Origin of the sequence: Paenibacillus timonensis, assembly GCF_022427145.1 — a bacterium.
In the GTDB taxonomy this organism is placed as follows: domain Bacteria; phylum Bacillota; class Bacilli; order Paenibacillales; family Paenibacillaceae; genus Fontibacillus; species Fontibacillus timonensis.
The window spans coordinates 1-41750 of record NZ_JAKSXN010000050.1 but is presented as its reverse complement, the minus strand read 5'-3'; the positions used below and the strand labels follow the sequence as shown (position 1 = coordinate 41750).

The following is a 41750-nucleotide window of genomic DNA, read 5'->3' as shown; positions in this document are numbered from 1 at the left end:
TAGCCGGCCGGAATGAAAATTCCTGGCCGACTATTTCTATCGGTTAATCCTGCAGGAAAGCGCGCGGCGATACGTAGAGGAATCGCTCGCTTCTGGCCATCACATGGACTTTTTGCTCGGGAAATTGCTCGTACAAATAATCCACGAAGTAACCCGGTTTCTCCGCATTTACCGCAAACAGGTCATAATGCAACGGGATCACCGTGTCCACCGCGATTTCCCGGGCGAAATGCGCTGCCTCGCGGTAATCCATGTTGCCGACGATCCCGCGCTGCTGCCGGAAATAGTCCCGCCCGTTGATCGGCAACAGGGCGATGTCCGGCTTCAGGGCGCCGACCCGCTCGATTAATTCCGGAAAAACAATCGTATCTCCGGCGTTGTAGAGCGTCACGCCGTTTAACTCCAAGACGTAGCCGACAAACCGGGGGCAGCCTTCCGCATCCCGTTCCAGCTGTTCATGGGCCGCCGCGATCGGCGTCAATCGCAGCTTGGAGAATAGCTCCAGCGCCTGGCGATCATCAGCGGTTATCAGCCCGGAGGCCGGTATGCCCATCTCCAGCAATGCCGGCTTGCAGCTTGCCGGCGCTACGATCGGCGCCTTCGGGTTGTTGCGATGCAGCCAAGGCAGCGTCCTCGCGTCCATGTGGTCATCGTGTTCATGCGTTATAAGACAGAGATGGACGCCTTGAATCTCTTCCGGCGTTATGGGCGCAGGAAATGTGCGCCGCCAGTCGCCGCCGTCCAGATCGCCCGATACATAAGGGTCCACGTAAATGGTGATCCCGTCCCCTTTTACAATCACGCTTTCCTGGCCGAGATACCAGATGGCCAAGGTTCCGTATGGGGCTTCCGTCCGGGCAATCTCATGGATCAATGCGGCGCCTTTTCGTTGGTGTTCTGTCATTTGGTTGGAATACTCCTTGATCTTTAGGATCCCGCTACAATCGAACGTATGGTTTCCAGAGGCAGCTTCGGCTTGCGGTCATAGGTCAGCAGGCCGTTGATCTCCTGCTCCACGTCCGTAAACTGGGTATAGCAAAAGCCTTGAACCACCGGGGATTGCAGCATCGGTACGATAACATTCTGCAGGCGCAGCGCAAAATCCTCCTCATTTGCCGCTCCCGAGTACCCCCAGCCTTCCCATTCATTTACCTTATAGGAAATCCCGCCGAACTCCGTGACCAGAATCGGCTGCCCCTCGTAAGGAAAGCCGGGAACCAAGATCATCCGGTTGCCGGGCTGCGCGGTCAAGGCCGTTTCGACACCGGCGTACCGCTCGGCAAGCACCTCTTTGCGCCACTCGTAATCGTGGATGGTAACGAGATCGGTAGCGACCAGCTCCCATCCGTCATTGGAAATGACCGGCCGCGTCGGATCCAGCGATTTGGTCAGGTGGTACAGCGATAACGCATGGTGTTGCTGCTGCTTGTCGATCATAATGTTGGTCACGCCCCAGCTTTCGTTCAGCGGAACCCAAGCCACGATGCAGGGATGGTTGAAGTCCCGCTCTACGGCCTGCATCCACTCGCGCGTCATCCGGGCGACGTAAGGCTCGGTGAACCGGTAGGCATTGGCCATCTCTCCCCATACGAGCAGCCCCAGCTTATCTGCCCAGTACAAATAGCGGGGATCTTCGATTTTTTGATGCTTCCGTACTCCGTTCAGCCCCATTTCTTTCACCAGTTCCACATCTCGGCGTAAATCGTCGTCGCTAGGCGCGGTCAGCAGGCCGTCCGGAAAATAACCTTGATCGAGTACCAGCTTCATATAATAGGAACGATTATTTAAGTGCAGTTTGCCGGCTTCCACCGAAATCTTGCGCATTCCGAAATAACTCTGGACCGTATCCACGGCCGTACCGTCGACCAACAGCGTGAGCTCCAGGTCGTACAAGTTGGGTCTCTCCGGCGTCCACCAGCGCCCCAGGCCATGATCGTTAAAATCGTCCAAGTGAATGACCCGGCGTCCCGATTCATGACTCAAGGAGAAGCAATCCTCGGCGACGAATTCGCCGTTAAAAGTGATGACGGCTTTCATGCTGGCTTTAACTGAAGCGTTATGCCCCGACAAGAACACCTCGAGACCGATATCGTTTTTGTCGATGTCCGGAATGAGCCGAATCCGATCGATCCGCGTCTTTGGCACCGGCTCAAGCCAAACGCTTTGCCAGATCCCGGTCGTTCGCGTGTAAAAAATTCCCGCCGATTGATCTTCCCAGTATTGCTTGCCCCGCGGCAGGGAGACGTCGCGGCTGTAGTCCGTGGCCTTCACGACAAGAGTATTCTCGCCTTCGGCAAGCACATCCGTGATGTCGGCCGTAAACGGCGTATTCCCGCCTTCATGCAGCGCCACCAGTTGGCCGTTCACCCAAACTTTGGCCTCGTAATCGACGGCGCCGAAATGCAGCAGCAGGCGTCCGGCCTTGTAGGCCTCCGAGACGGCAAACGTTCTGCGATACCAGACCTGGTCATGCACGGCCGGATCGCCGATGCCGCTGAGCTGGCTCTGATAACAGAACGGAACGTTGATTTTCCGGCTGAAATCATGCCTTTCGTACCAAGCTTCTCTTTCGCCGATTCCTTGATCATCAAACTCAAACTCCCATTGTCCGTTCAGGCTCATCCACGCGTCGCGGACAAACTGCGGACGGGGGTATTCGTTGCGCAAATGTGGGTTTGTCATTTTTCCGCTCCTTTTAGTCTGCGTTAGATACTTTTGTTTTAATACATAATTTTTGTATCATTTAAGCTAAATATATCTGCGATCCTCCATTTTGTCAACGCTTTCAGCTGATTATATCAGTTGTATTGAGGGATTTTTATTTTACGAACTTTTTGTAATTAAATAGCCGCAAAACAAAAAAACCACCGTTTCGTAGAGAACCGATGGTTTTAGAGAAGGCTTATGAGGTTGATTACGTTTCGTCATCAAGCGTGTAGGCGACCTGGAGGACCAGATCCTGGTCGTAATCGCCAAACTGCTTCCCAAACAGGTTTACGCCGCCTTTGTGGACCGCATCCGGTTTGACACCGATCCGCACTCGCAAGCTCGGCCGTTGATCGAGCTGCAAATCGTTTATGGTGACGTCGGAGACCTTCTGCATGTCCAGTGTCGTTCGCTCGTGGTCGATCCGCCACGTTTTCAATAAACCGTATTGCGTCATCCAGTCTTCCCACCAGGTCGGATTTAAGGCACCGAGCCGATCCCCAAAATCACCGGGACTCGTCCACATGCCGATCTCGACGCCATTGACCCAAACGGAGATGTCCGAGGGCCAATCATTGTCGTAATTCGGCGCTTCCGAGCACATTTCCATCGACAGCTCCAGCGACTGGATTTTCGCATTCTGCGGAACTTCCAACGGGAACTGGTACTCCACGTACCCTTTACGAAACCACAGAATCTGCGCCGCTACGTGCTTAGGATGGTAGAAACTGGCCGGTTCGTCTTCCCGAACCAGCATGCCTTCGCTGGATGCCATGCCGCACGTAGGATGAACCTCGCAATCGCTGTAATGCCCGATCGGCATTTCAACCTCGTAGAACTTCATCCCGTCCTTCGACGTCCGAATGCTCGTGTTCAGCGAGATGAGTATATCATCGTAATTGCGGCTGCACACCTTCATCGCCCCGCGGACGGCCGGAAGCAATTCCGTATTGATCAGCTTGGCCGCTTCCAACACCTTGACGTTGTTCGCTACCGTCGACACCGGCAACTCCAGGGTTTCGGCAAGTTCAATGATATTCATGCTCCGCGTGTTAAGCAGGCGAAGAATGTCCACGCGGGAGCGCGTGGAGAGAGCGTGAGCCACCTGAACCAGTTTATCCGGTTCGTGTATACCGACTTCCAGCATAGGAACCTCCGTATCCGTATTCCCAAAAAATGATCTTACTTTCTTGACTTTACTACAAAAAGCTGTAATAAATCAATATTCATAAATTTTATCATTTTTCCAGGTTACCCAACGGCAGGATGTCGAAGACATCCAGTTCAAACTCCCCGCGATCCTTGGCGAACCGCAGCTTGTTCACCCCGTCCTTCAGCCGGATTCTCGCGGTGGACGCCCCCCAATTTTCCCACCCCTTCGGCAGGACGACGAGCGTCACGGGCGATTCCGAATTGACGCTTAATTCAACATAAGCCACTTCTCCGTCAGCGCTCCCGTTGGCCGTTCTTGCCAACAGGATATATTCTCCCGCCGTGGCTTGAACGGAGTACTCGGCATAGCTATCCTCCGATTCGAACCGCCCCACGGTTTTCCCTCCGGAGCCCGTGGCGCTCGTCCGCGTGGACACGCCAGATCCAAGCGTACCCTTTTCTGCTTCATAACGGGTACGCGCTGCCTCTCCGGAAGGCAAAGCCAACGGGATGTTCGGGTCCGCAGGAACGCCGAGATTCGGGGTGTTATCCTCGTTCCAGGTAAAAGGCTGCGCCCGCACTTCCCGGTTCCAGCCGGCGTCCTTATATTTCGCCACGTGATAAACGATCCAATCCTCCGTACCGTCGGGAGACGTGGTAAAGGAATGGTGACCTGGACCGTACAGCCCGTTGCCGGAGACGAAAATCGGCTCCTCCCTCTTGTGCCATGAGTCAGGATTCAGTAAATCGCTGCTTACCTCGGCCGTGATCAGTCCCAGGCAATAATCATTCGTCCAACTTCCGCTCGCCGAATAAACAAGATTAAGGGTCCCGTTTCGAACCGCCACTTGCGGACCTTCATTCACATGCGGCGAATGGTTGGTTTCCCATGCAAAGGTTGGCCGGGCGATTTCCACGCGTTCCGAATCGATCGTCCAGGGGTTGCTCATATGGGCGATGTATAGATTTTGACTGACATTGACGTCCCCTTCCCAACCGGACCAAATAAAATACAGCTGTCCGTCCAACTGCACCACCGTGCCGTCTATCGCCCAGCGGTTGGTCGAGTCGGTGATTTGCCCTTTTTGCTCCCACACTCCTTGGGTTGGATCGGCCGAGGTATTCTCCATCACGTACATGCGATGATTTACGTTGTCCCCGTCATCCATCGCGTAGTAGATATACCAGGCTCCATCGATATAATGAAGCTCCGGAGCCCAGATGCCGTGGCCGCCCGTCTGGATGACCCTCCGCGGTGCCGCATCCACGCCGGTCAGGCTGGCGGACCTCCAGACCGTGACGTCGCCGCCGGTCGTCTTCGTGAAGTAGTAATACCCATCCGTATGTCTGTATGCCCACGGATCAGCCCCTTCCTGCATCAAGACATTATAGAAATCCTCCCGCTCCGCGCCCCCGGCACCGGAACCGGCACACCCGACCTGGGAAACGAGAAGCAGGCAGATGGCGGGCAGCAGCGCCTTTCCGATTCTTTTCTTTTCCATCCTTATGCTCATCCTTTTATCGACCCGACGTAGACGCCTTTGACGAAATACTTCTGCAGGAACGGATACACGACCAAGATCGGCACCGTGGATACGACGATCGCGCAATATTTCACCAGTTCCCGGAACGCGGTCGAGCTCTGGGCGCTGTCGATGACGACGCCCCCCGCGCTGCCGATCGTCGTTGCCGTGGAGTCGTTGGCGACCAAAATTTCCTTCATTAACAGTTGCAGCGGGAACAACTCCCGATCCTTCAGCAGCACCATCGCGTTAAACCAGGAGTTCCAGTTCCCCACCAAGTAATACAGGAAGATAACGGCCAACGTCGCTTTGGAAAGCGGCAGGATCACGCGGATCAGAATGCTGGCCTGGCTTGCGCCATCGATGGTCGCCGCTTCCTCCAGCTCGGCCGGGAGCGACTGGAAGCTCGTTCTTAAAATGATAATGTTCCAAGTGCTCAGAGCCGTAGGCAAGATCATCGCCCACAGGTTGTTGTATAAATGAATATCCTTCATCAGCAAAAACCACGGAATCAACCCGCCGCCAAAGAACATCGTAATCGTAATCAGAATCATAATGAAATTCTTGAAATAGAGATCTTTTCTCGATAAAACGAAGGCGCCCATGATCGTCATGACCATATTAACCAGCGTGCCTAGTCCCACGTAGAGGATCGTATTTTTGTAACCGACCAGCAGGCTGTTGTCTTTAAAGACCAGCTTATACCCGTCCAGCGTGAATCCGAGCGGTTTCAGCAAGATTCCGCTATGCGCCATAAGAGCCGTCGGGTTACTGACCGAGGCTAGCAATATATGCAGCAACGGATAGAAGCAAATCAGCGTGATGGCGGTCAGCAAAATGTAGTTCATGGCGTCAAACACGCGATCCCCGGTCGTCTTCGGCTTCCAGTGTCGGTGCTTCAGTTTTTTGCGACTGGACATGGCCATCCCCCTTTCTACCATAAGCTCACTTCCGAAGTGCGCCGGGCAATTCGGTTCGTCGCCCACAGCAGCGCAAAGTTGATCACGGCGCTAAATAAACCGACCGCGGTAGAGAAGCTGAGACTGGCTTCCCTCAACCCTCTGCGGTAGACGTAGGAAGCGATAACGTCTGCCGTATCGTACGTGAGCGGGTTGTAGAGCAAAATAATTTTCTCGTATCCGGACGCCATCAGTCCGCCAATCGCAAAAATAAACAGGATGACGATGATGGGGGTGATTTGCGGCAGCGTAATATACCACATTTTTTTGATTCTGCCGATGCCGTCCATCTCTGCCGCCTCATATAACGCGGGATCGATCGAACTCATCGCGGCCAGATAGATAATGCTGTCCCAGCCGATGTTCTGCCAGATGCCGGAGAACGTATAAATCGGCCTGAAAAAGGAAGAGTACCCGAGAAGCGAGGTGTAGTCCTTGCCTGTGACCCACTCCGCGACCTGCGTCACGACCCCTTCATCCGCCGTGAAAATATGAATAATCCCGCAGACGACCACCAAGGAAATAAAGTGGGGCATATAGGTGATCGTTTGTACGGATTTCTTAAATTTTCCGTCGCGAATTTCATTCAGCATCAACGCCAAAATAATCGGCGCGGTAAACCCGAATACGATGCCCCATACATTAAGGAGAAGCGTATTTTTGATCACCCTCCAAAAGTACGGCCCTTGAAAGAAATCAATAAAGTGCTTAAACCCGACCCAGTCGCTTTCGGCAAATCCGAGCAGAGGCTTATAATCCTTAAAGGCGATGAGGACCCCCCACATCGGACCGTAGCAAAAAACGAGAAACCACGCGACCACCGGAATGGCCAGCAAGTAGACAAACCAGTTTTTCTTCAGATCTTTTTTGATCGTCTTTCTCGTATTTTTAAGTTTCGGGACTTCCGCGGCTGGATCGATTTGTCTTGATTTCCGGACGATCTCCATGAACGAATCACCTACTCTTCTTCCGAATTCTCTGAAACAATAACGAGGGGCCCAAGCTTTTACCCAGCCCGGTCACCCTCGTTATATTTCATGCTCTCTCTCAGGCCTTACTGCGATTATCTGCCGTTATAACGATCCAATGCCGCCTGATGAATGCTCAGGAATTCGTCCAGCCCCATCTTTTTGGCTTCCTCCAGGAACTTGTCGTACGCGTCCACCGGCAGCTCGCCTTTGATGATTTTGGCGAAATATTCGCCTCGAAGGGTGGACAACTGGTTGCCCAGCTCCGCTTCCCGGGAGGCTTCCTCTTTCGTAAACGAAATCGGAGGTATGGCCGCGCTCGTATCCATGTTCTCGGTCCAATTTTTCCGGATCTCCCCGGAGTAGCTCCCTTTAGCTACGATCAGCGGGTTGGAATTATGCTCGTCGCGAATGTCCGGCCAGCTGTGTCTGCGGTATTTATCCAGCGCAACGGCCACCGGTTGGCCGTCGGGATCGTTGTACATGTAGCTATTTTCCGGATAATAAGGTTTGCCGTTCTCATCGATCAGATGTACCGTGCCGTATTCGCCGTAGTTGTAGATTTCCCAACCCTTCTTGGTGTAGGCAAAGTCCAGCCAAGCCATCGCCGCTTCAACATTCTCGGCCTGGGTCGTAATCGCCGCTTCGGTCCCCGTTCGCTTGAAGTTCTTGTACGTCGTCGCTGCTTTATCCCCTTTGTTCAGCACCGGGTTCAGCGCTCCGACGAAGTCGATATTGTTCTGTTCCTTCCAATAGCTCCACATCGTATCGGGCGAATCCATCATGACGGCGGTCTTGCCCGAAATGGCGCTGGACATTCTTTGGTTGAAGTCGGCCGTCGCCCAATCTTTGTTCAGCAGCCCTTCTTTGTTCCATTGCTGCATCATCGTCAAATATTCTTTCGCCTTAGGTTGAGCCGGACCCCAGGCAACCTTGCCGTTGCTGTCCAAGAAGGTCCAATCCCACACGCCGTAAGCGCCGTTCAGGATCCCGGTAAAGATCTGACCATAGTTTGACCCGTAGTTAAGCGGCTCGCTGTAACCAACCTCTTTGGCTTTGGTCAGGAAGGTATGCCACTCGTCAATCGTTTCAGGTACCGGAAGCCCCGTTTTATCCAGCGCCTCCTGCTTGATCAGCATGCCGAACCACATCCATTCCGAATATGGAGCTATGCCATAGAAACCAAGCAGTTTGCCGCTATCGGTGACCGTCGTTTTTCGTCTCGTCTCATCGGAGTTCCGCCAAGCGGTATAGTTCGGGGCGTTTTTCTCCATCAAGTCGGTCAGATCCAAATACGCTCCATCGTTGACGCCCGCCTCGAAGCCCCCGGGATACCGGCCGGGCTCGATGATGATGTCCGGCAAATCGCCGGAAGAGATCATCAAGGTAAACGCATCCGCCTCTTGCCCCACGGGCGGAGTGATGAAGTTGACTTTAATCCCCGTCAGCTTCTCCACTTGCTTCTGGATCGCGTGGTTGTTCATATCCGGGATGTTGCGGTTCGCAGGCATCCAGACATCCAGCGTCACATCCCCTTTGAAAGGATAGGCGGAGTAGTCGTTCGGAATTTTCTCATCAAAAATATCGCCCAGATAGGTATCGTTTAATGTCGCATTCACTTCGCTGATTTGCTCCGGGGTCGGCGCCGTATTGCCGCGAATGTCCTTACTGATGTCCGTAAACGAGGTTTCGTTGTTCGGTTGCTCTTCGGAAACATTCTCCTGCTTATTGGCATTGTTCTGGGTAGCATTGTTCGAACCACCCCCGCTACATGCCGTAATCATCGAGACCGCAAGAATAAAAACGAAAAGAAATCCAAAAATACGTTTCGATTTGTTGTTCATATGATCCTCCCGTAGATTAATCTCAAAACTCAGCAACCCCCGATATTACCGCTTGACCTCATCGCCCCTTTCGGATCGGCCCAACCCCCTCCACCATCAAGGCAGTTACCACGAAGTGATATTATTGTTTTATTACAAATATTTTGTATATTTGCGTTGATTATAATCCCCGTGCGTCCCGATGTCAACGCTTTCATTCGAGTGTTTATCGATTTTTTTAAAGAAATCACATGATGTTTCAAATCAAACCTTTAGTTTCAAAAAAGTTGTAATTAAATTCACGCGTTTCGTTCTCCGGAAGGCCGCGGAATCGGTACGCCAACGCCGGTGGGTATCCCGAAATCCGGCATCCCGTTCGCTTTCCAGCCGAAGCTTTGGATTCTGGTACTGCGGGGAGAACCCGCCGAGCGTTGTTGGTGCGCCTCGGAATAATCGTAAGCGTGGTAGACGATCCAATCCTCGGAGCCGTCCGGGGAAACGGTAAAGCTGTTGTGGCCCGGCGCGTAGACCCCGGATGACGGATGCTTGGCAAAAACGGGCCCATCCTGCTTGATCCAGGACTTCGCGTCAAGCAGGTCCGCGGATTCCGGAATCCTCGTCATCCCAAGGCAGTAATCATCCGACCACGTCGCACTCGCCGAGAAGACCAGGTTAATCCACCCGTTACGCCGCAAGAAGACCGGTCCTTCGTTAATCGCCATCCCGCCTTGCTTCTCCCAAGGTTCCGTCGGGGCCGAAATCAGCACATTCGGACCTGTCAGCGTCCACGGATTGGTCATGCGGGCAGCATAAATCGCCGAACCGTAATCGGGAAAGTGGCCGTAACCGGAATAAAAGAAATACAGCTCCCCCTGATGCTGGATCACGGTTCCGTCGAGGCCCGGAACTTCCGTGTTCACCGCGCTTTTAAAACACCACTCGCCGTTCATCGGATCATCACCCGTAAGTTCAAGTACGCAGATGCGTCTTGTGTCGTCCCCGCCGCCGTCGTTGGCGGTATAATAGATGTACCAGCGCCCATCGATGCGGTGCAGCTCCGGCGCCCATAGGTTGCGGGAAAAAGGTCCGTTCGGCTCAGGAACCCAGACCGTCTTCGGTTGAACCTGACCGAGTCCGGTCAGCGTTTGGCTATGCCAAAGAGCGATGCGATCTCCTAAAGTGACCGACATATAGTAGCTTCCATCGGGATGCCGAATAACCCAAGGATCGGCACCTTTTGACAAAATCGGGTTTAAAAATGTACCTTGCTCCATGTTCTTCCTCCTAAATTCGACCTGCGTCTGAAAGACTAATAAAATATTTGTTTTATTACAAACATTTTATTTGGTTTTCATCAACATAATCCCTTCTCCGGTGATTGTCAACGTTTTCATTCTGAAATGTCGCATGAGAAAATAAAAAGCCATCCGCTCCCCCTCGGGGACAGATGGCTTTGTTTTACTTTTGGGACCGCTGGATTATTGCCTTCAACAGCAGCGCCTGTTGCTCCAGGACATCGTTTAACATTTCGTACAGGGTGTCCAAGGTGATTTCGGTTGATTTGGGTTTTTGCTGCTTGCGTTCCTCATGCCTTTTCACGATCTCCTCCGCTTTTACGCGGACCGGATCAGCGGGAATATGAAGATGCACCGCTTGGGGGGCCGGTTTTTTATTTGCCATCCACGACCACCACCTTTAACTGTGCATTTCGATCCAATCCCACGGTCTGAAGCAGAAACTCCCCGGGCTCGTCGCTGCTCACGACAAGAGAGCCCTTGCCCTTGGAAACTTGGACGGTCCGCTGGAGACCGTTTAAATCGACGATAAGTGACTCGCTCGCGTCCTCTAGATCTTTACCTTGCCAATCGGTCAGATGGACCTCAACGGCCATCTTATCCGATCCGCCGGCTACGATGCTTTCTTTGTCTGCCTTGAAGGTCGCGGACGTTCCTGCAAAGAGGTCGCTAGTCTGCAGTGCATTCAGAAGTTCATCCCCATGGCCGGAGGCTTGCAAACTGATAGGCACTCCGTTCTTGTCTTGGAGTTTCGCCTTTATGATGGGGTTGAGATAGATTTTTCCGCCAAACCGATACAAAATGAGGAAGTTGTCTGCCCCTCCATACATTTGAGGGCGAGTGTTGTATTGTGCGGTTCCTACTGAAGGGTACACGCCGAAATGATTCTCATTTCTGTATTCAAACTTAGCGTAAAGAAATTGATTGTCGAGTAATTGATAGGTGCCGGCAACGATTGAGAAAGAAGCACTCGCAAGGGGATTCAACACATAGATATGCCCACCGAGAGTTACGGAATTGCCGTTATCGATAATTGGGTTTGGCGATATGACCATCAATCCCTGCAATCTCGCAATCAATCCCCAGGTTCGGATGTCATCCAGAAACTCTTCCTCAATCCCTTTGCTATGAAAAGAGTAAACCGCAAACCTGCTAAAAAATAAATCCATATTGCTCGGAAGGCCATTGAAAGTGATTACGACCGTGTTCGTTAATTGGGGTTCGGCAAATCGGATATAAGGAGCGCGATCCTTCCCATCAAGGATCCCATTATACACTTCCTTATATTGATTATCGTCATAACCGATTTCCACGATACAGTTAAAAGGTTTGTCCTCATTAGGTTCGGGAATAAACTCAAATGAAACCCCTTGGACAACGGATTCTTCAACATAAATTGTTATGGACTGAGGATACCCCGTCCCTCTTGGAATCCGCCACCAATTGTATCCTCCCGAACTAGAATAATAATAGGGTGCGGTAGGCAAGCCTTGCAATTCACCGCCGGTAATGTCGACTCCGCTGTATTTTGCTATGTTTTTGCTTAAGTTACCGGAAATCAAATGGTGACGCTCTATAGCTCCACTCTCGATCCCGTCCTTGCCAATCTGCGGCGCATCCCCCTCTAGACCGGTATGCCGGTGGACTTTGCCTTTATTGATAAACTGATCCAGCACCTCAATGTTCGCATTCTGCGCTTCTCTCCTTACGGTATCGGAAGGTTCAAATGCATTGAGTCCACTTGGTAGTCGCTTAGGCATCAAGTTCTCTCCTTTCTAATCGCTTGGGGTTTCCATACCTCCAACTGATCCCAGGTCATGTGCATCGCCTCAAGTTCATCCCAGGTTAAGTCCGCCGCATCCAGTTCATCCCAGATCAGATAGGTGTAACGGAACTCCAATTCCAGATGAGCCGGGATGATTTCGCGCAGCACCTGTCGCATGTCCGCTTCGTTCGGCGGCTTGCCCCGCGTTCCGATAAACGTGATCACGACTTTGTACTGGGAGAAAATCTCCTCGACCTTGATCTCTCCGTTCTCATACGAATCCGCAACGTTTTTGATCACCTCAAGCGTAACCGTCCCGGCTCCCCGGAGCTTCGACTTGATGACCGAACGCCTTTGGTCATAAGGCTTACTCTCGTCCACGGGGATCCCGCAGACGTTTTCCCAAAGACCAAGCCCCCAAGTGGCATGCTCAACGAAAAACTGCTTAAGGACATCCAGGATCCCCCAGTTGAGATCAATCAGCTCCTTCGTCTCTTGAGTGATCAAATTGCCGGTGATTCCAGGCCCGCCTTCATTCCCTTGCAGCGCGTAGTATTTCGGGAGATAGTCGGTCATATCCAGCGCGATATCGCGTTTCAATTCAAACAAATCACTAGCCAACGAAATCCACCGCCCCGGCTACCGCCACCTGGTCTTCTTCGATTTTCAGGTTGCCTTCCACCCCATTGAGCTTCAGTTCCTTAAAATCGTCCACGTTCTCAATATCCAGCAGCAACCCAAAAATCCGGTTGTAGGGGACAGACTTCGTTTTAAAAGCAATGCTGGCCAAAAACTGTTCCAATTTATTGGCGAACTCGTTTTTGATTTCCGCCAGATCCGCTCCAGAGGCTGGAGTCAAGCGTGCGGAGACGTTGACTTTAACCTCGCCGGCACCAAAAACCTTCACATCTGCCCCTACGGGACGTCGTTCGTCCACTGCCGATTGAACCTTGCCGATGATCTCATCATTAGGCTGCCGCTTATCCTCGGACAAGATCGATAATTTCACGGTCCCCCCGCCCTTCCAGGTTGGGAATACCTTCACATCGCCAACGCCGGGAACCTCCATGGCCCATTGCCGATAGTGCCAGGCATTTCCGCTCGTCGCCGGCCGGCGGACCCGGTCGAAATACCGGCCGAGCAGCGATTCATCGGATTCCGTTTCCGCGCCGTTTTTAAATTCCTCGGGATTCGTGACGGATACGACCCCGGTCAAATTACCAAGCATCAGCTTGATTCGTCCGGCATCGACATTCCCCCGGACGCCGCCAAGGGCGGCTTCCGCTTTCACTTTTGCGGCCCCTTGCTTAATCACGCCCTTCTCGGTGGTTACAAAAACAATGGCTTCCTCCTCGTCGGTGGAAACCAACGTCCCTTTGGGAATGACGGTGTCCTCGTCCCCTATAAATACGACTTCCCCCGCTGCCTTCTCGCTGGGGCGCCGGGTCACTCCCATCTCGGCCGTTCGTAAATCCAGGAATTCGGACGGCTGGTCCGGACCGGCAAAACCGAATTTCAACACGTTTTGCAAGGCAATATAAGCATGGGCCAGTTCAATGGCTGCGGGCGAGAGCAGGTCGAAGGTAACCGATCCTTGGCGGGTATCGATCCCTGCCGGCGAAGCTTCCCTCATCCGATTCAAAATGGCTTCTTTGGTTTGATCTTCAAACACGTTAAAGGCTCACCTCCTGCTCGATGGCTACATCGGCGGTTATTACCGTAAACGTAACAAACAGCTTATCGCTATCCCTCACGATCTGAAACTGCTCGACGGCCTGAATCCGGTCATCTTCTTTGAGTGCTTCCGTAATCACTCGGGTAATCTCGCTTTGCAGCAATTGCGGAGAAATATCCTGTCCCAGCAAAGCTTCGATTTCGCACCCATATTGGCTGTTATAAATCAAATATCGATACCGGGCCGTCAAAATGGCTTTCTGAATACTCTGTTTGATCGCTTCGATTCCATCCATGGATTTTTCTGCGACTTGACCTGACGTGAAATCAAGCACGTAAGTCCTGGATGGAAGCGGGAGGGACTTGACCTCTTCATACCGCTCTTCCCTGTTTTGCAGCGGAGATAATGGCATTAATACATCACCGCCCGATCCAAAATGAGATAGGTTTGCCCCTGGTTGATGCCAACTACGATGACGCGATCGTCCTTTTTGAGTTCGTCGAGGAATTCGAGTTCGGCTTCTTTAATCGTTTGGTCGGCGGAAGCAAGCCCTATGGACGAAAATGAAATTTCGTTGATTTGACCATTTCCGTCAGGAAGCATTTCAAATCCTACACTAGGCGAGGTCGAACTCACTTCTGTTTTCCCCTTGCTCGTCAAATTGATCTTCCTCTTGAAGCTCGTCAGCGACTGGGCCACGATCAGATCATCCTTCTCCAGCTCGACGTTCATGTGATCCACCTTGATCTTGAGCTGCGGCGGCGCCGAGGTCACCGTGGCCAGTTCGAAGGTAATCTCGGAATTGTACCCGATCGTTCGGATCAACTGGACCAGTTGGCTTGCACCTGATCCCTCAATGCGTTCCACTATTTGGCCCCCTTCTCTTCCTTGTACTCCATCTTCGGAATGTCGTCCGTCGCCGATAGCGTCAGCGACATCGTATGGCTCCCGCTTTCAAACTTGTGCTCGTCGGCGGATACATAGTAGCCGCCGAGAATGCCCGTCACCGACTCCTTCACGTAGACGCAAGCGCCGGAAACGACATCCGGGATGCCAAGACACTCGATCTGGGCCTGGTCTTCGATGGTGGACAGATCCTTCAACAATTGTTTGGCCCGCTGTTCCATTTGGGATTTGGTCATATCCTTCTCGGGCTTCTCCAAGTGCTGCATCACGCCAAACCGTTTGATCAATTCTCCGTCCTTCGCGCTGGCCGATAGTTCCTTCTTCTTCCCGTCGCCGCCGACCACCTTGATCTGGGTGCGCGTCTCTTCAATGGATTGCGAATAACTGGCATCCAGCAGATTCACTCCGTTCTCCAGGACCCATTTCCCTTTCTGCTCTTTCCTGGCGAGCACTTGCAGCTTGCCTTCCTTGGAGCTGATCCAAAAGTGCTGCCCGTTTTGCTTCTGGGTTTCGGTCAACGCCATGACCATCATTTCAAACAGCGTTTTGTCCCGGAAAACGAGCTTGGGGATCACGTATCCGGTATCGTGAATCTCGCCCGTCGGAATCGAAAATTCATTGCAAAGTCGCTTGATGATGGCGGAAGCGGATTGATTGCGGTAGATTTTCGTATCCTTGTTTTTGGTCAAATAAATATTTTCATCGTAGGCCGTTAACGTCATTTGTCCTTTGGCGTTCATCTGATCCGCAAACAACACGCCGCGGAACAGCTCCTGCTTCTCGTCCAGCAATAGGCGCAACTCCGCGCCTTTCTCGAACTTCATGTGCAGATCGCGAAGATCGCCGGTATTGGTCATTTCCACGACGAGCTTCCGTGCCGCCTGTTTGATATCCCCGGACCAGCTGATCGATTTGACGATCGGATCCAAATACACGTTTTGCTTGTCATCCTTATACGTGATGCTCCAGCTCATGACGGAATCACCAGCTTCTGGCCGGGAATGAGCCGATCCGGGTTTTTGCCGATGACCTTTTCGTTGGCCGCGTAAATTTCCTTCCAACGATCCCCGTTGCCGAGCGTGCGTTGCGCGATTTTCCACAGCGTATCCCGGGGAACGACGATATAAAATGCCGGAGTTGCCTTGGTATCCGGCCGATGTTCGCCGGTGATCACCATGGCCTTGCCCGAACCGGAGGTTTCCACCTGGCGGAACTCCACCTTTTTGTATTCCTTCAACTCCAGTTCGTAAAACACGTCACCCGGATTCCCGGCGCGTTCGCTATACTGGAAGGAACGGATCGTCACCAGCAGTTCTTCGATTTTCGTTCCCGTCACGTTAAACCGGATCGGCTTTCTGCTGTTCATCCACTTCTCGATGCGTTGGACCGTATCCCAAGGTTTCGGCACGTCCACGTATTCGCAATAACCGGGGTGGTAATCCCGCGGGAAAAACGACCCGAACGAAAACTCCCGCAAAACCGCTTCCCCGATCACCGTATACTCGCCAAGCTGGGTGACCTGTACGTCATCGTAACCGTACGAGCTCTTGACCGCGATCTGCTCCGGATTGACGGGCAAACGCAGCTTCTCCTGTTCATCCAACGTCTTTAACCAAAATTCCAGTGACGCCATCAGGCCATCAGTCCTCCCGCTGCTTTGATTTCGCGGGCCAACGCTCGGGCAATCGCATCGATATCCGACTCTTGGCGAACGTTAAACGTATTTCCCGAGATCGAGATGGCGGCTCCCGCGCCGGCACCGCCTGAAAATTCGCGGTTTTCCGCGGCCGTCATGACGCGTTCGCCCTTATGCAGCCGGGCCATCATGCCATCATAAGGAACGTAATCCAGGCCGTGGTAATGGCTAGAGGCAGGACCGCCGGAAGAACCTGAGGTTACCGTGACTGAGGCGTTTGCGTCATCCCCAAAAAAGGTGTTCCAAAGCGCTTTGGCTTGGTTGATCTTCTCCATGACCGGTTCCAGCAAGGCGTTGAATTTATCGGCTATAAAACCCGCTGCCTTCTGCAGAAGCGCCTGGATGCCTTCAATTATCCAAACCAGGATGTTCCGCATGTCTTCCATGTGATACTTCACGAGGTAGGCAATCGCCGCGAACGCGGCGCCAACGGCCAAGCAGGCTATAATCAGCGGAGCAAACGGCGCGGCAAGGGCAATGGCGGCCGTCGCCGTAGCATACAACGCAGGCGCAAAGACCGTAAGCAATACCGCACTGACCCCAATCAAAAAGGCCGTCAATACTTCGGCGTACTTCATGAAAAACTCAATCACCGCAACCAGCGCTTCCCCGAACGGCAGAAGAAGATCGCCAAGGGGCGCGAGCGCGATCGTTAGTCGATTCTGCATTGCTCCGTACCGGTCGCTATAGCTGTCCAGCGTCTGCCCCTGACTGATCATCCCTTCCTTGCATTGGTTCATGGAGGCTAGGATGCCGTTAAACTCCACCTTTCCTCCTTTGAGGGCCGTGACCAGATCACCGCTGACCTTTTTGCCGAAAATCCCCGTGGCGTATTGCATCGCTTCGCTTGCGGTTTTCGCTTCCCTGATTTTGGCGGCGACTTCCGCGAAACCTCCGGCAGGAAGCTTCTTGGGATCCTTGAGCGCATCGCCGAGCGGATTCAAACCGTCTTTTTGCCATTTGGCCATAAGAGCCATCGATTGCTCGAAACGTAGGCCCATGTCTTGAAGCGGTTCGCCCATTTGACCCATTTGATTCATCAGCCCGAGCATATCTACTTTCCCTGCGCGGCTTGCGGCAAAGAACTGTTCCAGCATCACTTCGCCTTCCTTGGCCTTGTAGCCCCAGGCCGACATGGCGGCTGCCGCGGACTCTGCGGCCTGGGCGCTATCCGTTCCGGTTAATCGGGAGGCATCCAGCAGCATCTTGGTTAGGCCTTCCAGATCCTTCCCGGTTAGCGAGGTTTCACGGCTCAAGACCCCCATCGCTTTGCCGACTTCACTTAGGCTTTGGGGAACCTGGCCTCCCACCGTCCGGAAAGACTGGGCAAGCCGGGCCAATTCTTGCCGCGAAGCCCCCGAAGCGGCCCGCAGCTCGCCATAGGCGTCGCCATAAGATTTGGCGGCTTCGAGGATTTTGTCCTTGGCCGAAGACAACTGGCCTACGGCACCGCTTATGACGCCGGCAATGCCTCCGCCACCTTCCTCGTTCGACGCATTTTGCGCACCCGGGTCAGGTTGCTGTTTCTTCTTGAAATAAATCGGATCCGTGACCAGCCCGCCTAAGGACTGCCTTATTCTCGCGATCTGGCCAACCAGTTTGGATTTCCACGGCGCAATCTTGTTGCCGACGGCTTGCAGCGCTTTACCTGCGCCCTGCTTTACCGAATTCCAAGTCTCTAGAAATCCGGTGCCGATTCGGGAAGCCGCTGATTTGACTACAGCCTCCAGTTTATTGATTTCCGCCATCATGCTGCCGACGCTGCCGGCGTTCCACATTTGTTCGCTCATCCTGGACATGCTGCTGAGGTCATGAATGGCTTTCGTGCGGGTATGAAGCTCGCTCATCGCTTTGTTGTATCGTTTCATGTTGTTTATGCTTTTGTTGGTGACATACTCGTTTGCATTCTTTTGATTGTAGTAGTTACTCAATTCCCTAACCTCCTGACTAGAGCGACCCTACGATTTCATCCTGCGGGCGGCCCGCTCCTGTTCTTTGCGCACCTTCTCCTCTTCTTCCAGCTGGAGCATCATCGACGCATACATAAACCGTTTCACTTTCTCGTCCTTGTTGTACACTTCGTCCGGAGGGATATGATGGCGTTGGAAAATGAGATGCAGCAAGAAGGCTTCCCCGCCCGCCTGAATCAGTTTTTTATTTCTTCTTCATCGCTGTCGAAGCCGCTGATCTCCAAAATTTCTGCCGACAGCTTGGCGATTTCTCCGGCCAGCAGCAGTCCGAGGATCGCTTCCGTCGGCGTGCCGTATTTCTCGATCAGCTCCTTGGCGGACCAATCCGGGACGAGGCAGGCTTTCTGAATGACCAACGCCCCGAACTGCTCTTCGTCCAGCACCTTTTCGCGTTTGTTGCCTTTCCCGACATAATGCGTGCACTGCTCCTGAATCTTGTTAATCGTTTTGCCGTCGAGCGCCTGGATTTGAAAATCGACGCCAAGCCGTTTGATCGGAACATCCTTCTTCGGTTTGCTCTCCGCGCTTAGCAGAGCTTGAAGCACGTTTACTTGTCTGTTCTCCGTAATTGCCATGTATTCTTCATCCCTTCATCGAATTATGATTATGAACTACATGCCTGCCGGAAAAAGACATAGAACCCGGAAATGCTCATTCCTAGGCCCGGGTTCGATGCCTTCCAGCTAAACGCTTATTCCGCCACGAGTTTATCCATCAATTCGTAGCCGGTAAAGTTAAACGGAAGCTCTTCTTCGACGATCGACCCGACTTCAAAGTGCATCAGCGGGATTTTATCGAAGGTAACTCCCTTCAAGCGCACCCGATACGCCCCGTAGGACTCGGGGTCTTCCAGCTTCAGAATCAGCTCCGTAGTAAAGACGCCTTTCTTATCGTCAGCGATTTGCCCGATCAATTCGACGAATTCCGATGTTACCTTGTAGCCCGTAATGGTGCCGGAACCGCTTAAACCCGTGACCTTATGAGCCGTCCAGCGCGTTCCCGAACGCTTGATTTCCTCTTTCGAAATCTCCACGTTCGCTTCGGCCGATTTGACATTGGTCAGCCATCTACCGTCGTAATACACATATCCATAAGTCCCGTTAATAACGCGGGTTGAATCCAACATTTGAGTCCCTCCTATTTAGATCGTTTTTCGTAAGAAATTACACCCGAATGGTCAGGAAAATCCGTTCCATGCTATCGATTTCCGTAAAGGCGATCAACAGGTATACCGTATCCCCTTCCGATTTGCGATCCGGGTCAAGCGTGACCTCAATGTCCGTCAATACGTTGCTAAGCTCCAAGCGCTCCACGTAAGCCTTCACCGCCGAAATCAGCGCCGCCTGGCCGTCCGCGTTATTATCGAGCTTGCCGATATACGAATCGGCTGCCGCTTTCGTCACGTCCGTGGAAATGGCCTGCCGCGCGCGCATCGCGCGGATTTTATTTTTACTGGTCACCAGCCCTTGTTCGACCTTCACCTTTTCCCCATCGTGCACCAGTACCAGCGATCCTTTTTGCAGAGCCGCATTGATTTCGGTATTCCGCAAGCGTTTGGATACGTCGTTGGCATAAACCGGAGCATACGTAATCGACTTATTGATGCCCGTTCCGGCAATCAGACCGGCGATATAAGGAGCATACCGGGCGGAGCTGTACACCGTTCCGTCAAGGGTAACGCCGGAAATGAGGTTAACGGCGTAATCGTCCTTCAGATCGACGCTGCGCTGGTTGCCTTTCGCCGGGTCCTGGTCGTCTTCCGCCGTACCGCCGAAGACGGTCAGGAAATGCTTGCCTTCGTCTTCACGACTGTCCACGCACCAGGCCAAAGTCGCCTTCTGCTCGCTAGCCGGAACTTCGTCCGGATACACGAATACGTTAAAATGCCGCGTGCTGAATACATCACGAATCGTTAAGTAATCGGCCGCAGTCAACTCCGCGCCTTCGGACGGCTTCGGCACCGTGTAGACCAACACTTCTTTGGCGCCGCCGCGCAAGGCGAAGCGGATCGGTTCCACGAATTCGGCGCCAAACCATTCGGCTGCCTCAGCTTCTTTCTCGACGGTGAAGAATTGACCCGCCGTCGCTTTCTTATACTGGATCAGCGGCAACGCCACCGTTCCTCTTGCGCCGCCCTGGATTTGCGCCGCAGCGGCTTCGGTGAAATTAATGTACAGCCCCGGCCGAACCGGCAAGCTGGTTGGATCCCATGTTCCTCCCATAATCTCAAAACCACCTTTCAATTGTTTGTCATGCGTACTTCCATCCGGTTGATCTTATCGTGCGGTTTGAACGCGACCGGCTCCCGCGCCGTGGTCTGCAAGGTGCCGCTGCATTTGTGCAGGCCGTTCTCCAGTTTCTCGGCAGCCGCGATGGTGATCGAATCGATGCGAAGCCATCCGGCTTCCGCTGAAGCCGCCTCCTTTTCGTTCATGAGGTAACGGCTTAACGTCTCCATCGCCACAACTGCGGCTTCGGCCTGATTTGCGTAATAAACCAAGGCGTACTGCCGCTCGATGGAAGTCTGGCTTAACGAATCGCTTTTGCGGATTTCTTGCTTCAGGGTGACCGAAAACTCCCCGGATACCGGCGCAACCGGCTCCTCAAACCGGTGAACCGTCGCCTCGGAAAACCGGGTCCTAATGCATTCGGCCAGGCCGCTGACCTCTTCGGCCATTAACATCTGGAACAACACTCCTTTCGGCCGACTCTACCGTGGTGCCAACTATTGGTTCAATGGATATCAAATCCCCCGCTTCCTTGTTCGATTTCCGGCTTTCTCCGAATTGGCCGCAGTTCGGATTATAGACGGGGCGAGATCACGCGAATAGGATGAAATTTTTTCACCTGGGGTGAAAGGAATTCATCCTACCTCTAAGCCGAAAACGTTGATATACTAGGATTATCTGTAAACATATGTAAGCGTGGGGGAGTCATGGATATGGAGCCGATTCGGGTGATGTTAGTGGAGGACGATCCGTTCTGGAGGGATCATATCAGCGCGGATTTGGCCGAGGAGTCGGATATTGAAGTCGCCGCACTCGCGACAACGAAGGAAGAAGCGATAGAAGCCGCTACCCGCCAAACCTTGGATGTCGTTCTCATGGACATCAACTTGACGGGAAACAATTTGGACGGACTTGAAGCCGCCGAACACATCTTGCGGATCCCCGCCCAAGAGACGGTCAAAGTGATCATGTTAACTTCCATCTCGGAGGCGGATGTCATCATGAAGTCGTTCCGCCTCGGGGCTTTGAACTACATCAATAAGTCCAGCTGTAAGGATATTTTGCAGGCCATCCGCGATGCCCATCGCGGACGCGCCTCCATTCATTGCGATGCCGCACGGGTCATGCGCAATGAAGTACAACTGATGGAGCTGACGCCGATGGAACGCGAAGTCTTTGATTTACGGCGCAATGGGCTCAGCAAACGGGAAATTTCGGAGAAGCTTCAGAAATCGGCCAACACGATCAAATCGCAGCTGCGCAGCATCAAAAACAAACTAACCAACTTCAAGATAGATTAAGGTGATCCACACCGTGGCGTTCCCGGGCCATTTTTTCCTGCGTACGGTTGCGCGCCTTGAATCGGTACCTGGGAAAATGCAACACCAGCACCGTACCTTTCCCCGGTTCGCTGACGACGGTCAGACTACCGCCATGCTTGTTCATCACGCTGGTGCAGTAGGATAAGCCAAGCCCGTAATTTTGCGCATTTTTTTTCGTCGTAAAAAACGGCTCGAAAATTTTCGTCAGATGCTCCTGCGGGATCCCAGCTCCGTTATCCTTCACCTCGATCCGAAACTCCCGTCGGGTTGACGAGGTTCGCAAGGCAATCGCTCCGCCACGGTTCGGCAGCGCATCCAAGGCGTTGCGGATCATATTCGACAACATCTCCCTGACATGCACGGGGTCGCAGAGCAGCAGTCCGTCCGTCTCATGGCTGGCCGACAGAACCACCGGCTTGTTCTCCACGAGCGTACGCGCCGAATCAAGGATGGAATCAACCAGATCGTGAACGTCCTGTTCGCTTTCGTCAAGCTCCACATCCTCGGCTTTCTCCTTAATCCGGTTTACCATGTGCAGTAAATGATGCGTGAGTCCATGTACCTGCTCGATCGTTTGAGCCGCCTTGCCGTTTTGTCCCGCACGAAGGAGAGAACTGCATTTTTCCGCTAAATAGTCGATTTTCTGAATTTCGTTTTTGATGGAATGATTGAGGATGGAGACGCCCATCGTCAACGTTCGAAGCGAATGGTCAAGCCGTTCCCGTTCGATCTTCAGCTTAATGCCCAGAAACCCGTACCGCGCCGTATAGAATAGAATCATTACCACCGCCCCCAAAATCACGACGAAGTTGGCCTGCCACATGCCGTTGCTCTTCAGATCGAAGCTCCACCATCCCATTTTCAAGGCATCAAACCCCAAATAATCGCTCGTGTAGGCCCATAACAGGACGACCGGAATCAGGAGCGCCCGCCTTCTGCCGCTGCGAACCGCCGGATCCCGTTCGCGAACGTAGGCTAAATAGTAGAAGACGCAACCGAGAACAATATAAATGCCGTCCCACCAGCGAAAACGATCCAGGTCAAAGGAGTTCCACGGCTCGTTCATCAGATGATCCGCAAGCAAGGCGAAAACGCCGAGGGCCAGAAGGATCGACAACCCTCTTTTGGTCCGGAGCGCCATATCCCCCCCGAGCCAAAGTCCGCCCATGCAAAACACAAAGGGTAAAGTGTAAAAATAGATGTGCATGGCGACGACGGTGGATAGGTACAGCAACCGGCTGACGATTTGGGGCAGCCATGGTTCTTCGCTCCATACCGGCATGATCGACAAATGCATCGCAAAGGCATAGCTGGCCGAGCTGCCAAGCAATATCGTCAGCGTAATCCAAATGTTAGCGACCTTCTTCCGGTTGAAGAGGAAAAAACCGCCTAGCAACCATAATGATACGAACATGAGGATATAAAACATCTTCATCCGACTCAGACTCCTTCAGATCTAACGAATTCCACTCTTTTCTGTCATAGTACTTATTTTCTGTAAACTAACTTAATTCCTGCTATACTTTAGTTTATATTTCCATTCGCGATCACGAAAAAAAAGACCCCTGCCAACGGAGAAATCCCGTTAACAGGGGTCTATTCCACTTGTCCTCTGTCGGACGATAGGGTTAGCTTACTTTAACACATCCAGCGCCGGCAGCCTACGCCCCTCATAATCAAACAAGGTCAGGTTGGCCCAGTTATTGTCGTGTCCGACGGACCACTCCGATTTGGCTGGAATCCAGGCCGGTTCCAACCAGTAAAATCCGGTCCCCCATCCACCTGGCGTATCCTAGCGCCTTGATTCGCTTCGCCATCAGCAGCGTCCGTTCCAGATTGCAGAACCCGCCGGGCGGTTCGTTCCAGATCCGCAGCCGGATCGAGTTGACTCCGCTGCGCTTTAGGAGGACGAGCAAATCCTCCTTCGCTCCGTCCTCTGCGAACGTCCCCCCGGCAACTTCGATTTCGTCCAGAAACGACACATCCATGCCGTTGATAACCGGCCTCGTCATCACCTTAAACCTCGCGCTTCAAAATCGCGATCCCGTTGACCGGCAGCTCGATCGCACCGCCTGCCGTCAGGCCGCTTTCGGCATCGGTATAGCTCCGTCCATCCAGCTCGACGCGGGCGGCGCGGCCGGAGAAGTTCTGCACGAAGACGTACTCGTGCGTACCGTCCGTCCGCAGCTGTGCGGTCACGCCCGCCGGCAGGTCGACATCCAGCGCCCGGCGAACGCCGGCATCCTGGACAAGCCTGCCGTAAAGCGCTTCGTAGAAGGCCGGATCGCTGACGCGGGCGGCCAAATAATACGCTTTGCCTTGGCCTAGCTCGTTTACCGTCAAGGCCGGCATCCCGGCGTAGAAATCGTCACGGTAGACGCCCAACACCTTGGAGCCTTCCGCATGGATATGCTCGCACAGCTCATGGATCTCGTACGTACCGCTCAGGCCCAGCGGATTCCCTTCTCCCAGAATCAGCGCGTTGCGGTCGTGATCATGCAGGCCGTCGATTTCCTCCGCCCACACGCCCAGCGTCTTGCGCAGCGGTCCCGGGAAGCCGGTCAGATGGCACAGGTCGTTCTCATCGACGATGCCCGACCAATACGTCACGAACAGGGTGCCGCCGTCCTTCACGAACTGCTGCATCTTGGCTCCGGTTTCTTCCCGCAACAAGTAAGCCATAGGTACAACGAGCAGCTTGTAGCTGCTGAAATCGTCAAACGAGCCGATGATGTCGGTTGGCACGCCCAACTCCCACAAGGCGCGATACTGCTGCATGACGGTCTCCTCATAATGGATGCCTTTGTTGCGCGGCCCCTGTGCATCGTTGACCGCCCAGCGGTTATCCCAATCGAACAGGATGGCCGCTTCCGCCGGAACGGTGGTACCCAGCACCTCCGTTAGTCCGGCAAGCGTTTGGCCCAGCGATGCGACGTCCTCAAACACGCGCGTATGCTCATGCCCGACATGGTCGATGACCGCGCCGTGGAATTTCTCGCTGGAGCCGCGGCTTTTCCGCCATTGGAAATATTGCACCGTGTCGGAACCGTGGGCCACCGCTTGCAGCGAGGAGAGCTTGTGCATCCCCGGGCGCTTCAGCTTGCTGACCGGCTGCCAGTTGGTCAGGGACGGCGTGCTCTCCATCAGCATAAACGGCTTGTGCTTCAAGGATCGGAACAAGTCATGGTTAAATGCAAACCAGGAACCTACGCCGGCGTCAGAATCGGCCTCATGCCACATCGGGTAGGCGTCCCAGGAAATGACGTCCACGACTTTCGCAAACTCGCGGTAATCCAGCCCGTAGAACAGGTCCATCATATTCACCGTGCAAGGCAGGTCGGGGCTGATCCGCTTCAGCGGTTTTATTTCATGCTGGTAAAAGTCGATCGTTTGGTCGGATACGAACCGGCGCCAGTCAAGGTTTTGCCCGTGCACCATCATTTCGCCGTGCGGGGCCGGGGACTCCACTTGCGACCAGGACGTATACGTATGGCTCCAGAACTTCGTCCACCAGGCGCGGTTCAAGGCGTCCAGCGAACCGTATTTCTTCTTAAGCCAGGTGCGGAAAGCATCCTGGCAATAGTCGCAGTGGCATTCCCCGCCGTATTCGTTGGACACGTGCCAGCCGACCACCGCCGGGTGACTGGCGTAGCGTTCCGCCAGTTGGGTATTCATCTGCGTCACTTTTTCCCGGTAAACAGGGGACGTAAAGCAGTGGTTATGACGCATGCCGTGGAGGTTGCGAACGCGGTTCTTCTCGACGCGCAGCACCTCCGGATACTTCTCCGACATCCAGGCCGGGCGAGCACCGCTAGGCGTGGCTAACCAGGCGTAAATGCCGTTCTCGGCGAAGGTATCGAGCACGCGGTCCAGCCATTCGAACCGGTAAACGCCCTCCTCCGGCTCCAGCGAAGCCCAGGAGAAAATGCCGATCGCCATCACGTTGCAATGGGCCAGCTTCATCAGCCGGATATCTTCGGCCAGCACCTGCGGATCGTGCAGCCATTGGTCGGGGTTATAGTCGGCACCGTGCATGAAGACCGGCAATTTGCCGCTGATCGGCGGAAATTTCATCGGTTTTGTGCTTCTACTCATGAATAAATCCTCTCCGTTCCTTCTAGTCTGTATCGAGGTTAGGTGTTGTTCCATGTTCCATATTGCTATGAAAGAAAAGGAGGGGACGGGCGTCCCCTCCTTTCACCCAGGCCTGCTTATTTGGTTTGAGCGGCAAGAAATGCGTCGATTTGGCTTTGCAGCTCTTGTTGAATTTTATCCAGACCGGCCGCTTGCAGCTGTTTGTTCAGGTCGGCTTGACCTTTCTCCAGATCTTTGATCAGGCCGTATTCCAGCGGAATGGCGTAACGCAGCATCACGTTGCCTACGTTCGCGACTTCGTTCTTCACTTTGGAATCGTCAAACACGAAGGTTTCCAGCGGGAAGTGGTACACTTTGGACTGCCAATCCGCCAACATTTTAGTGCCTTCTTCCGGGTAGGAAGAGTCCGTGCGGTTCAGCAGCGAGTTCCAGCCCCATACGGAGTAGCCCGACAGGTTGTAGTTGTTGAAGCTTGGTCCCGGGCTATACTTGTCATCGCCGATCGGCTCGTAGTGCTTACCGGCGATGCCGTACATCGTCAAATCGTGAATTTCCTTATCGTTTTGCAGCAGGTCGATCAGCATCAGCGAACGCTCCACGTTTTTCGAAGTCGCGTGAATCGCCATCCCGTTTTGCGTGGAAATCGCCCCGATTTTCTTCTTATCCGGTGTGAGATCCGCAACCGTTACTTCCATTTCCGGCTTGTCGCGGCGGACTTCGCCGACGTTGCTCGAAATCGTCCCCAGGTTTTGCGCGTAAGAGGAGGTCTTGCCGGCTTTGATGTCTTGGAAGACGTCGTTTTTGTTGCTCACGATATTCTTGGACCAGCCGTTGTTATCGGCCAAATCCTTATAATACTTAACCAGCTCGGTGAATTCCGGCGTATCGTATACGTTGAACACTTTTCCCGTTGCATCGTCCAATTTGTAAGCGAGCGGGAAGTTGTAGTCGACCAGGTTCCATTCGTTTTGCTGCTCCAGCAAAATTTGATCCAGCTCATGCCATTTCCATCCATCAGCCGGTTTGGCGCCAAAAGGACTGATGCCTTTCTCGCCCGCCCCGATCGCTTTCAAATAAGCGGCGTAGGTTTCCGGGCTGTTGACCGGTTCCAGATTATATTTCTTGCGCAGGTCTTCCCGAACCAATACGACCTTGTCGGTCACTTCCTGGTTGTTGTTCGGCACCATGTATTGCTTGCCGTTCACCTTGGATTGATCCCAAGAGGCTTGCGGCATCGCTTCCCAAGTCTTCGGAGCGTACTTCTGCAGCATCTCGTCCGTCAGCTCTAAGAAACCGCCTTTCAACACCTGGTCGTTATAGAAAGCCCAGTTCGCGGTGTAAGCGATGTCAAAATCTTCATTGGCTGCGAATTTCAGCGGATATTTCTGGGTCCAATCGGCCCAATCCAGAAACTCGGTTTCGACGGTTGCGTTGATTTTCTCTTTCAGCAGCTTGTTAAGCTCGCCGTAAACCTCGTCATAATCCGCCGGCTTGCTGCCGACCATCAACAGCTTCAGCGTCACTTCCTGGGACGTATCCACCGCCCCATCGGTTGTTGCGGTATTGGTCGCCGCGTTGTTCGGAGCCGCCGTATCCGGGGCGTTGCCGCTCCCCGCGTTATTGTTCCCGCCGCCGCAAGCGGACAGCAAGGTCGTCAACGCCAGTACCATAGCCACAAGAAACGTTGCTTTCTTTTTCAGCTTCATGACCGATGTTCCCCCTAAAATTATGATAGGAAAAGATTTGAGTTGCTTCCTCTATCTGATAACCGGGTTGCCCCGAGGTCATCCTTTCACAGCGCCAATCGTTAAACCTTGCACGAAGTAACGTTGGATGAACGGATACGCGATCATGATCGGGCCGGTGGCCACGATCGTCATGGCCATCTTCAGGCTCTCCGTCGGGATATCCGAGGAGACGACGGCTCCCGCCGCCATCATCGCCTTCCGCATGCCATCCATGTTGCCGAGCAGGCGGTACAGGTAATACTGCAGCGGCATCAGGTCGGAGTTGGAGATGAACAAGAGCGCATTATACCAGTCGTTCCAGTAGCCTAGGGCGATAAACAACCCGATGGTGGCGAGCGCCGGCTTCGACAGCGGAATCACGAACCGCATGAAAATCTGGAAATCGCCCGCTCCGTCGATTTTGGCTGACTCGATGATTGCCTCCGGGATGCTGCTCATAAACGATTTCATCACGATGATGTAGAAGACGTTCATCAGCATCGGCAGAATCAGCACGATCAGCGTATCCTTCAGATCGAGATAATTCACGATCAGCAGGTACCAAGGCACAAGCCCGCCGCTGAACAATGTGGTGAAGAAGAAGAAGAACGAGAAGTGGCTGCGCCATTTGAAATCCTTGCGCGCCAACACATAAGCCGTCATCGAGGTCAGGAACAACCCGAACAGCGTCCCCAGCAGGGTGACGGAAATCGTCACGCCGTACGCCTTCAGCATTTCCTGCGGATACTTGAACAGGATCCCGTAGGCTTCCAGCGAGAACGCGGTCGGGATGAGCTGGAACCCGTCCTCGATGATTTTGCTCTCCTCCGTCAAGGAGGAGGAAATCACCAATATAAAAGGAAAGAGACAAAAGACCGCCAGCAAAGTCAAAGCCACATATCCGATCATCTGCAGAAGCAGACGGTCGACCGATTTGCGTTTCTGGGCTTCCGGCTTAGCGGCCGGTTGCAAGTTTGGTGCCATCGTACTCATCAGCGTTAACCTCCACTCGTTTCAATCGTGTTGATTCATCCGGTTGCCGTAGCATTCCATCTAGAACAAGGCGCGGTCCTTGTCATATTTGCGTACGGCATAGTTGGCCAGCATAATGGTCGCGAAGCCCAGAATGGACTGGTAGAATCCCGCCGCGGCGGACATCCCGATCTCGTTCGAGGTCGTGAGCATCCGGAACACGAAGGTGTCGATGACATCGGTCGAGGAGAACAATAATCCGTTGTTGCCAACCATGTTATAGAACATTCCGAAATCCCCGCGGAAAATATTTCCGATCGCAAGCAGCACCAGAATGATGACCGTCGGATAGAGGTTCGGAATCGTGATTTTGCGAATCCGTTGGAAGACGTTAGCGCCGTCGATCTCGGCCGCTTCGTACATTTCCGTATCGATGCTCGTGATGGCGGCCAGGTACATGATCGTTCCATAGCCGAGCGTTTTCCACGCGGAAACCACGATGAGAATCACCGGCCAATACGCGGCCGTGTTGTAAATATCGAGCGATTCCAGCCCGATCGCGTTCAAGAGCACGTTGATCGTACCGTAATCATAGTTGAACAGGTTATAGGCGATCGCGCCGACGACAACCCATGAAATGAAGTATGGCAGGAACATTACGGTTTGCGTGATTTTGCGGAACCATTTGCCGGCCACCTCGAACAGCAGGATCGCCGCAAAAATTTGAACCACGTTGTTCACCACGATAAACGCGATGTTATACAAAGCCGTATTGCGGGTGACCCGCCAGGCGTCCCCGGAGTCGAAGAAAAACCGGAAGTTATCCAGCCCGTTCCAGGGGCTTCCGAACACCCCGCCCGTGTAGTTGTATTGTTTGAAAGCCAGGACGATCCCTGCCATCGGCACGTAGGCGAACAGCAGGAAGAACAGGACGGCCGGCGTCAGCATGAGCAGCAGAACTTTATACTTCTTCACGTCGCTCCAAAATCCGCTTCGCTTCATGTTTCGAACTCCCCTCTTGGTTGTCTCTATATTCCTCAGTATAGAGGAGAGCGCTTACTTGCGGGATTCAGCGAAACAACAAAAACTAATACAAATTCCACGATGACGAAAAATGCCGAAATAGAAAGGCCCCGCCTTCGCTAAAATACTAGCGAGACGAGGTCGGGGCAAGCTTCTTTCACGCGATTTAGATATGGATAGGGCCCGGCTTGGCGTCGCAAACACGCGAAGGCACAAACGGTAACGGACCGTCAAATTTTGTTCGCTTTCCGGTATTCCCCGGGCGTCATCCCGGTCGACTGCTTGAATTGCCGGTTGAAGTAAATGATGTTCTTGTAGCCCATCCGCTCGGCGATTTCGTAGATTTTCAGCGTCGGGTCGGTCAGCAGCTCGCAGACGCGTTTTGTTTTGAGCTCGTTCAGGTAATCGCTGAAATGCCGGCCCGTTTCTTCCTTGAACAAGTAGCCGAGGTAGTTCGGCGTAAAATCAAAGTGGGCCGCGACGTCCTTCAGCGTCATTTTTTGCTCGAGATTCGATTCGACATACGACATGATTTCCTGGATCAGCTTACGTTTTTGCTTTTGCTTCTTGACGTACAACAGCTCGGACAACTCAAAAAACCGCTTCCGCAGCCAAGACGTGATATCGTGGATCGTCTCGAATTGGAACAGCAGCACCGGCTGGTGCGTATCCCATTTCAACAGCTCGTACAAATTCTCGTTGATTTCTCGCAGATCGGCATGCAGCTGGGTGGTGATGCGGATGATCAAATCGTATACGTCGTTCTTCTGAGCCAGCGGGAAACCTTGGTAAAACAGCTCCAGCAAGCAGTCGTCGATCGTTACGAGGTCATAGTGCAGTATCGCCTTCAGCATCCGTCCAAGGATCTCATCCGTCCGGACACCGGCAAACCGGCTTTCGCCCGGGTTCACCCGGCTTTCGCGGATCAGGCGGTCCTTGCCGACCAGCCACTTGGCGCTGAGCGCGGCCTGTGCTTGACGGTAGGACGCCCGCAGCCCCTCTTCATCCAGCGCGAAACCTCCGACCCCAACCGTCACGGAGAACGGGGATATCCCCCGAACCGCCCGGATCAGCTCCTCCAGCAGCTCCAGGAAAGCCGTTTCCGGTACAGACGCAAGCAGGATAAACCGCGTCGGCTGGCTAACGATAAACGTGCCCAGCTTCATTTCCATGGCAAAATGCCGGATGAACGCCATGACCTTCTGAATTTGCTTGCGCCGCTCCTCCTCCGGCATATCGCCGGTCTTCCATTCCAGGTCGTCGATTTCGACGAGGGCTGCCGCCGTTCCCGTTTTGAAGAGCGTCTGCAGAAACCCGCGGATATGCCCCTCCACTTGCTCCGGGGAAATCTCGTTCAGCCAGCGCAGCAGCAATTCCTCGTTCACGAGTGTAAGCGCCTCCGTAAACGTGCGGTCCTGATCCCGTTCCCGTTCGATCGCGGCGCAGAGCTCGCCCAGCATCTTATAGAGCTCCTGATCTTCCACGGGCTTCAGCAAATAACCCGAGGCGCTGATCTTGATTGCCTCTTTCGCGTATTCAAAGTCTTCGTGCCCGCTGATGAACACGATTTTGACGCCGGGATGAATCTCTTTGGCTTTGCGGGCGAATTCGATTCCTGACATGATCGGCATGCGGATATCGGAGAGAATCAGGTCGATCCGCTCCTGTTCCATCGCTTTGAGCGCATTAAAGCCGTTATTGGCCGTCGCCGTTACCTGCAGGTTCAGCCCGCTGCCCATCACTCTGCGCCGCAGCCACTCGAGATCGACCGCCTCGTCGTCGACAAGCAATACGTTGATATTCATGGCCGTCATTCCTTCTGGTATTTTTGCTCCTTACCTCGAGCATACTTGTCGTTCTTTGCCCTGAACATAGCGGTTTGCAATGAAAACCTATACAAATTCACCGATTTATTGTCTCAAGTGCGCCGAATACCGAGGTTATTCCAAGGATGGAAGCGCCCCCGGGTTCGCCGGAAGGATGATTTGGACCGTCGTTCCGCCCCCGTAAACGCTGGCGATGCGAATCCCGTACTTGTCGCCGTAGCGGAGCTTAATCCGCTCGTTGACGTTCTTTACCCCGTAACCCCCGGATTGGGTGGGACCGACGAGCAGCCGCTGTACCGTCTCCGGTTTCATGCCGATGCCGTTGTCGATCACTTTCAGTTCAAGGTTATCGCCCTGCCGTTTCCCCGTTATCACGATCGCAATCGACTCGCCAAACCAGGCATGCTTAAACGTATTCTCCACGAACGGCTGCAGAATCAGCTTCATCACCTGCACCTGCAGGATCTCCGGATCCACGTCCATATGGACGGAAAAGGCGCCGGCATATTTCACCCGCTGAATGTCCAGATAGGTCTCCACCTGCATCAATTCGTTCTCCAGCGGCGTAAATACGTTTCCTTGATTCAAGGTCAACCGGTAAAATCGCGACAAGCCCTGGACCATATCGGTCACCTTGGCCGTTTCGCCGAGATTGGCGAGGCTGCTGATCGTCGACAACGTATTGTAGAGGAAATGCGGATTAATCTGCGCCTGCAAAGCCTCCAGCTCCGCTTGTTTCTTCTGGATCCCCTGCACGTACACGCTGTTGATCAGCCCTTGGATATTGGCGGCCATGACGTTAAACGCATCGGCGATATGCACGAATTCGTCGTTGCCCGAGAAGCGGATCCGCTTCTGGAAGTTCCCTTCCTGAAACGAGCGGACAAGCCAAACGATCCGTTTCATCTTCCGGCCGGACAACCGGGCCACGATGTAGCCGATGAACGCCATGCCGAGGAAGCTGATCCCGCATACGGTAAAAATCACGCGCTGCAGCCTGCCGGCATCCTTGGTCAGATACGCCTTCGGAACCAGCGCTTCTATCACGAAATCGGAGCCTGGAATCGGCTCATGCAGACTCAAATAGTCGTCATGCCGGGCTCCCATTTCGGCGTTGCCCCGTTGATAGAGCAAGGTGCCGTCCGACGCCTCGTTAATCAGGCGCACCGTGATCCCCTGTTCAACGGGAAACGTGGAGAAGTCGCCGAATAAATCATCCAGGGAAGCGGTGATGCGGACATACCCGATCACGGTCATGTTTCCGCTGTACGAAACCAGACGACGGATGTGGGAGATGTTTCCGAGCCGCTGATCGGTGTCGATCTGCAGCCAGATGTTGTCCCGTTCGGAATCCTTGAATTCCTGATACCAGGCGCTGTCCTGGATGTCCTCGAACGGCAGGATGTAATAATCGCTGTCCTGGATCGGCTCTTCCAAATTGTCGCCCGAAACGATGTTCAGCTCGCTGTTCAGCGTATACAGCATCAGCCGGATATCGTTGCCGAACAGTTTGAGCGGCGCGGTGATTTCCGGAACGATTTCATCGAGCATCACCAAATAGATGTCATAGGGCTCGCCTTTGGCCTGAAGCGCCCGCTGAAACGCCAGGTCGCCGAACAGGGTGTCCGACATCCGCTGGATTTCGTCCATCTGATAGCGGATGTTGTTCCGGGCTTGTTCCATGCCGGTACGGATGTTCGTCTCGGCCATCTCCGTTCGGGATTGGATCAGCATCGTGTACGATGCGTAACCGATGATCGCGTCCGTCAATAAGACGAGCAGCAGGTAGGGAATCAGCATTTTATAGGTGAAGGGAATGTATTTTTTCATCGGCCCCAGGCTTTCTCATCAATTTAATCGCTTACACGAATCCTCATCTCCATCATATCGGCCCTTGTCCGGAAAATAAACAACCAAAAAAAAACCAATCCGGTCATGGCATCCTCAATGCCAGCCCGAATTGGTTATGGGGTGTTTCCTTACAAAACTTCCGCGTTCTTTACGGCATGTTCCCAGCTGGGAAAATAAAACAAAGCGTTGCGCATCAACTCCGGATCGTTTTGCTTGACCTGCTTTTTGCTCAGCGAAACGCCTTCGCTCTGCAACCGTTTGATTCGGCGGACAACTTCATCCGCTCCAAGAGTAGCATCCATACAGCTTTGCTCCTTCCGTATAAGTTGCTACTAGGCTTTCTATATTTTCCCTCAGATATACCTTGGTTGCTAGTTTTTCTTCATATGGTTGCGTGCTCGCTTCGATCGCCGCCAACAACCTGCCGGTCACAGCGTAACGCCATCGCCGGAGCGGGGGAGCTTGCCGCCCTTCCCGGTCAGGAAGACCCGAATCGCCTGGCGATTGGCGTACGCCAATACCAGCAGGTTCACCAGCCATACGCCCCATAAAGCGGGAGGAGAACCGGAAGCCAGGAGATAAACCGATAATAGCGCCATGCCGGCCACGACCTGGAAGCCGTCGGCTTCCCGTGACGCGTATTTCCCTTTTTTATAGAATGAAAATCCCGCAAGCAGCACGGCCAGAATCACCGCATAGGCCAAAGCAGCCTCAAATCGGGTTAACGCGCACCAAACGCCGAAGGTTACCGCAATCGCCTTGCCTCCCTTAAATTTCAGAAAGGGCGAAAAAGCGTGGCCAAGAATCGGCGCGGCGGCGACGATCGTCATTCCGTAATCCCGTCCCAGCGTTCCCGATTCGATCAGAAATACCAGCGGCACATATCCTTTCAGGAAATCCAGCGCGATGCCCGCCAGCCCCCAGCGGTAACCGGCGGCCCGCCATAAGTTGAATGCCCCAGGGTTGCCGTCCCCAACGTGCTTCAAGTCTTTCCGCGCCGCCTTGCCCAGCCAATAGGAAAACATCAACGCCCCGCATAGGAACTCAGCGACAGCCAGCCATAGAATCATCGATCTCCCCTGCTTCCTACCTGCACATCCCGGCCTTTCCAGGTGACCGATCCGCGAAACGCCACCTGATAGGCCGAGTAGAGCAGCACCACCAGAAAGAAGAGCGTAGACAACACGTGAAGCAGAGGCATGAACACGCCGAACTTCCCTACATAACGCACCAGAAAATAAAGCTGCGCCGCATACAGCAAATACCCGAACAGCAGCGGATAGGCCCATGACGTATTCCAAAGGAACAACGCGCCTTCGGAAGCGATCAGCCCGATCAGCCACGCGGCCACCAGCAGCGTGGTGGCCGGCCGAAGCTTGGCGGTGCTCAGCACCGCGCCTTTGCCGAACCCCTCCAGCTCGCTGCGAATCCCGTTCGGATACATGCGGAAGGAGACGAGGCCGCCGCCGAGAAAATTGGTTACGCGGAGCCCCGCCGCCCGGAATTTGGCGCCGAGGTTCAAATCGTCCAGCAGTTCCGAACGGATGCTGTCATGCCCCTGGATCGCCTCGTAATCGCGGCGCGTCGTCACGATGCAGGAGCCGTATAGCCCTTTATGCGGGCTGTTTTGCTCAAACGGCGACGTAAAGGCAAATACGCCCAGGACGTTGGTAATCAACGCCAGGCGTTCGTAAAACTTCTCCGTGACATGAAACGGCACTGCGGAAATGACGCCTCCGGCTTCGGCCCGCGCCTGCAGCAGCGATTCGAGCGCCCGGGGGGCCAAGCGGATGTCGGCATCGAGGAAGGCGATCACCTCGCCGGTCGATTGCCGGTATCCGTTCCATACCGCCCAAGTTTTCCCCGTCCAGCCGGGGGGCAATGCCTCGTTGCGGAACACCTTTGCCCCGTAATCCGCGGCAATGTCATAAGTTCCATCTTCGGAAAAATCGTCCACCACGATGATTTCATATGGCGGATAGGTTTGCTTTTGCAGCGAACCCAGCAGCTGCGGCAAATTCCCCGCTTCGTTCCGCGCCGGGATGATGACCGATACCTTTTCCGTGCCGCGATACGATTCCTCCCGTTCGCGAAGCACGATTTTTCGAAACAGAATAACTCCCGCAATCCATCCGATTGCCAATACGATCCAAAATCCCATCGCTGCCCCACCTCTCCGCTTGCCGGAAATAAAGTGAAATCACGTATATGAGTATTCTATGTCCGTAATAGCGTTGATGTCCGAAAAAGTATGAGAGACTATCGATAGTGTAGTCGACATTCCCAGATTTTTCAACGAATCCGGGCAATAAAATCCACACGGGTTCTCCATACTTTCCACACAATTGCTCTGTAGAATGGGTTGTGAAATAAATAACCTACTTGGAGGAAATGAAACATGAGCATGACGCACTACATGTCTTTGCTGGCGGATAACCAGCCGTGGAACTTGATTTTATTCATGGCGATCCCCGTTATCTTTGCAGAGACGATCACCGTCACCGAATTTATCATCTTGTTTAACCGGGGGCGGCAGGGCGGCCTCAACACCTTCAATAAAATCTGCAGTATCTTGGCAGGGCTTTATTTTACCGGCATTTTCCTCTATTTGTTCCCTACGGCGTTCATTCCTTTGACCATTAACGGCGAATGGCACACCTGGGTGGACGTCGTGGCTGTCGGGTTCTACCTGAGCGGGGCTTTCTTCCTGCTGCCGCTGGCGCTGCTAGAACTTGGCGTCATTGGCCGCAAACGCTCGGAGGACGAGAAGCTGAAGCTGCACTTTATCCTCGTCAGCGGATTCCTCATCGTCGCCCACATCGCCATGATCTTCGGGATGGTCAATCCAGAAATCGTCGGCGGCATGGCCGGGATGTCCCATTAAGCGAGCAAAAGCCCCTTTCGGATGGAAAGGGGCTTTTTATTGCATCTGCTGAAATTTCTAACCCTTTGATTTTATGATATCGTGCCAAAGATGTCGTTCAGCGGAATATCCGCCACCGCCATCACTTCGTCGGCCGCTCCGTAATACATGCGGACGGTATCGCCGACCAACAGCGCACCACAGGAGAATACGACCCCGCCGAAAAAACCGTTCACCTCATAATCCGTTTCTGGCTCTAGAAACGGCCGCTTCGATCGCCCGATGACTTTTCCCGGATCTTCCAGATCAAGCAGCACCGCCCCCATACAGTATCGATGGCTGGCATCCCGTTATACCCTGCCGCTGCGCTCCGATTCGGGCGGTATGCCTTCCCGACCGAAGCTAAAAAAAGCGCCAGGCATAAACAGCTGCGACGTACGGCTCCCTTCCCTGACGGAAAGAGGGCCTTCCGCTTTTACGTGGGAAATTATCGTTCAGTACGCTGTAATATAAACATGACGCTGTCGAAATCGCCCTTTAGCTCGACCGGCAATCCGTAATTCATCAGCGTACTGCCGTGATACTGCTTGCCGTCCCCCGCCAGCTCATACCGGGCGTTCTCCAAAAGGCCTTGCAGCTTGAGCCTTGGACAGGAATCCCCGTACTGCTGCGTGTGAAGGAAGGCCAACACGACGATCTCGTCCCCGGACGGGCCGACGTACTCTACCGCCGTCAAACCGGACTCGCCCGGTGGCCGAAGGCGGAAGAGATCCCGCGTAATATCATTTCACGGATTTCCTTGTACTGAAGGATATGCCGCTTATACTCTGCCGCTTCCTCCGAAGAGAGACGGTTGATGTCGGCGCCGATGCCCAGCCCTCCGCACATGGCGCTGTGAAACTTGTAGGCGATGCTTCGATTCGCCTTGCCCGCGCCGGACAGCGTGTCCGTTACCCAGCACATCATGATCTGCGGAGCGTAAAACTGCGTGAAACCGTGCTGGATGAACAAACGGTCGAAGGGATCCGTGTTATCGCTGGGCCAACATTGCGCCGCATAGCGGAGAACGCAGTTCCCTCAGTTGAGGGTTGATTTCTCCCTCGGGCAGATAAGCCGCCAGGCTTAAGCCCTGGTATTCCGAATCCTGGTTCACGATCCAGGCGGTCCGTCCGCCGGCGTTTACTTTGAGCGGATCGGCGTTCGCCTTTTGCAGCACCAAGCTTTTCAAATCGATAGGACGATCCGCCGGATCGGACTCCCTTGCGTAAGCCGCATAAGTATGATGGGTCCTGCAAATTTTCCATGCGGCGGATATAACGGTTCATCGATACGGTCTTCTGATAGTTGTCCATAATCATCCCGGAATTCGCCAGCGCCAGCAAATCCTCGTCCGCCAAAACTGCATATGAAAGCGTCTTCACTTTATCCAATTCGTTTTCCACTTTATCGAAGCCGTGTTTGGCGGCCGTTCCGAAGGCTTCTACCGTCGTGTTGTCCAACAAGCGGATTTGCCAATTGTAGAGCGTCACCCCGATCGCGCAAATCGGCATGATCGCTAGTAAAAAAGCAGCCACGAACCGCGTAAACACCGAGCCTTGAAGTCTTATTAAGCGTCTCATAACCCATCCCTTTCCCGGTTTGCTATTACTTTATCACAGATCGAAGTTGGCAGGGTTCATGAAAATCGGAAGGTAGCTTGATCGATGGATCAATATGAAAACGCTCCTTTCGGGCAGATATACCCGAAAGGAGCGTTCTTTCAATAACCCAATAACCCCTTCAACAAAAACCAGATCACCGGCACTAACAACGCCGGCAGCATGTTCAAGGTTTTCGCCTCGATGATTTTCAAAATCGATAACCCCGAGCTTGCAATCAGCACGCCGCCGACGATGGAGATTTCGGTCAGCAACGGGGCCGTCAGAAAAGGCGCCAGATAGTCGGCGCTCATATAAATCGCTCCCTGCCAAAGAAAGAGCACGACGGCGGTTAGTGCAATCCCGATGCCATACGAGGAGGCCAACACCATGGAGGTCACGAGATCCAGGGTTGCGTTCATGTACAGATAGGTGTGATTTCCGTGAATTGCGCTTTCGATCGGTCCCAGGATCGACAGGGTCCCGATGCAAAACAGCAGAATTCCCGTGGACAACCCCTGACCTAGATTCGAGGTGGAGAAACGCCCGACCAGCCTCTGGAAACTACCGTCGATATCCAGCGCCGTCCCGATCAGACTCCCCGCCGCCAAGCTGATAATGAACAGCACGGGAAACGAGCTGTCCTTCATATGCGTCACCGCGGCGTTAATCCCCAGCAGCGTAGCGGCCAAGCCGATCGCGGTAAACAGCGCGGTCTGATACTTTTCCTTCAGCCCTTTCTTGAAAATGCTTCCCAGCACGCTGCCCGCCAAAATCGCCGCAGTGTTCACCAATGTCCCGATCATATGCCTGCTCCCATCCGTACAAGATCTTTAGTCTAGTAAATGATAGCGCAATGCGGATTTGCCGTCTAGCTAAGCGAGTCCTTCCGACCCAACAACAGATCCACGTCCACGGTGATTTCCGCGCCATCCCGATCCGTAAACGCCGCGATTTTCGCCTGCTCCGCGGACCAGGCGAGCGGGCTCATGCGCACTAAATCACGCAAGGCCTCGGTATCTAACCACTGCCGGTACTTTAAATGCACCACTTCCATCTTAGAGAAATGTTGGCGGAACAACGTCACGATGTTGGCATTGGAGTATTCCCTTTTGTTGCTGTCGCCGTGCAACGTCTCCCGCAGCTCCCGCAAGTAGTCCGCACCCGGAACGACTTTGACGAGAACGCCCTCCGGAGCAAGGATTCGCTTAAACTCCCGATAATTGGCCGGGGACAGCAGGTTGAGTACCACCTGAGCCGATTGGTCCTGCAGCGGCGCATGGGCCAAATCCGAAACGACCCAAAGTCCATCCGCATACTGTCGGGCAGCCAAACGGATGCCTTCTTTGGACAAATCGACTCCCAGGCCAATCCAGCCCGACGGACCCAGCCCATGCAAAATTTTCTGCAAATGCGAGCCTTCCCCGCAGCCCATATCGACGACCAGTCCGCCAGAAGCAGGGTTGCCGGCTCGGTTCGCGATCATCCTTGCGATCGTTTCGTGCAGAGGGGCGTATAAGCGGCTTTCCGTAATGATACTCCGCCTGGCGGCGAAGAGCTCCTTGTCGTAATGGCTATGAGCCGGACGAATCGTCAGGTTGAAGTAACCTTGCTTCGCCATATCAAACGCATGCCCTTGGGGGCAGGTCAAGCTTTGCGGGCCGTTCGCGTCAAATCGCCCTCCGCATACCGGGCATTTTAAGATGGATATATCGTTACTCGCGCGTCCTGCGCCGTTGATGGGTTGATTCATGCTTTCCCTTCCTTTCCTTTGCCTTACAGAGTAAAGGGGGAGAAAGCCCATGAACATAGAAGCCCGGACAAGCATGCCTAAATAAGGCCTAATGGGCGCAAAAAAAGAAAGACAGCACGGCCGCCTTCCTTCATTCACCTATTGAATATATCCGATGAAGAGTTATGAAAATGGGCAGACTGATCCCGTTTACCCTGTTCAGGCGAACAGAGCCTTTGAACATATGAAATTACTTGTTCAAAGCGGAATGACGCAGTCTGATGTAATGCACCATTTTCCCTAACCCTCCCTATCTTCGTTTGATCATGCCTTTTGATTATAACGAAACCTCAAACAAAAACAAAGAACTTTGCCATCTCCTCTCTTTATGAATCGGCGAAAGTTTTGTTATACTGGGAACAAACCAACCAAGAACGGGGGTCTGGAGATGAAAGACCAAGACATGCTGGCCGTGCTGAAGGCCCTCTCGAATGAGACTCGGCTTAACATCCTATGTTGGCTGCGGGAACCGGAGAAATTGAAATACGAACTGCCGGATGTCATCAAAGAGGAATTTCCGGGAAGCGTATGCGTCGGCTCCATTCAAGAAAAATTCGGATTGGCGCAATCCGTGATTTCTTCTTACTTAGCCAGCATGCAAAAAAGCGGACTGTTAGAATCGCGCCGTCATGGGCAATATACCTACTATCGGCTAAATGATGAAGGGATCGACGCCTTCCTGGAGCAATTTGCCGCCAAGCTGAAAACCAAATAATCATTCAGGAAAATTTTACAAAAGATTCTCTTGCTTATTCATAAGTTAATCTATATATTTAGATATATGTATAAAATAAGGCATAAAGAGGAGAGATCACCATGTCCATTTCCAAAACGGCAACCGCCCTGTTCCAACCTTTTGAAGGCGGCGGTCTTAAGCTTGCAAACCGGGTCGTCATGGCCCCCATGACCCGGTCTTTCTCGCCGGGCGGCGTTCCCGGTTCCAACGTGGCCGGTTATTACCGCCGCAGAGCGGAGAACGGCGTTGGACTGATTATTACGGAAGGTACGGTCATTAACCACCCGGCAGCACCTGCGGATCGGGATGTGCCCCATTTTTACGGTGAAGAAGCATTGGCAGGGTGGCAGAAGATCGTCCATGAAGTGCATGAAGCCGGCGGTAAAATCGCTCCCCAAATCTGGCATACCGGCACGGCCCGCCAACGGGAGACGTTCCCTGAGTCGAATGTCGATCCCATCGGCCCATCCGGTCTCAGCTTAACCGGCCAGCCGGTTTCCGAACCGCTGACGAAGCAGGAGATTCAGGAGCTGGTTCAGGCTTATGCCCAGTCTGCCGCGGATGCGAAACGCCTCGGCTTTGATGCCGTCGAAATCCACGGGGCACACGGCTATTTGATCGACCAGTTTTTCTGGGAGGTCACCAATAAGCGTACCGACGAGTACGGCGGCGACCTTGTCGGGCGTACCCGCTTTGCCGTTGAGGTCATTGAAGCGGTCCGGGCCGCAGTTGGGCCGGAATTCCCGATCATTTTCCGCTTCTCGCAATGGAAGCCTGTCGACTACAGCGCCAAGCTGGCTGCTACTCCTGAGGAATTGGAGCGGTTCTTGGCTCCATTAAGTGCTGCCGGCGTCGATATTTTCCACGCCTCCACTCGCCGCTTCTGGGAGCCGGAGTTCGCGGGCTCGGAGTTGAACTTGGCCGGCTGGACGCGCAAGCTGACTGGCAAACCTACGATCACCGTCGGTTCCGTCGGCTTGAACTCCGAGTTCACCAGCTTGTTCGAGTCGGGCCAAGGCGGGGAAACAACCGGGATTGAGCAATTGGTCGAGCGTCTTGAACGCGGCGAGTTCGATCTCGTTGCCGTCGGCCGCGCGCTGCTGACCGACCCGGCCTGGGCGGCCAAGATCCGCGACGGCCTCGTGGATGAACTGCAGCCGTTCACGAAGGAATCCCTCGCCACGCTAAGCTGATTCACCGGAGTTTATCCTTTTAACTATAAAAGACCTTTTCGGCTCTT

General features: G+C 53.6%; 44 protein-coding genes and 1 pseudogene. 5 read left to right on the top strand and 40 right to left on the bottom strand.

The features are described from left to right. Positions 1–43 precede the first annotated feature (43 nt). The 22 genes from MJ257_RS18420 to MJ257_RS18315 form a co-directional block, all read right to left on the bottom strand. A complete protein-coding gene (locus MJ257_RS18420; RefSeq protein ID WP_240270610.1) occupies positions 44–904 on the bottom strand; it encodes an MBL fold metallo-hydrolase in 861 nt (286 codons plus the stop codon). Positions 905–927: 23 nt separating this feature from the next. Continuing rightward, positions 928–2682 carry a glycoside hydrolase family 2 protein gene (locus MJ257_RS18415; RefSeq protein ID WP_240270609.1) on the bottom strand — a complete coding sequence of 585 codons (1755 nt, stop codon included), beginning with the start codon at positions 2680–2682 and terminating at the stop codon, positions 928–930. Positions 2683–2914: 232 nt separating this feature from the next. Beyond that, positions 2915–3853: an ArsR/SmtB family transcription factor gene (locus MJ257_RS18410; RefSeq protein ID WP_178018762.1), complete on the bottom strand. Its 939-nt coding sequence runs from the start codon at positions 3851–3853 to the stop codon at positions 2915–2917. A gap of 91 nt (positions 3854–3944) precedes the next feature. Then, positions 3945–5360: a family 43 glycosylhydrolase gene (locus tag MJ257_RS18405; protein ID WP_240270608.1), complete on the bottom strand. Its 1416-nt coding sequence runs from the start codon at positions 5358–5360 to the stop codon at positions 3945–3947. Between the two features lie 8 nt (positions 5361–5368). Beyond that, positions 5369–6301, bottom strand: a complete 933-nt coding sequence (locus MJ257_RS18400) for a carbohydrate ABC transporter permease (protein WP_240270607.1) — start codon at positions 6299–6301, stop codon at positions 5369–5371. A gap of 14 nt (positions 6302–6315) precedes the next feature. Continuing rightward, a complete protein-coding gene (locus MJ257_RS18395) occupies positions 6316–7287 on the bottom strand; it encodes an ABC transporter permease (RefSeq protein WP_178018756.1) in 972 nt (323 codons plus the stop codon). Positions 7288–7403: 116 nt separating this feature from the next. Continuing rightward, complete coding sequence (locus MJ257_RS18390) at positions 7404–9152, bottom strand: extracellular solute-binding protein (protein ID WP_240270606.1); 1749 nt, start codon at positions 9150–9152, stop codon at positions 7404–7406. A gap of 278 nt (positions 9153–9430) precedes the next feature. Continuing rightward, positions 9431–10405, bottom strand: coding sequence for a glycoside hydrolase family 43 protein (locus MJ257_RS18385; RefSeq protein WP_240270605.1), 975 nt, complete (start codon positions 10403–10405; stop codon positions 9431–9433). 184 nt (positions 10406–10589) lie between these two features. After that, positions 10590–10811: a hypothetical protein gene (locus MJ257_RS18380; protein ID WP_240270604.1), complete on the bottom strand. Its 222-nt coding sequence runs from the start codon at positions 10809–10811 to the stop codon at positions 10590–10592. Then, entirely contained in the window at positions 10801–12186 is a 1386-nt protein-coding gene (locus tag MJ257_RS18375; protein WP_240270603.1) for a hypothetical protein, read from the bottom strand. The genes MJ257_RS18380 and MJ257_RS18375 overlap by 11 nt, the downstream gene beginning before the upstream one ends. Next, a complete protein-coding gene (locus tag MJ257_RS18370; protein WP_240270602.1) occupies positions 12186–12812 on the bottom strand; it encodes a putative phage tail protein in 627 nt (208 codons plus the stop codon). The genes MJ257_RS18375 and MJ257_RS18370 overlap by 1 nt, the downstream gene beginning before the upstream one ends. Further along, on the bottom strand, positions 12805–13863 hold the full coding sequence (locus MJ257_RS18365) for a baseplate J/gp47 family protein (RefSeq protein WP_240270601.1): 1059 nt from the start codon (positions 13861–13863) through the stop codon (positions 12805–12807). Before MJ257_RS18365 ends, MJ257_RS18370 begins: the two co-directional genes overlap by 8 nt. A gap of 1 nt (position 13864) precedes the next feature. Beyond that, a complete protein-coding gene (locus MJ257_RS18360; protein ID WP_240270600.1) occupies positions 13865–14278 on the bottom strand; it encodes a DUF2634 domain-containing protein in 414 nt (137 codons plus the stop codon). Beyond that, complete coding sequence (locus MJ257_RS18355; RefSeq protein ID WP_240270599.1) at positions 14278–14733, bottom strand: DUF2577 family protein; 456 nt, start codon at positions 14731–14733, stop codon at positions 14278–14280. The genes MJ257_RS18360 and MJ257_RS18355 overlap by 1 nt, the downstream gene beginning before the upstream one ends. Continuing rightward, on the bottom strand, positions 14733–15746 hold the full coding sequence (locus MJ257_RS18350) for an XkdQ/YqbQ family protein (RefSeq protein WP_240270598.1): 1014 nt from the start codon (positions 15744–15746) through the stop codon (positions 14733–14735). The genes MJ257_RS18355 and MJ257_RS18350 overlap by 1 nt, the downstream gene beginning before the upstream one ends. Further along, entirely contained in the window at positions 15743–16405 is a 663-nt protein-coding gene (locus MJ257_RS18345; protein ID WP_240270597.1) for a LysM peptidoglycan-binding domain-containing protein, read from the bottom strand. Before MJ257_RS18345 ends, MJ257_RS18350 begins: the two co-directional genes overlap by 4 nt. Continuing rightward, positions 16405–18399, bottom strand: a complete 1995-nt coding sequence (locus tag MJ257_RS18340; RefSeq protein WP_240270596.1) for a phage tail tape measure protein — start codon at positions 18397–18399, stop codon at positions 16405–16407. The genes MJ257_RS18345 and MJ257_RS18340 overlap by 1 nt, the downstream gene beginning before the upstream one ends. A gap of 27 nt (positions 18400–18426) precedes the next feature. Then, the gene (locus tag MJ257_RS18335) at positions 18427–18591 is read right to left on the bottom strand and encodes a hypothetical protein (RefSeq protein ID WP_240270595.1); all 165 of its coding nucleotides are present in this window, start codon (positions 18589–18591) and stop codon (positions 18427–18429) included. Between the two features lie 23 nt (positions 18592–18614). After that, the gene (locus MJ257_RS18330; protein WP_240270594.1) at positions 18615–19013 is read right to left on the bottom strand and encodes a phage tail assembly chaperone; all 399 of its coding nucleotides are present in this window, start codon (positions 19011–19013) and stop codon (positions 18615–18617) included. A gap of 116 nt (positions 19014–19129) precedes the next feature. Continuing rightward, complete coding sequence (locus MJ257_RS18325) at positions 19130–19564, bottom strand: phage tail tube protein (RefSeq protein WP_240270593.1); 435 nt, start codon at positions 19562–19564, stop codon at positions 19130–19132. 37 nt (positions 19565–19601) lie between these two features. Further along, positions 19602–20660, bottom strand: coding sequence for a phage tail sheath subtilisin-like domain-containing protein (locus MJ257_RS18320; protein ID WP_240270592.1), 1059 nt, complete (start codon positions 20658–20660; stop codon positions 19602–19604). A 17-nt stretch (positions 20661–20677) separates the two neighbouring features. Then, positions 20678–21121 carry a hypothetical protein gene (locus MJ257_RS18315; protein ID WP_240270591.1) on the bottom strand — a complete coding sequence of 148 codons (444 nt, stop codon included), beginning with the start codon at positions 21119–21121 and terminating at the stop codon, positions 20678–20680. Positions 21122–21379: 258 nt separating this feature from the next. Here MJ257_RS18315 and MJ257_RS18310 point away from each other — a divergent pair, with 258 nt between their 5' ends. After that, the gene (locus tag MJ257_RS18310; protein ID WP_240270590.1) at positions 21380–21967 is read left to right on the top strand and encodes a response regulator transcription factor; all 588 of its coding nucleotides are present in this window, start codon (positions 21380–21382) and stop codon (positions 21965–21967) included. Here MJ257_RS18310 and MJ257_RS18305 read toward each other — a convergent pair. The 12 genes from MJ257_RS18305 to MJ257_RS18255 all read right to left on the bottom strand — a co-directional run bounded on the left by MJ257_RS18305 (position 21954) and on the right by MJ257_RS18255 (position 35643). Continuing rightward, complete coding sequence (locus tag MJ257_RS18305; protein WP_240270589.1) at positions 21954–23423, bottom strand: sensor histidine kinase; 1470 nt, start codon at positions 23421–23423, stop codon at positions 21954–21956. The two genes, MJ257_RS18310 and MJ257_RS18305, sit on opposite strands and share 14 nt — an antisense overlap. A 198-nt stretch (positions 23424–23621) precedes the next feature. After that, positions 23622–23744: a hypothetical protein gene (locus tag MJ257_RS25010; protein WP_372489852.1), complete on the bottom strand. Its 123-nt coding sequence runs from the start codon at positions 23742–23744 to the stop codon at positions 23622–23624. Further along, positions 23689–24000, bottom strand: coding sequence for a glycosyl hydrolase 53 family protein (locus MJ257_RS18300; RefSeq protein ID WP_240270588.1), 312 nt, complete (start codon positions 23998–24000; stop codon positions 23689–23691). Before MJ257_RS18300 ends, MJ257_RS25010 begins: the two co-directional genes overlap by 56 nt. 4 nt (positions 24001–24004) lie before the next feature. Then, the gene (locus MJ257_RS18295; RefSeq protein WP_240270587.1) at positions 24005–26083 is read right to left on the bottom strand and encodes a beta-galactosidase; all 2079 of its coding nucleotides are present in this window, start codon (positions 26081–26083) and stop codon (positions 24005–24007) included. 116 nt (positions 26084–26199) lie between these two features. Further along, positions 26200–27789: an ABC transporter substrate-binding protein gene (locus MJ257_RS18290; RefSeq protein ID WP_240270586.1), complete on the bottom strand. Its 1590-nt coding sequence runs from the start codon at positions 27787–27789 to the stop codon at positions 26200–26202. A gap of 78 nt (positions 27790–27867) precedes the next feature. Then, positions 27868–28803, bottom strand: coding sequence for a carbohydrate ABC transporter permease (locus MJ257_RS18285; protein ID WP_240270585.1), 936 nt, complete (start codon positions 28801–28803; stop codon positions 27868–27870). Positions 28804–28863: 60 nt separating this feature from the next. Continuing rightward, the gene (locus MJ257_RS18280) at positions 28864–29784 is read right to left on the bottom strand and encodes an ABC transporter permease (RefSeq protein ID WP_240270584.1); all 921 of its coding nucleotides are present in this window, start codon (positions 29782–29784) and stop codon (positions 28864–28866) included. Between the two features lie 251 nt (positions 29785–30035). Beyond that, a complete protein-coding gene (locus MJ257_RS18275) occupies positions 30036–31610 on the bottom strand; it encodes a response regulator (RefSeq protein ID WP_240270583.1) in 1575 nt (524 codons plus the stop codon). A gap of 135 nt (positions 31611–31745) precedes the next feature. Then, positions 31746–33461, bottom strand: a complete 1716-nt coding sequence (locus tag MJ257_RS18270) for a sensor histidine kinase (RefSeq protein ID WP_240270582.1) — start codon at positions 33459–33461, stop codon at positions 31746–31748. A 149-nt stretch (positions 33462–33610) separates the two neighbouring features. After that, positions 33611–33784: a hypothetical protein gene (locus MJ257_RS18265; protein WP_178018730.1), complete on the bottom strand. Its 174-nt coding sequence runs from the start codon at positions 33782–33784 to the stop codon at positions 33611–33613. A gap of 126 nt (positions 33785–33910) precedes the next feature. Then, entirely contained in the window at positions 33911–34552 is a 642-nt protein-coding gene (locus tag MJ257_RS18260) for a glycerol-3-phosphate acyltransferase (protein WP_240270581.1), read from the bottom strand. Then, positions 34549–35643, bottom strand: coding sequence for a glycosyltransferase (locus tag MJ257_RS18255; protein WP_178018726.1), 1095 nt, complete (start codon positions 35641–35643; stop codon positions 34549–34551). Before MJ257_RS18255 ends, MJ257_RS18260 begins: the two co-directional genes overlap by 4 nt. A 237-nt stretch (positions 35644–35880) precedes the next feature. Here MJ257_RS18255 and MJ257_RS18250 point away from each other — a divergent pair, with 237 nt between their 5' ends. Continuing rightward, positions 35881–36366, top strand: coding sequence for a DUF6803 family protein (locus MJ257_RS18250; RefSeq protein WP_240270580.1), 486 nt, complete (start codon positions 35881–35883; stop codon positions 36364–36366). A 71-nt stretch (positions 36367–36437) separates the two neighbouring features. Here MJ257_RS18250 and MJ257_RS18245 read toward each other — a convergent pair. The 4 genes and pseudogenes from MJ257_RS18245 to MJ257_RS18230 all read right to left on the bottom strand — a co-directional run. Further along, positions 36438–36683 (bottom strand): annotated as a pseudogene (locus MJ257_RS18245) (glycoside hydrolase family 130 protein); the annotation flags it as partial. 149 nt (positions 36684–36832) lie between these two features. After that, a complete protein-coding gene (locus MJ257_RS18240) occupies positions 36833–37081 on the bottom strand; it encodes a GH36 C-terminal domain-containing protein (protein ID WP_240270579.1) in 249 nt (82 codons plus the stop codon). Then, complete coding sequence (locus tag MJ257_RS18235) at positions 37078–37356, bottom strand: alpha-amylase family protein (RefSeq protein WP_240270578.1); 279 nt, start codon at positions 37354–37356, stop codon at positions 37078–37080. The genes MJ257_RS18240 and MJ257_RS18235 overlap by 4 nt, the downstream gene beginning before the upstream one ends. Before the next feature lie 19 nt (positions 37357–37375). Beyond that, positions 37376–37573, bottom strand: coding sequence for a hypothetical protein (locus MJ257_RS18230; RefSeq protein ID WP_240270577.1), 198 nt, complete (start codon positions 37571–37573; stop codon positions 37376–37378). A gap of 116 nt (positions 37574–37689) precedes the next feature. On the opposite strand from MJ257_RS18230, the gene MJ257_RS18225 reads away from it, so the two are divergent. After that, positions 37690–37866, top strand: coding sequence for a hypothetical protein (locus MJ257_RS18225; protein WP_240270576.1), 177 nt, complete (start codon positions 37690–37692; stop codon positions 37864–37866). Between the two features lie 238 nt (positions 37867–38104). Here the strand turns inward: MJ257_RS18225 and MJ257_RS18220 are convergent, their stop codons facing one another. Together MJ257_RS18220 and MJ257_RS18215 are read right to left on the bottom strand one after the other, a co-directional pair. Beyond that, the gene (locus MJ257_RS18220; RefSeq protein WP_240270575.1) at positions 38105–38788 is read right to left on the bottom strand and encodes a DUF554 domain-containing protein; all 684 of its coding nucleotides are present in this window, start codon (positions 38786–38788) and stop codon (positions 38105–38107) included. 65 nt (positions 38789–38853) lie between these two features. Continuing rightward, positions 38854–39735 carry a putative RNA methyltransferase gene (locus tag MJ257_RS18215; RefSeq protein WP_240270574.1) on the bottom strand — a complete coding sequence of 294 codons (882 nt, stop codon included), beginning with the start codon at positions 39733–39735 and terminating at the stop codon, positions 38854–38856. 427 nt (positions 39736–40162) lie between these two features. Between MJ257_RS18215 and MJ257_RS18210 the strand changes: the two genes are divergently transcribed. Next, complete coding sequence (locus tag MJ257_RS18210) at positions 40163–40489, top strand: ArsR/SmtB family transcription factor (protein ID WP_178018701.1); 327 nt, start codon at positions 40163–40165, stop codon at positions 40487–40489. Between the two features lie 101 nt (positions 40490–40590). Then, a complete protein-coding gene (locus MJ257_RS18205; protein ID WP_240270573.1) occupies positions 40591–41703 on the top strand; it encodes an NADH:flavin oxidoreductase in 1113 nt (370 codons plus the stop codon). Positions 41704–41750 lie beyond the last annotated feature (47 nt).

What these genes read in the sequence shown, in the direction of transcription:
- MJ257_RS18420 (WP_240270610.1), bottom strand. Translation starts at nt 904, where the DNA reads ATGACAGAACACCAACGAAAAGGCGCCGCATTGATCCATGAGATTGCC.
- MJ257_RS18415 (WP_240270609.1), bottom strand. Translation starts at nt 2,682, where the DNA reads ATGACAAACCCACATTTGCGCAACGAATACCCCCGTCCGCAGTTTGTC.
- MJ257_RS18410 (WP_178018762.1), bottom strand. Translation starts at nt 3,853, where the DNA reads ATGCTGGAAGTCGGTATACACGAACCGGATAAACTGGTTCAGGTGGCT.
- MJ257_RS18405 (WP_240270608.1), bottom strand. Translation starts at nt 5,360, where the DNA reads ATGGAAAAGAAAAGAATCGGAAAGGCGCTGCTGCCCGCCATCTGCCTG.
- MJ257_RS18400 (WP_240270607.1), bottom strand. Translation starts at nt 6,301, where the DNA reads ATGTCCAGTCGCAAAAAACTGAAGCACCGACACTGGAAGCCGAAGACG.
- MJ257_RS18395 (WP_178018756.1), bottom strand. Translation starts at nt 7,287, where the DNA reads ATGGAGATCGTCCGGAAATCAAGACAAATCGATCCAGCCGCGGAAGTC.
- MJ257_RS18390 (WP_240270606.1), bottom strand. Translation starts at nt 9,152, where the DNA reads ATGAACAACAAATCGAAACGTATTTTTGGATTTCTTTTCGTTTTTATT.
- MJ257_RS18385 (WP_240270605.1), bottom strand. Translation starts at nt 10,405, where the DNA reads ATGGAGCAAGGTACATTTTTAAACCCGATTTTGTCAAAAGGTGCCGAT.
- MJ257_RS18380 (WP_240270604.1), bottom strand. Translation starts at nt 10,811, where the DNA reads ATGGCAAATAAAAAACCGGCCCCCCAAGCGGTGCATCTTCATATTCCC.
- MJ257_RS18375 (WP_240270603.1), bottom strand. Translation starts at nt 12,186, where the DNA reads ATGCCTAAGCGACTACCAAGTGGACTCAATGCATTTGAACCTTCCGAT.
- MJ257_RS18360 (WP_240270600.1), bottom strand. Translation starts at nt 14,278, where the DNA reads ATGCCATTATCTCCGCTGCAAAACAGGGAAGAGCGGTATGAAGAGGTC.
- MJ257_RS18350 (WP_240270598.1), bottom strand. Translation starts at nt 15,746, where the DNA reads ATGAGCTGGAGCATCACGTATAAGGATGACAAGCAAAACGTGTATTTG.
- MJ257_RS18345 (WP_240270597.1), bottom strand. Translation starts at nt 16,405, where the DNA reads ATGGCGTCACTGGAATTTTGGTTAAAGACGTTGGATGAACAGGAGAAG.
- MJ257_RS18330 (WP_240270594.1), bottom strand. Translation starts at nt 19,013, where the DNA reads ATGGCAATTACGGAGAACAGACAAGTAAACGTGCTTCAAGCTCTGCTA.
- MJ257_RS18325 (WP_240270593.1), bottom strand. Translation starts at nt 19,564, where the DNA reads ATGTTGGATTCAACCCGCGTTATTAACGGGACTTATGGATATGTGTAT.
- MJ257_RS18320 (WP_240270592.1), bottom strand. Translation starts at nt 20,660, where the DNA reads ATGGGAGGAACATGGGATCCAACCAGCTTGCCGGTTCGGCCGGGGCTG.
- MJ257_RS18315 (WP_240270591.1), bottom strand. Translation starts at nt 21,121, where the DNA reads ATGTTAATGGCCGAAGAGGTCAGCGGCCTGGCCGAATGCATTAGGACC.
- MJ257_RS18310 (WP_240270590.1), top strand. Translation starts at nt 21,380, where the DNA reads ATGGAGCCGATTCGGGTGATGTTAGTGGAGGACGATCCGTTCTGGAGG.
- MJ257_RS18305 (WP_240270589.1), bottom strand. Translation starts at nt 23,423, where the DNA reads ATGAAGATGTTTTATATCCTCATGTTCGTATCATTATGGTTGCTAGGC.
- MJ257_RS18300 (WP_240270588.1), bottom strand. Translation starts at nt 24,000, where the DNA reads ATGACGAGGCCGGTTATCAACGGCATGGATGTGTCGTTTCTGGACGAA.
- MJ257_RS18295 (WP_240270587.1), bottom strand. Translation starts at nt 26,083, where the DNA reads ATGAGTAGAAGCACAAAACCGATGAAATTTCCGCCGATCAGCGGCAAA.
- MJ257_RS18290 (WP_240270586.1), bottom strand. Translation starts at nt 27,789, where the DNA reads ATGAAGCTGAAAAAGAAAGCAACGTTTCTTGTGGCTATGGTACTGGCG.
- MJ257_RS18285 (WP_240270585.1), bottom strand. Translation starts at nt 28,803, where the DNA reads ATGAGTACGATGGCACCAAACTTGCAACCGGCCGCTAAGCCGGAAGCC.
- MJ257_RS18280 (WP_240270584.1), bottom strand. Translation starts at nt 29,784, where the DNA reads ATGAAGCGAAGCGGATTTTGGAGCGACGTGAAGAAGTATAAAGTTCTG.
- MJ257_RS18275 (WP_240270583.1), bottom strand. Translation starts at nt 31,610, where the DNA reads ATGAATATCAACGTATTGCTTGTCGACGACGAGGCGGTCGATCTCGAG.
- MJ257_RS18270 (WP_240270582.1), bottom strand. Translation starts at nt 33,461, where the DNA reads ATGAAAAAATACATTCCCTTCACCTATAAAATGCTGATTCCCTACCTG.
- MJ257_RS18265 (WP_178018730.1), bottom strand. Translation starts at nt 33,784, where the DNA reads ATGGATGCTACTCTTGGAGCGGATGAAGTTGTCCGCCGAATCAAACGG.
- MJ257_RS18260 (WP_240270581.1), bottom strand. Translation starts at nt 34,552, where the DNA reads ATGATTCTATGGCTGGCTGTCGCTGAGTTCCTATGCGGGGCGTTGATG.
- MJ257_RS18255 (WP_178018726.1), bottom strand. Translation starts at nt 35,643, where the DNA reads ATGGGATTTTGGATCGTATTGGCAATCGGATGGATTGCGGGAGTTATT.
- MJ257_RS18250 (WP_240270580.1), top strand. Translation starts at nt 35,881, where the DNA reads ATGAGCATGACGCACTACATGTCTTTGCTGGCGGATAACCAGCCGTGG.
- MJ257_RS18220 (WP_240270575.1), bottom strand. Translation starts at nt 38,788, where the DNA reads ATGATCGGGACATTGGTGAACACTGCGGCGATTTTGGCGGGCAGCGTG.
- MJ257_RS18215 (WP_240270574.1), bottom strand. Translation starts at nt 39,735, where the DNA reads ATGAATCAACCCATCAACGGCGCAGGACGCGCGAGTAACGATATATCC.
- MJ257_RS18210 (WP_178018701.1), top strand. Translation starts at nt 40,163, where the DNA reads ATGAAAGACCAAGACATGCTGGCCGTGCTGAAGGCCCTCTCGAATGAG.
- MJ257_RS18205 (WP_240270573.1), top strand. Translation starts at nt 40,591, where the DNA reads ATGTCCATTTCCAAAACGGCAACCGCCCTGTTCCAACCTTTTGAAGGC.